Raw genomic sequence first — 46,395 nt, 5'->3', positions numbered from 1 at the left:
TTGCGCTTTCGGGAACAATTGTCTTGCACAGAGGTGCTTTTCTGAGCAAGCGCCAAAAATCTTGAACTTGGCTCCTGCAGCCGGAAGCTCCAGCGCCCCGCCGGGTGAATGCAGCATGCAGTGCGCCCGTCATTAATAGCGTCGCCGGGCTGCTCCCGCACCACAAGAAGAACCGTCTGAACGGCACGCACTACCAAAGTCCCCGCTGTCTGGGTTAATGCTCTGGATTGCTGCGTGGGCCCCGTAGCGTCGAACCACGAAGGATCGACACATCCCTTGCCGGCTCCGCTGCTCAATCAGGCGAAACGCCACTCGCCTGCCCTGCGAGCTCGGCCTTGTCGATCTCGGCCTCGCTCACCGCGGCCGCTCCTTGGGAGTGCGCAGCGTCCTGGTAGCCGGCGAGCTCTGCCGCACTCCCACCGTCTAGCGGCAACACCTCACAGTTGTCTATATCGCTGACGGGCAAGACCATAGTCGAAGCGGATTGCGCACGAGGGCAACTGTGTTGAGGCGAAGCTGCTTGCCCCCGATCGATACCGCGCCAAATCGGCGGCGAAGGTGTGACCCCCGTCTTCAAAGGTCTACGGGAAGATCTGTGATGAGATGGTGTTACTACAGCGTCGCCATTAATCCTAACGATCGCGTCGCGAGCGTCGCAGCGAAGAAAGAACGCCGCCCCACTCAGCGAACCAAGATAGCTCGCAAGGTCCAAACGGTTCACTTCACCCTTAGGGAGTGGACCCATCACCAGCGACCGGCTAGATTTCGCAGTCGGCTTGCCGGTTGGTAATCGTATGCGGGTCGCCGACCTATACCTTGATCACGTTAAGCAATAATCATCCGCACGCACTAACAGCGAAGGTTTTCGAGATGCGGGTCGAGGTTGATGAAATTTGACGCCGCGTCTCGAAGCTCTCGCGCACAATGCCCCCAGAACACGACTTCGACCTTAAATCCATCCTCAGCGAGTTCAAGCAGCGTCGGCACATAATCCCTGTCACCAGCAACGAGAACGAAAAGATCCTCGTCCTTTTCTCCTTGCTTGTAGGCATCCTTCGTCATCTTGGTCGCTATGGCGGTATCGATCCGTCCGGGAGTATCTCGACACTCTGGAAGCCGGGATCATGCTCAAATGGAAGGTCAGGCGGGATAACGATCCGAAGTCATCACGCTCTAACGACGGCAACGCCTCACGGTATCGACCAGCGATAGTCCCGCGGTGACATGCCGACGTGCTGGCGAAAGCGCCGCGCACAATGGCTTTGGTCGGAAAAGCCGGCCGCCAGCGCGATCTCAGAGAGTGACAGATCCGTCTCCGACAAGAGCTCCATCGTCCGCTCCACTCGGCGGCGAACCAGATAGTCGTGTGGAGTAAGGCCCACGGACTGCTTAAAGGCGCGGACGAAATAGCAAACTGAAAGATTTGCGAGTTTGGCCAGCGCTTCGACGCTGATCCGCTGCTCGATGTGCGCATCAATGTATTCGCGCACCCTCCGCAACACCCTTGGGGGCAGGCCGCCCCGGACATGGGGACCGGAAGGAAGGGCGATTGCCATGTCAGCCGAGCCAACCGTGAAAAGTCGCAACGGCGAGACCTCCGGACATCCATCTGTGGCCGGCGCTTGCAACCTCCACACTGAAGACTCGTTTCTTCGTTCATCCAGCGCTTTGAACATCTCGCGTTCCCCTGTTAGATCTTTTCTTGCCACTTCTGTAGCGAATACGAGAGACCAGCCGTTCTGCGAAGGTCGGCCCATTGTTGAGCGTGTGGGCGAGGATGATTAACTCGCCACCCGGCGCCAATCGTGCATGGGTCTGATTGTCTCACACCTTGGTGTGAGTACGGGTGATCCTGCCACCCTCGTTCTTGCAAACGATCGGGGCGGTGGCGCCAATCGAATGATCAATTCGAACAAGACTTGCATGTTTCATACAAAATGCTTGCGGAGCGATCGGGCGATGCCCTCGCTGGTCGCCCCCTCATTGTGGACGGGCGGCCGGAGATTCGATGACGCGGCACGCTTTTCTGGCCATCGATCATACTTTCGTGTGATGATGCCGATGGCCGGCATCATGGTATTGAGTGTGATCCTCCTGCCGGGTGGATTTGAGATGCCCCAGGTGTCAGACGAGCCCCCTCTCGTTCACATCGTCGATGACGACGACTCGCTGCGCGCTGGACTTGCCAGCCTGCTTCGCACGGTCGGGTTGACTGCACGGACCTATGGTTCAACCCAGGAATTTCTGAGCGCGGAGCGACCGGAACAACCCGGCTGCATTGTGCTCGATATCCGCCTGCCGGGGGCGAGCGGACTGGATTTCCAGGAAGAGCTTACGACGCTCGGGATACGCTTGCCGGTGGTACTGATGACCGGCCATGGCGACATTCCAATGACCGTCCGCGCCATGAAGGCGGGCGCGGTCGATTTCCTTCCAAAACCGTTCCGTGACCAGGACATGATCGACGCGGTAACCGCCGCCATCAATCGCAATCGGTTGCAGCGCGCGAGCGAAAGCCAAGCGGTTGCCGTCGTCGATCGCTATGCGATGCTTTCGCCACGGGAGCGCGAAGTCATGGCATTGGTCACCGCCGGCAAGATGAACAAGCAAATCGCCGCAGATCTCCGTCTGAGCGAAGTGACGGTCAAGATCCATCGCGGCGCCGCAATGCGAAAGATGGGCGCCCGTTCGCTGGCCGACCTTGTTCGAATGGCGGACGCACTGAAGAGCCGATCAGATTGAGGGAAGCTCCGGAGAACGATCAAGCAACAGCGCGCAATGCCGGGTGGAGATTGGCTTGAGGTCGGCTCGATAGGGGCTGCAGCATGGCGAACGGACATCTCATTTCGATCGTGGACGATGATCCGTCCATGCGCGACGCACTCGCGAGCCTCATCCGATCGCTTGGCCACGATGTTCGTGCGTTCGCCTCCGCCGAAGAGTTCCTCGCGTCCCACGAGCTCGAGCGGTTTTCCTGCGCAATCACCGACATCCAGATGCCCGGGATGAATGGCTTCGAACTCAAACGGCAGCTCAGCTTACATCATGGCGCCGTGCCCGTCATTATGATCACCGCGCGCGCCGAGCCGGATCTCGAAGAAAGGGCGATGTCGAGCGGGGCCGCCTCTTTCCTCCGCAAGCCTTTTGAAGCAGAAACTCTGGTCGGTTGCCTCGCACAGGCGCTGGAAGGTTGGCCTAACGCGCATTAGAGCATGATGACTTTTCTTCTGCACTAAATCGCACCGGCTTCACGCGCAATGGCCGCAGCCTGCGTACGCTTGCGCGTTCCGAGCTTCTCGTAGATGCGCCGCAGGTGCGTTTCGATTGTGTTTTCGGTCAAGAACAGGTCTCGGGCGATCGCCTTGTTCGAGCCTCCTTTCCAGATCAATCGCAAAATCTGTACCTCGCGGGTGGTAAGCCGAACCGCGTTTCCCGTTACCTCAGCCCTGCGATCTCGAAGCGCCGTCGTCGTCATCGCGGCAATTGGCTCCTTGAGCTCGCGCAACAAACCGACCGTGCGCGGCTCCCTCATGACGGCAGAACGAACCACAAGCGGCTCAGTCGCCCAGCTCTCGTCGGCGAATACCCGCACCATCCCGCCGTCCGCAGCGCGCATCACCGCCTCATCGAACGCCGCGCTGGCCTCACGTCGTCGGCCGCCTGATTCGAGCGCTTGCGCCTCAAGAAACAACAGCCGCAACGCCCGGCGTCGACGTCCGGCTGCCTCGGCGCGCTGCCGCTCGGCGCGGATTTCCGGAACCGTCTCATTGCTATCGCCTGTCGCCTGCCGAAGGCGCAGTCCGGCAATCATGACGTCGTCGATTTCGCCGGCGTGCGGATTGAACGCACCAAAGCTGTCCCAGAGAGCCGCGTCGCTGCCGGCGGCGAGCGCGCGGCGCGCACCTTCATTATTGTTGCTCCGCAACGATGCGTAGGAGCGCTCGAGCCATGCAGCGGCAGTCAGGCGGCGAAGGCCGCGGCGAGCACCGATCTCACCGAGCTGCACCAGCAGCGACTGGCCGTCATCGCCGTGTCCGCGTAAGAAGTGCAGTCGCGCCGCAATACGATGCAGCACGATCAAGTGATCCGGCATGCCGGTCTCGATCACGATCGGCATGTAGTCATCGACAAGCGCCTGACAGGCGTCGAGCGCATTGGCTTCATAGAGACACTCCGCAAGGTAGGTCGCGACGACGGCGCCGGCGCCGCCATAGCGTTCGCCGCCCGCGATGGCCCGGTTGAACGCACGTTCAAGCGTTGCGCGCGCGGCCGCGACCTGCCCGAGATTAAGTTCGATGGCCGCGGCGAAGCACGCGCTATAACTCAAGACATACAGCGCATCGATCGGTTCGCAGGCCTCGCGCGCCTGCGCGAGCGCGCGCTGCGCCTCATCGTAGCGCCCGAGCGCAAGATGGCAGAAAGCGCTCGCATTGCTGGCGAGCCCCGCCGTGAACCGGCCGAAATGCGACGATCTGTTGCGCAATTCATCAACGGCTCGAAGCAAGTCGGGAATGCCGTCGGTCCAGCCGAGCATCATGAGGCGCATGGCAACGATCTCATCATCGCCATCCGTTCCAACCTCATCAGCCCGTTCAATGACGTCCATGTATCGTCTGGCAGCATCATAGCGATGGGCAAAGATCGCCGCGAAGGCCGCGGCCCGCAGCAGCGCCGGCCGGCGGTAGACTTCGGCGTCGGGCAGCAGTGCAATGGCGTGTGCGGTGTCCGCCACCCGGCCGGAATGAAGATTGTCCATGGCCGATGCTGCGAGCAGATCGGCGGCGAACATGTGATCCTTTGCCGACAGCGCATGTGTAATGGCTTCGTTCATGAAACCATGGGCGGAGGTCCAGCAGGCCGCGCGCCGATGCAACGGCTGCAACTCGCCCTGTCTCTCCTGCGCCATGCGAACACGCAGGAAATCCGCAAATAACGGATGATAGCGATACCAGCGCTCCTCCGCGTCGATCGGAACGAGGAGAAGATTGTCGCGCACGATCTGCGCGATCATCTCATTGCTATCGCCTCGCTCCAGCGCAGCGTCACACAACTCAGCACAAAATTGGCCAAGAACGGCGGAACGCAGCAGGAAATCGCGTTGCGGGCCCGGTCGACCGTCGAGCACTTCCTGCGCCAGATACTCGGCGACACTTGCGCTCGCGCCCGAAATCGCCCGCAGCGCATCGGATCCGTATCTGCCGTTCACAGCAATTGCCGCGAGCTGCAGCGCGGCGGGCCACCCTTCCGTGTGCTGTTGCAGCGCCCGGATTGCTGCAACGCCGATGTTTTGACGTTCAAGAAACGTCTGGGTCTCCTCCGGTGTAAAACGCAATTCCGCCTGGTCAAGTTCAAGAAGCTGGCCATACGCGCGCAGCCGGCCGAGCGCCAAAGGCGGCTTCGTGCGGCTGGCGAGAACGACGCGATGATGCATGTCAAGATCAGCCAGCAGACGCTGCAAGAAGGCCCAGACGCTCTCATCAACGATTAGTTCGAGATCGTCAAAAAACAGGGCGATTGGAGCGTCGGAGAGCGATAGTCGTTCGATCAGGTCAGCTGCCCTGCCCTGTACCGGATTCGCATTTGTCGCGGGCGTTTCCATGGACGGGCTGGCGACAGGCTCCCCGAACGCCGTCTGAATTGCCCCCTTCAACGATTGCAGGAAGCGACCGAGCTGATTGTCAGCCCGCTCTACCAGCAGCCAGACCGTAGCGATGCCACGCGCCTGGAAGCGTCGCCGCAATTGCTGCATCAGCGTGCTTTTTCCAAAACCGGCCGGGGCGCAGATCAGCGTCAGCTGCGCGACGCTTTCGCCAATCAGGCCCAGCAGGTGCGCCCGCTCGACCATCGTGGCCGGCGCTCGCGGGGGCGAAAAGCGAGCGCCTCGCAGGCCTGTCGTGTGACTTGCCTGGGGTAACGACATCCGGCGCTCCCAGCTTGATGCAGAGGAGCCTTGATGCTGCGATGGCAGATTTCCGCTGTCAATACAGACGCTTGCGTCCGTGACTGCACAATTCACGGTTCTCCGTGATGTTTGCGCTGCACCCTGGTCGCTACCTCCCGCCCCGGTGCCCCGCAAAGCGGGGGCAGCCGACGGGAGATAATGGAAAATGGTCCGCCACCACGCGACCGCGCAGCAACCTTTGAACAACGCGATTCGCAACGCCGAACGGAATAGCCATGCCTGCGCGCCGCGATAGATCGTCTGCGTCGCGAGCGCTCGACGACCGCCGTTTGCGGCGCGTCATGCAATTCATCGCGGCCAACCTGCATAACACTATCCGTCTCAAGGACTTGGCGGAGGTTGCGAGCCTGAGCCCGTTTCACTTCTCCAGGGCTTTTCGCAAAGCCACAGGAGAATCCCCGCATCGCTTCCTGCGCGAATGCCGCCTCGAGAAGGCAAAGGAATTGCTGGCCGACGGAGCCGCAACGATTGCGGAAATCTCCCTGATCTGCAGCTTTTCCTCACAGTCGAGCTTTACCCGCGCTTTCACCCGCGCCTTCGGCCTGGCGCCGGGCAAATATCGCCGAAAGACCCAGTAACCAAGGGCAGCGAAAATCAGCAAGATCGGTAAAGACACCAATGGTATAAAACTGCCTAAATGGTGGATGCCGTCGCGCGTCCGCCGGGACGGAGCTTGGCTCACGGGGCTTCGCTCATGGTCCGTAAATCAGCGGCTCTGAACGCCTGACGACAACTCGGTTGGTCGAGCATGGAAGAGAGCAGCGCTTACGGCCAATCTTTCGGAGAACGCCTGAGGGCGCAAGCCACCTCGTTTGTTCGCTCGTTGCGCAACACCAATATCGCCGCAACCGAGGTCCGCGCCGACAATCCGCCACATGGCCTGTCCGCGCCCCTTACGCGCGAAGATGCGTTTTTGGTGGCGGTTATACTGCGGGACTATCCAGTCCATGAGTATTTCGAGGACGGCCGAATTGCGGGAGTAACATCGCTCAGGACCGGTGAGACGGTACTGTACGATGTGAAGCGCAACCCGCAGTTCTATATCAATAATCCATTCCACAGCATTCATTTCTATTTTCCGCGTGTCGCGTTGAACCTTATCGCGGAAGGTGAGGACGCGCAGAAGGTCGAGGAATTGCGGTATCAACCCGGTGCCGGTGTCGACGATCCCATTCTGCGGGCATTGGTCGTCTCTCTGGTGCCGGCTTTCGAGCATCCCGAACAAGCAAGCCGCCTTTTTGTCGAGCATGTCACATTGGCGGTTGGCATTCATGTCGCCAAGACATATGGGGATGCGCGTTCAGTCGCCACGACCTCGCGCGGCGGATTGGCACCTTGGCAGATGAAGCGCGCCGAGGACACGCTGGGGGCTAACTTGGAGGGCGACGTCTCTCTGGCCGACCTGGCAAACGATTGCGGCTTGTCGGCAAGTCATTTTTCCCGGGCGTTTCGGCAATCCACCGGCCTCTCGCCACATCGGTGGCTCCTGCAGCGCCGCGTCGACCAGGCAAAAAGTTTGCTCTCCGAGCGCAAAATGTCGCTCTCAGAGATCGCGCTCGCCTGCGGATTCGCCGATCAGAGTCACTTCACGCGCGTCTTTACACGTCTTGTCGGAATTGGTCCTGGTGCCTGGCGTCGAAACCGCGACTAATGTCTATTAGAACGACAAAGATCGTTGTCGTTCGCCGTCGCAGGCAGTATCGTGCGCCCTACAAGAATCCGTACGCCTATTTCAAACAGAGCGCCTTGCCGCGCAAGCTTAACCTTCTAGCCGGCAAAGCAACTCAAGCAGCTGAGACTTGGGATGCAAAAGAGCAGCGGTTACGGGGACAGATTTGGTGAGCGCTTGCGGGCCAAGGCTACCGCATTCGTTTCGCGTTCACTGCGCAATACCAGTATCGCGGTTACAGAGCTGCGCTCGGACAACCCTGAACATGGCATATCTGCACCGCTTGTTCGTGAAGATGCCTATTTGATCGGCTATCATTTTGTCGACTATCCCATTCACGAATATTTTGAAGACGAGCGCACCACTCCCCTCACCTCTCTCAGAGCCGGCCAGACCACGCTGTACGATCTCAAGCGCAGTCCGCAATTCACCATCAACAAGGCCTGCCACTGCGTTCATTTCTATTTTCCACGTAGTGCACTCAACATCATTGCCGATAACGCAGAGGCGCGGCGCATTCACGAACTTCGCTATCAGCCCGGCGTCGGGGTCGATGATCCCATCATACGCGCGCTGACTTCCTCGCTCGTTCCGGCTTTCGAGCATCCTGATCAAGCCAGCCGTATCTTTGTGGATCACGTCACGCTCGCGGTCGGCATTCACGTGGCCAAGATGTATGGCGGCATGGTTTCGCAAATCCGGCCAACGCGCGGCGGATTGGCACCCTGGCAGTTGAAACGGGCCGAAGAGACGCTCGCCGCTAGTCTTCAGGGCGACATCTCGTTGGCGGATTTGGCAAATGATTGCGGCATATCGGCAAGTCATTTTGCCCGCGCATTTCGGCAATCGACCGGTCTATCACCCCACCAATGGCTTCAGCAGAAACGCGTGGACGAGGCCAAGGTCCTGCTGCGCGAGAGACGGCTGTCACTGTCGGAAGTCGCCCTTGCCTGCGGTTTCGCTGATCAAAGCCACTTTACCCGGGTCTTCTCCCGCTTGACCGGTGTCAGCCCCGGCGTGTGGCGCCGAAATCTAGACTAACGTCTTAGATTTCTCATGGTCGAAACGGTCAAAGCCTGCACGAATCTGACAATCGTTTTTCTGCAGGGCGGTGCAAATAGCGGCATCGCTTGCAGAAAGGTCTCACATGACGGACCAAGGCGGCGCCTATGGCCAGCGGCTCGCAGATGCCTTCCAGCTCAAGCGAGCGCCCGCATTCGTGACGCGCTCCCTCCGAAAGTCGAAGATCGCCGTCACCGAGATCAAGTGCGATATCGCCAACCACGGCCTCACAGCGCCGATCCCCTATGAGGACGCCTTTCTGATCACGGTGCAGCTTCAGGACTGCCCACAACACGATCTCTTCATCGACAACCGGCAGGTGCCGACCAGCTATTTGCGAGCGGGAAGCGTCAGCATCTACGACTTGCGCTCCAATCCGATCGCCAACGGCATCAGCACCTTTCATTCACTGCATTTCTACGTCCCGCGGGCCGCTCTCGATGTCATCGCCGATATGGAAGGCTGTGGTCGGGTAGACGAATTCGCCAATGAGCCCGGCGTTGGCGTGGAGGATGCCGTGCTCAGCGGACTGGGGACAGCCCTGCTGCCGGCATTCCAGCGCCCCAAGGAAGCCAACCAAGTTTTCATCGACCATCTGGCGATTGCGGCGACGGCGCATACGCTGAAGACCTATGGCGTCGGCAGCTGTGTAATTCCTTGCACGCTCGCGGGTCTGGCGCCATGGCAAGAGCGGCGCGCCAAGGAGGTTCTAAGCTCTCGATTGGACGGCGAGATCTTTGTGTCCGACCTTGCCAGCGAGTGCGGACTTCCCACCGGCGCTTTTCTGCGAGCCTTCCGTCAAACCACCGGGGTCAGCCCATACCGCTGGCTGCTCCAGCATCAGGTCGAGCACGCCAAGTTCCTGCTGCGGAGAAATCGGCAAGCCGATCTGGATGAACTGGCTCTCGCGTGCGGGTTCGCCAGCGAAGCTCACCTGGTGCGCGTATTCAAGGGCGTAACCGGTGTGCATCCCGAGGCATGGAGGCAGGGATAGGACGTCGACGGAGCTGACCAGCGTGCATCGCCGGTAGTCTCCGGGATTCCGTCGAACATTGATGAGCAACAGCCATGCAGCATCTGAGGCAGTCAGACACAGCGGTCGAGTACGAGCCGACGAGCGCCGAGCATAGGCCTGTGCCAACAAGCTTCCTCTCGGAATTCATAGCGGCTCTCCTCAACACGAAGCCAAATCCTGACGTCATCCTCCCGAGAACAAGACCTACGTTCAACGAGCATATTCGCTACCTTGCGAGGCTCTGGACGGTCGGCATCGTGCTGATGACAGCGGCAACCTGGGGAATGGTGCGGCTCCAGATTTTCGATCGCCCGGGAACCGCAATACTCGCCTATTTGCTCATCATCATCGTACTTTCGCTGATGGACAGTTTCGTCACTTCCGCGCTCTTCTCGCTGATTGCGGTCGGCTGCCTAAACTACTTCTTCATGGTACCCCTCTATTCCTTCGAGATCACGAGTACGCAGGACGCGGTGGCCCTTGTCGCATTCGTGGTGACGTCGTTTGCGATCACCACGCTCGTCAGGAGAGCACGCCGCTTCGGCGAGGCACAGCACGCGCAGGCGCATCTCCTCGACCTGACACCGGACGCCATCCTGGTCGTCGATGTCAATCGCGTCATCACTTACTGGAACCGCGGCGCCGAACGGCTGTTCGGCTGGACCCGGGAGGAAGCGCTCGGCAAGACCGTGCACTTGCTCTTGAAGACCGTCTATCCTGCCCCCTTGCAGGAGATCGTCGAGACCGCCAACCGCGACGGCCGTTGGGAGGGCGAATTGGTGCAGATGACGCGCGACGGCGCCGAGGTCGTGGTTTCCAGCAAATGGACAGTGCGGCGTGACACACGGGGAAACTTGATCGGCACGCTCCAAAGCAATACCGATATCACAGCCCGCAAGCGCGCCGAGGAAGCGCTCTTGAAAAGCCAGGCGGCCTATCTATCGGAAGCGCAGCGATTGAGCCACACCGGCAGTTTCGGCTGGAACGTCACGACCGGCGAACTGACCTGGTCGGCGGAGAGTTTCAGGATATTCGGATTTGATAGCGAAGCAAAACCGACCCTCGAGCTCGTCTTCCAGCGCGTCCATCCCGACGACCGTATACTGGTCCGCACGCAGCTTGAGCGAGCGGCCACCCACGAGGAGCCGCTCGATTTCGAACATCGGCTGCTGATGCCGAATGGCTCAGTGAAGACGCTGCATGTCGTCGCCCGCCCCTCACTGGAGGAACGCGGACATCCGAAGCTGGTCGGCGCCGTCATGGACGTAACTTCGCACAAGGTCGCCTATTCGGCCTTGGAGCAAAGCGAGCAACGCTATCGCCTTCTTTTCAAATTCATGCCGATCTCATTATGGAGGGTTGATGCCGGGGCCGCGTGCGAGATGCTTGATGAACTCAGGGCCGCCGGCGTCACTGACTTCCCGGCGTACCTGGACGCACATCCCGAATGGATAATGAAAGCGATGCACGCATTCAAAACCGAGGAAGTTAACGACGCATGCGTACGTTTGCTGGGCGCCAAAGACGCACAGGACTTGTTGGGACCAATAACCCCATTTTGGCAGCCCAAATACCTGCGGCGCCTTCTCGAGAGCCGATTTCGAAATGAATCATTCTTCGAGGAAAAAATGCAGTTCGTCACACTGGACGGCCGGCTAATCGACGTGCTTTTCACTGCAGTGCGCACCGGTTTCGGCTTCTCAATTTCGGGACTGGTCGATTTGACCGAGCTCGTCAAAGCGCAGGAGACACTTGAGCGATTGCAGATCGAGTTCGCGCATGCCGCCCGGGTCTCGACGCTTGGCGAATTGACCGCCTCGATCGCCCATGAGCTCAACCAGCCGCTCGGAGCGATAGCGACCAATTGCTCGGCGGGTCTCAGATGGCTCAACCGCCCCCAGCCGGATTTGGACGAGGTCCGTACGTTGATCCAACGCAGTCTTTCGGATGCCCGGCGGGCGGCCGACATTATCGCCCGCGTGCGCGAGATGGCCGCGCGCCGCGCGCCCGCGCGCGTGCTCGTATCCCCGCACGCCATCATCCTGGAAGCGCTGCAGTTCCTTCGGCATGAAGTCGAGTGGCGCGGCGTTACCGTGTCACACAGCTTCTTGCCCGCGGCGCCGCATGTGCTGGCGGATCGGACCTTGCTGCATCAGGTCATTGTCAATCTTGCCGTCAACGCCATGCAGGCCATGGCGCAGGTTGGCGCAGCAGAGCGCAGGATCACCGTGCGGACCGCCTCGCTTGACGGCGCGTCGCTGTGCTGCAGCGTCGAGGACAGCGGTCCCGGAATCGAACCGGATCACCAGCCCCGCTTGTTCGAGAGCTTCTTCACGACCAAGGAGGGAGGCATGGGAATGGGATTGTCCATCTGCCGCTCGATCATTGAGGCCCATGGCGGGCGAATCGAAGCCGACAATGGCAGCATCCACGGTGGCGCCCGATTCTCCTTCACGTTGCCGGCGGCGAATGGAACCCTGCAATAGGGTTTCGGTAAGCCGCGAGCATTCAGTACGCAAGGCTGTGGTCCAGAGAAAAAGCAAAACCATTCCAGAGGCGGCAATCCCATCCAATAAGGCGAGCGGCACTTGAGCCATTGTAGCCGCCGACAACCGGTCGAACCCGATCGGTTGTCGGACGCATTAGCTGCAGAGGTGACACATGCCCGACGCCGTCTCGAAACCAGTGCCACACCCCGGCGCGCAGGCCGCCACCCCTCGCTTGTTTGTGCTCGAATTGAATGCCGGCTGCATTCATTCGATGAACGTAGATGGTTCGAACAAGAAGACCATTGTGACTGGCTGCCGGTTTCCGGACGGCATTGTCGTAGATGTCGAAGCGGGCCACATCTACTGGACCAACATGGGCGTTCCAAGCCTGAACGACGGCTCGATCGAGCGCGCTGATCTCGATGGCAGGAACCGCAAGACCATCGTCGCCGAAGGCGACACTCATACCCCCAAGCAGATCATTCTCGACAAGCAAGCCGGCAAACTATACTGGTGCGATCGCGAGGGCATGCGCGTCATGCGGGCCAATCTCGACGGCTCGCAATTGGAGACGCTGATCGAAGCGGGCTACGGCGACGCGGACCGGCGTGACCAGACCCGGTGGTGCGTCGGGCTCACCATCGACCCCAGGCACAACAATATCTACTGGACGCAGAAGGGCCCAGACAATGGCGGCCAGGGCCGCATCTTCTGCGCCAACGTGGAAATTCCGAAAGGCGAGACGGCCGAGAAGCGTTCCGACGTCAAGGTGTTCTTCGATGGCCTGCCGGAGCCGATCGACCTCGAGCTCGATCTGAAGAGCCGCCTCCTGTACTGGACCGATCGTGGCGACGCGCCGCGTGGCAACACCGTCAGTCGGGCCTCGATCGACCACAAGCCCGCCGAGCCCGAGATCGTGTTGAATCATCTGATGGAAGCGATCGGCATTGCGCTGGACGTCCCGCACGATCGGATCTTCGTGACCGATTTTGCCGGATCGCTCTACTCGTCTCGGCTCGACGGCTCGGCCGAGCGAAATTTCCTCTACGCCCAGGGCAATCTCACCGGCATCGCCTATGCCGAAATCCCCCAGGAGAATTGATATGCCGGAGCACAAGCCCATTCGCCGGGTGGCCATCATAGGAACGGGCGTCATTGGCGCGAGCTGGACCGCCCTCTTCCTTGCGAACGGCCTCGAGGTTGTGGCGACCGACGTTGCCCCGGACGCGGAAGCGGCTCTCAGGCGCTTTGTTGCAACGGCCTGGCCGGCGCTGCAGCGATTAGGCCTTGCGCCCGGCGCAACACAGAGCAGGCTGACTTTCACCGCAGCACTCGCGAACGCGGTGAGGGACGCTGATCTCGTTCAGGAGAACGGCCCGGAAAAACTCGATTTCAAACGAACGCTGTATAAGCAGCTCGACGAGCTCCTGCCCGCCGATGCGATCATCGCCTCGAGCTCGTCGGGGCTGACCATGAGCGAGATCCAGTCCGCCTGCGAGTTGCATCCAGAGCGCTGCGTGATCGGGCATCCCTTCAATCCGCCTCATCTAGTCCCGCTCGTTGAGATCGTTGGCGGCGTCAGGACTTCAGAGGACACCATACGCCGCGCCGCGGAGTTCTATACGTCCATCGGCAAGCGGACGATCCGTCTCAACAAAGAAGTGCCCGGCCACGTCGCGAACCGACTGCAAGCCGCACTGGCGCGGGAGGTCTATCACCTTGTTGCTGACGGGGTCGTCAGCGTCGCCGACGTCGACACCGCGTTGAGCTGGGGGCCAGGCCTGCGTTGGGGCATTATGGGCCAAGTGCTTCTCAATCATCTCGGCGGCGGCCAGGGTGGCATCGAGCATTTCTTCAAACAGTTCACCGGTCCGATGACGGCCTGGTGGAAGGTGCTGGGCTCGCCGGAGCTTACCCCTGAGGTTCAGCAAAAGCTGATCGACGGCGTTCACGCCGAAGTCGGTTCACGCTCTATCGACGAGCTGGCTGCGGAGCGCGACGAAATCCTGCTCGGGCTTATCGAAATGCGCAACAAGGCCAGCAAGGCAAATCAGGCAAAGGTCGCCTAATCGCCAAACGTTCGATCGGACCGCACGCGCCTCCAAAACCTCAGTCCTTGGAGGCGAATTCACGACGGCGCGGCGACGAATTCGCACTTCGCCGCTCCCGCTACAACGAAGCAAAAACGTCCCTGGAACGGCAAGCGGCTTCAAGAACGCGGACGGCGCTCCCGGCAAATTCGGCGGCGAGACCAATCAGCACGCTCGACGCTTCGCTCAGGCTTTCGCGCTTCAAACCGTCCCGCCAAGGAGATTCAACATGGCCACAGCCACTGCAGCCCGCAAACCGGACGCGAAGGCACTGCCAGTGCCGGACGGCGATTTCTACCAACTTGTCGAGCTCCTGAACGCCGACGAGTTGGCGCTTGTCAAGAAGGTGCGGGCCTACATGGATACGAAGGTCAAGCCGATCATCAACAAATATTGGTCCGACGACGCCTTCCCGTTCGAACTGTTGCCGTCATTCAAGGAGCTCGGCATCGGCGGGCTTGGCTACGAAGGCTATGGATGCGCCGGCGGCAGCCAGAAGCAGTTCGGCTTCGTGGCAATGGAGTTGGCACGGGTCGATCCGTCGATCTGTACCTTCTTCGGTGTCCACAGTGGCCTTGCGATGGGCTCGATCTATCTCGACGGTTCCGAAGAGCAGAAGCAGAAATGGCTGCCGCAGATGGCTCGTTTCGAGAAGATCGGCTGCTTCGGCCTGACCGAGCCCTTGATCGGCTCCGGTGCGAGCGGCGGCCTGACCACGACCGCGAAGCGCGACGGCGATTCCTGGGTCCTGAACGGCCAGAAGCACTGGATCGGCAACGCGCCATGGTGCGATCTCTCCATCATCTGGGCCCGCGACCTCGGCGACAACCAGGTGAAGGGCTTTATCGTGGAGAACAAGAGCTCGCCCGGCTTCAGCGTCGAGAAGATCGAACACAAGGTCGCGCTCAAGGTTGTCCAGAACGGCCAGATTACGCTGACGGACGTGCGCGTGCCAGAAGCTAGCCGGCTGCAGGGCGGCAACTCCTTCCGCGACACCGCCCGCGTATTGCGCATGACCCGCTACATGGTCGGGTGGGCATCGACCGGTGCGCAGATGGGCGCATTTGAGAACACCCTCGCCTACACCCAGAGCCGTCTCCAGTTCGGCAAGCCCATCGCCTCGTTCCAGCTGGTGCAGGATCTGCTGGCCAAGATGCTCGGCAACCTTACCGCTTGCCAATGCATGATGCTCCGGCTGGCCCAGCTCGACGACGAAGGCAAGCTCGGCGACCACCATGCGGCGCTGGCCAAAGCCTTCTGCACGGCGAAAGCTCGCGAAACCGTCGCGTGGGGGCGCGAACTTTTGGGCGGCAACGGCATCGTCGCGGACTACAACGTGGCGCGCTTCTTTGCCGACGTCGAGGCGCTCTACTCCTACGAAGGAACCTACCAGATGCAGAATCTGATCGTCGGCAAGGCGATCACCGGCATCAGCGCCTTCATCTAACCGCGCCGCAGAACGGGCGAGAGGTCACGCCCTCCGCCCATCCCGTTCCGGACGAGGAGACAGTAATGGCAGATACGTTGGCGCTGGCGAACGTGCTCTACGAGAAGAAGAACGGCATCGCCTACGTGACCCTCAATCGCCCAAAAGTGCTCAATGCCCTGAACACGCCGACCTGGATCGACCTGCAGAGAGCGTTCGAGGACGCAAAGGCTGACGCATCCGTGCACGGCGTGATCCTCACAGGCGCCGGCGACAAGGCCTTCATCGCCGGGGCCGATATCAGCGAGCTCGCCCATGTCGACGCCTATGAGGCGGAGGAATCCAGTCGCTTCGGTCAGGATGTGCTGAACCTGATCGAAAATCTCGGCAAGCCCGTGATCGCGGCGATCAATGGCTTCGCGCTTGGCGGTGGTTGCGAAACGGCGATGGCCTGCACCATCCGGATCGCGGCCGAGCATGCCAAGTTCGGACAACCCGAGGTCAAGCTCGGCCTGTTACCCGGCGGCGGCGGCACGCAACGTTTGCCCCGGCTGGTCGGCAAGGGCCGGGCTCTGCAGCTCATCCTGACCGGGGAAACGATTTCGGCGCAGGAAGCATACCGCATCGGGTTGGTGAACGAGGTTGTGCCGGCGACTGAGGTGATCGCGCGCGCCGAAGCGATCTTGAAGCAGATCGCCGCCAACGCGCCGATCGCCGTGAAATTCTCACTGGAAGCAGCTCACAAGGGCCTCGAGACAAGCCAGAGGGAGGGATTTGCGCTGGAGGCCTCCTATTTCGGCATCTGCGCCGCGACCGAGGACAAGAAGGAAGGCACTGCCGCTTTCCTCGAGAAGCGCGTGCCGCAGTTTCATGGTCGTTGAAGCGCGAGTGGCTGAAAGGCGTGTCATGGCAGTCTCCAAAACATCCGCGAGTCCAAGCGCCGAATTTCAGCTCACCAGTGCCGACGGATTATGCGTAGCCTGCGCGCGCTGGGACAGCTGCGGGCCGACCCGGGGCGTGATCCAGATCGCGCACGGCATGGGCGAACATCTGAGGCGCTACGTCGACACCATCGATGTTCTGGTTTCGATGGGGCTTACAGTCTACGGCAACGATCATCGCGGTCATGGACTCACCGCTCGCTCGGCCGCACAGTTGGGAGATTTTGGCGAAGGCGGCTTCGAGCTGCTCGTGGCGGACATGGTGCGCCTCAGCGAAGTTGCCAGGAACGAGCATCCCGACCTGCCCCTGCTCCTGTTTGGCCACAGCATGGGCTCCTTCGCGGCGCAGCGCTATGCGATCGGTCACGGCCATAAAATCGATGGTCTCATCCTTTCGGGGTCAGGGGCGCTCGACGGGCTGGCGCGACTGGCGAGTTCGGCGCCACCCGGAGCGAACCTGCTCAACGCCGCATTTGAGCCGGCGCGCACGCCGTTCGACTGGCTGAGCCGCGATGAGCTCGTTGTCGACGCGTTCATCGATGACCCCCTGTGTTTTGCGGCCCTGCAGCCGGATTCGCTTGCGTCCTTTCTTGGTTCGGCTCCCACGCTCTGCGATCCCGTTGCCTTGTCAAAGATACGCTGCGACCTACCGGTCTACCTGTTTTCCGGCAGCGAAGATCCCGTCGGCCAATACCTCGATGGCGTCAGACTCCTGGTGGAGCGCTACCGCGCCGCCGGCCTGCACGACATCGCCTTCGATGCCTATCCGGGCGGACGCCACGAGATGCTCAACGAAACCAATCGCCGCGAAGTCCAGACGCGGCTAACCGGATGGATTTCCCGCGTGCTGGACCGCCCGGCCGCCGATGACACCCGTCATTCGATCGCGCACAAACTGTAACGCTGAGGAGACAGCAAATGTCCACTGACAACATTTTCTCGGGACTGAAGGTTGTGGATCTGGCGAGTTTCATCGCCGGCCCGGGAGCCGCCGTCATCCTCTCCGACTTCGGCGCTGACGTCATCAAGGTCGAGCCGCCAAGCGGCGATACCTGGCGCATCGGCTACAAGATCCCGCCGCAGCCGCGTGCCAAGGACAACTATCCCTGGCATCTGAACAATCGCAACAAGCGGAGCCTGACGCTGGATCTGAAATCGCCGCACGCGGCTGAGATTCTCGAGCGGCTGGTCAAATGGGCCGACGTGCTGATCGTCAACACCCCGCACCCCGCGCGCAAGCGGTTGAAGCTCAACTATGAGGATGTCACGGCGTGGAATCCCCGCCTGATCTATGCCGACATTACCGGCTATGGCGACAAGGGGCCGGATGCCGACCTGCCCGGATTTGACATCACCGCCTATTGGGCGCGGAGCGGCCTGCTTTCCCTCACCCGCGATGCCGGCGCGCCGCCGACCTTGCCGGTCTCCGGCAGCGGCGATCATGCCACCGCCGTCAGCCTCTACTCGGCCATCGTGACCGCGCTGTACCGGCGTGAGCGGACGGGGCAAGGCTCTTACGTGACGACGTCGCTGCTCGCCTCGGGTGTCTGGGCCTGCGGTGTCTCGGTCCAAGCGGCGCTGTGCGACGCCCAGTTCTATCCATTGCACGATCGCAAGAGCCCACCGAACGCGATCTTCAATGTCTATCAGGCCTCCGACGAGGCCTGGTTCCTGATCGTGCTGACGCCTGACAAATGGCCTGCCTTCGCGACCGCTGTCGGCCGCCCCGATCTCTTGTCCGACGCCCGCTTCTCGGATGCCGCAAAGCTGGTGGCAAACGCGGCACAGCTTTCGGCAATCCTCGACGAGGTATTCCGTTCGCAACCGATGTCGCATTGGCACGACGTTTTCGATCACAGCCACATCACTTTCGGTGTGGTCCGGGCGCCTTACGAGGTCGTCAAGGATCCGCAGCTGCACGAGAACGACATCGTCGTTCCGCTCGAGGGCGCTGGCGGCAATCTGACGTTCACCGTCAGCAGTCCGCTGCAGATCCACGGCGTGACGAAGGTCGCGGCCAGGCGCGCGCCGAAGCTCGGCGAGCACAATGCCGATATTCTCAAGGAGTTGGGCTATGACGACAGCCGGATCGAGGGACTGCTCGTCAGCGGCGCCGTGCCACGCCCTCAGGAGCATAAGCCCTCGGCTGCCTAGCGACGGCTATTGATGCTTGACTTCAAGACACTGCGACCGGGCCTTTGCTTTGCCCGCTCGCTGGTCGCGGCCGAATGAAGCCATTCGCGGCTTGAAATCAACCAGCTCAGAAACGCCGGGCATCCAGCTCCTCGAACTCCATGCGGCAGGCCACGCTGAACTCGTGCAACAGGTCGATCGCGCCATGCTTCGCCATCTCGCGAAGCTCGACGAAAGTCCGGTCAGGCTCAAGGTAAGTGTCGAGGATCTTCCTCGCGATGTGCTCGCCGCAGTGGACGACGCGTTCACTCGATAGCACCCGCATCCTTCCAAGCTTGCCGTAGAGACCGACCAGGCCCGGTATGTCGGCCTCATCGTGCTGGAGCGCATCGATATAGCATTTCGAGGCTTGCTCGATGAACTCCCGGTAAAGGTCCTGACGGCGGCTCTGCTCATGCGACAGCCATTGCGCGCGAAGCTGGAGCCGCTGGGTCAGCAAGTTCGCGATCAGACTGGTCATCCCGCCGACGGCGGTCCCGGTCAGGGCAGCGAGCGCGGAAATGATCGAGGCGTCCATTGCGATGTCCTCAGCCGGGGACGGGAAGCGGCGCACGGCGCCGCCTGATAAACTCGATGATCACGGCGATGCAGGCATAGACGGCTACGAGCAGCCAAAGACCCAGGAATTCGCGGTGGACGTCGGACAGGCTAGCGCCGAGTTGGGCGACGTCGACCAGGCCATCGATCGCAAGCGTGCTTGGCAATAGCTGCGACAATAGCCTGACCGGCGCGGGCATCACTTCGGCGGGCCAGGCAAAGCCCGCAAGGAAGAAGAACGGCAGCCCAATCGCTGCGAAGACGAGCTGGACCGCCAGCGGATTGCGGAAGGTCGCCGCGACCACCAGGCCGAGACCTCCCACCGCGAGCGTGAACGGCACCGCGAAGGCCAAAATGGTCGCGACCGAACCGAGGCGTGGAATCCCGTAAAGATATGGCAGGCCAATCAGGTAGGTCGCAACGATCAGCGCGTGGATCGCAAGATAGGCGAGCAGCTTGCCTGCTACGGTCGCGATCGATTCAAAGGCGAGGTCGCTGACGCGCCTTCGCGCCGTGCCGGTCCAGATCACCTGCGCTCCCGGCAAGGTGCCGAGCAAGCCTACGCCGATCAGCAACGTCTGCTGCAGGATCAGCACGAAGGCGGCGGGCAGGATATAGGTGGCGTAACCGCCCTGCGGGTTGAACAGCGGAACCGGAATGAAAGGCATTGGATCGGTCACCGCGGCCGCAACCGGCGGATCGACGCCGAGCCCGACCAAGCGCGCGATCTCGAAATTGGTTCCGAGCGTACGCGACACCGCCGTCACCGCGCCGTTCATGCGCTGATACATCAGGAAATAGCTGGCGTCCGCGTAGAGTGCGATCGGTGACGATCGGCCATGCAGCAGGTCCCGCTCGAAATGCTGCGGAATGAGGAGGATCCCGAAAATCGAACGGTCATAGACCTCGCGCTCGGCCGTCGGGACGTCCGGGAGGACCCTGGCCACTGCGACATCGGATGTCGCGTCGACCAGCCTCGCCAGTTCGCGACTGGTCTGGGTGCGGTCCTGATCGACGACCGCGATCGGAACCCTGCGCAGGGCTTCGTTCAGATAGGGCTGCGGGTAGAACAGCGCGTAGACGGCGGCGGCGAGCACTACGACCGAAAATACCGGCCGCAGCGAGAATATCCGGCCGATTTCATTGCGAAAGACGGTGAGGAACATCTTCATGCCGCGCGCTCCGGAACAGATCGGCGCATGATCCTTACCCTTATGGCGGTGAGGCTGATAAGCACGGCAACCAAGCCGGTCAGTACCAGCACCGGCTTCCACGAGAGATCGAGCGGCGTTCCTCGGATGGTCTGGTCGATCCGGGCTATCAAGTACCAGGTGCCCGGCAACAGCTCGCCATAGCCATAAGCGAAAGCGTTCATGCCAAGCCGCGGAAAGCCGATGCCCATGAATCCGAAGGCCGGCGCCGTCAACAGCGTGGCGATGCTCACCGCCGCGGCCACCGGCCGAAGCAAGAGCGCGAGCAGCGCTCCGATGAACTGGCAGGCCAGGACGAAGACAATCCCGGCAATCACGAGCACTGCCGGATCGCCTCTCAGCGGCAGCTCCAAGTACTTGAACAGCACGAAATCGGCGATCCCGAGCATCGACAAGAATAGGATCGTATACGGAAGCATCTTTCCAAACATCGCCGGCAAGAGTCCTCCGCCCAAGCGTCGCAATATCGCAAAGCGATGACGTGTCTCGACATCAATGCCGACGGCATAGGCCATCGTAGTCACGACGACGGTCTGCAGCACCGCCGGCAACAGCGCAGCGAGCAGGAAATGCACATAGTTCAGGGTCGAATTGAACAGCGCATGGGTCTGCAGCGGGATCGGCGTGATCGCGGCCTGCGCCTCCTCCACCGGCTGCCCTTCCGCGGTCCTGAGCGAGATCCGGATCCCCGCGGCGACAGTCGGTATGGCGCTGTTGACGCCCCGCAAGACCAGATTGCCGACCGTAAATGTCTGGGTGTTGTAGAAGAGAACGACTTCCGGACGACGGCCGGCGAAAACGTCGCGCTCCAGATTGCGCGGCAGCATCAGGAGGCCGCGGATCTTGCGCGCGACGATCAGATGCCGCCCCTCCGACAGTTCGGCTACATGAAGCACGGTGGCGGTATCGGGCGTGGCATCGACCGCGCGGATGACGGAACGGGAGAGTTCGGACCCGTCGAGATCAAGAACCGCGATCGGCAGCCGCGTGGCAATCCCCGCGCTCAGGATAGCCGTCAACAGCAGCATCAGGCCGAGCGGCACGACGACGGTGAGCATGAGGAGCAACGGACGCCGCCGCAACCAGGCGAGCTCCCGCCAAAATACCAGCGGAAATCCGGGCTGCTGGCGGTCGCGACGCTGCATCTCAGCGCACCCGCGCTTGCCACGCCGCAATCGCGCTCATGCCTGGCCGCAGCCCGTCAACCGGCTGCAACGGCTTGGCCCGCACCTCGAAGGTCCGAAGGTCGAAGTCGCCGGTCGCGCGCGTTGCCCGCCAAGTTGCGTATTGGCCCTGCACATTGATCATCGTGACGCGCACCGGAATGACCTGCGATTTCAGCGCGGGTACCGTGACCTCGAACTTGTCGTCGATTTTCAGCCCAGCGAGCAAGTCCTCACGAAGGTTGAACGTGAACCAGAGATCTCCCATGTCGATCAGCGAGAACAGCGGCGCGCCGGCGCTGAAGTTTTCGCCGAGCTCGGCGACGCGGCTGGTGACCTGGCCGGACGCTGGCGCTCGCAACGTCAATTCCGAGACGTCGACCTCGCGCTGGTTCAGGCTCGCCTCGGCCTGCTTCACCTGTGCTGCCGCCAGCGCCTTCTCCTCGTCGCTGGCTCCCTTGGTGGCAAGGTCAAGCGCAGCCTTGGCCGCCTCGCGCCGGCGTGTTGCGGTTTCCAGGTTCCGCGTTGCCTCGTCCACGCGCTGCTGCGGCGTCGAACCGCTGCTGATCAGGCTCGTCTGCCGGTCGAAGACTTCCTTGCTGAGCACGACATCGGCATCGGCCGCGGCGAGATCCGCCTTGCGGGCGGCGATCGTCTCCGGCCGCGTGCTGTAGACCCGATCGAAATCCGCCGTGGCAACCGCAAGGGCCGCGCGTGCGGCAATGAGGGAGGCTTTCAGCTGAGGACTGTCCAGCTCCGCGAGCAAGGCGCCCCGCTGGACCGTGTCGCCGACATCGACGCGGAGGTCAGCGACCCGTCCATTGACGCGGGGGCTGAGGTCCACGCGGTTGGCCGAAACCTCGCCTTGCACGGTCAATGGCGGTGGCCGCGTCGCAAACCAGAGAAACGTGCCCAGACCGAGCAGCACACCGGCGAGAACAATCCAACGGACGGCTCTTAGTGCGGTAGATGAAGCGTTCATGATCCGGTTTTCTGCTTGATGAGGTCGACGGCACGAGGCGCTTCCGCAATCAATCGCGAACTGCGTTGACCGGTCAGATATGACCAGAACCATTGCGTCTGCACCCTGAACCGATTCTGAAGCTGCGGCAGTGCGAGCACATGGAGGACAGCCCACACGATCCACGTCGCAAAGCCACTGGTCCGCAGGCGACCACCCTCCAGAATCGCAAAATTCTTGCCGACCACCGCCATGTTGCCTTTGCTGCGGTAGCGGAACGGACGGCCATCCTTCCGTCCTTTGACGCGATTAGCGATCAATCGCCCGACAAACCGGCCCTGCTGGATTGCGGCCTGCGCGACGCCGGGCACGGCGTGGCCGTCCTGGGTGAGCGAGCTCGCATCCCCGGCGACGAACACGTCACCCGCCTCCTGGATCTCCATGAAGGGCCCGACCAGAGCCCGCCCGGCCCGGTCGGTCTTGGTGCCGAGCATTTTCACGACCGGCGAGGCTGCTACTCCCGCCGTCCACAGCACGGTCGCGCTGGCAATGCGTTCCCCGCTGGCGATGACGCCCTGCTCGTCGACCGTCTCGACCTTCAGCCCGGTCCTGACCTCGACCCCTAGCCTGGTGAGACGCCGCACGACCTTCTTTGACAGCGGCTCGGCAAAGCTCGGCAGGATACGGCTGCCGCCGTCGAGCAGGATGATCCGGCTGTTCGCCGGATCGATGCTGCGAAAATTGTTGCGTAGCGTGATCGAGACCATCTGCGCGATTGACGCAGCAAGCTCGACGCCGGTCGGGCCGGCTCCAACCAGCACGAACGTCATCTGGCGGGCGCATTCCGTTTCATTTTCGGTAGCCTCGGCCAATTCAAAGGCGCTGAGAATCTTGGTGCGGATGGTTTCGGCGTCATTGAGGCTCTTGAGACCGGGCGCATGCAGCGCGAACTCGTCATGACCGAAATAACTCGGACGCATTCCTGTAGCGACGATGAGATAATCGAAACCGAGCTTGCGGGTGCCAAGTCGTGGATAGATCACTTCGACCACGCGAGCGCTCAGGCTGACGCCGGTAACCTCGGCGAGCACCACGTTGAGATTTTTCTGCTTGGCCTCGAGCTGACGGATCGGCGTCGCGATCTCGGAAGGCGCCAGGACCGCGGTCGCGACCTGGTAGAGGAGCGGCTGAAAGATGTGATGATTCCGCCGATCGATCAGGATGACTTCGACGTCGGCCTTCCTCAACGCGCGCGCCGCCGCAATCCCGGCAAATCCGCCGCCGATGATCACCACACGCTTCCGCGTCAGTGAGGATGATGCGGACGCCGATCCCCTCTCGCGCGGACGTTTCTCGGTCACAACGGTGGTCATCGGCGTATCTGACGATCTCTTGCTGAAGCCCGCCTACGGACCCAAGGGGCATAGAGCGGCCTGCCAGGCCGTTCTTGAACGGGGTTGCGAAGCCTAGAACATCCTTGCCGCATTCGAATTGGTCACTTTTCTCGGGATTACGAAGGTCAAAACCGTCGCGCCTGGTTCGTGGAAACACAGCAAGAGCGTTCCGCCGCCGTCAAACCGATGCAAGCACCGGGCGTGCGCTTTCTCCAAACGGTGACAATGAGTTTCTCGGCGAATCCTTTGCTGGCGGCCTTCGGCCAGCGGCGCGGTTTTTGATTGTTCGCGGAGAGCAAGGGATTGAGCAAGCAGGGAGCTGATGCCGTGCATTGCGTGACCTACTCTCACGGAACGACGATCCAGGCGGCCGATGGACAGACATTGCTCGAGGCGTCAATCCAGAACCGGATTCCGCACCACCACCAGTGCGGCGGCCAAGCACGCTGTACGACCTGCCGGGTCAGGATCCTCGATGGCCTCACGCATGTCTCAGCCCGCACGCCGCTCGAGGAGCGCGTCGCATCGGAGCGCGGGTGGGATGAGTTCACGCGCCTCGCCTGTCAGACCAGGGTACACGGCGACCTCGTCGCGCGCCGGCTCCTGCAGAGCCCGCAGGACATCGTGGTCCTTGACCTCGATGAACTGGGCGCACCTTCCGGCGTCGAGGAGCGGGAACTGGAAGTAGCCGTCCTCTTCTGCGACATCCGCAACTTCACCAGTCAGACGGAAAAGAGCTTACCCTACGACGTCGTCTATTTCCTGAACGGCCACTTCGCGGCCGCGGCGGAAGTCGTGCTGAACAACAATGGATTCATCGACAAATACATTGGCGATGGTCTGCTTGCGATTTTTGGCATCCGCGGTGAGCGGCCGGCGGTCGCGTGCCGGAATGCCGTTCGTGCGGCGATCGCGATGCAAGACGCCGCACAGCGGCTCTCCCCGATGTTCGAACGCGATCTCAACATCTCGCTTCGTCTCGGCATCGGCGTGCATTTCGGACCGGTCATCCTGGGCCGAATCGGTCATCCAGGAAAGCGGCCGATCACCGTCATCGGCAACACCGTGAACGTTGCCAGCCGAATCGAGCGCATGACCAAGCAACTCAATTCTTCGATACTCCTGAGCGACAGCATTGTCGCCGAGCTGCCCGGCGCCCTTCGAGTTGGCGCGAGCCACAAGCTCCAGCTCAAAGGCATGTCGGAAGACTCCGTGCTTTACCATTGCGACGGATTCACGAACCCCGATCCCGCTCTCCTGGTCCAGTCATCGTTCCACCGGATCGCTCCGCGCTTGGTCGCGTTCGGCGAACGCTTCTACCGCATTCTGTTCGAGGCCAATCCGGAACTTCGCCCTTTGTTCAAGAGCGACCTCGCACTCCAGAGACGGATGCTGGTGTCGATGCTGAGTTCTCTCGTCAAAGGACTGAACCGGATAACCGAGATCGAGGGCGGCGTGCGCGCCCTGGGAACGCGTCACTGCCACTATGGGGCAATTTCGACCGATTACGACAAGGTTGCCAATGCACTGCTCTTGACGCTCGCAGAATTCCTTGGCGACGAGTTCACGCCGGAGATTCGTGCCGCCTGGATCGCTGTTTACGGCACGATTTCGGAACTGATGATGGCTGGCGCGGAGGTCGAATAGTGGGCACGCGCCAGTGCAAACCCTATCTCGTCATACGAAAGCGCTCAATCCGGTGATGGACTTGCCGACGATCAAGGTGTTCATCTCCCTGGTCCCCTCATAGGAGTAGATTGCCTCCGCATCGGCCACGAAGCGCCCGATGTGGTTCTCCAGGAGGATGCCGTTGCCGCCGAGCAGCTCGCGGGCATAGCCGACCGTCTCGCGGCACTTCACAGTGCAGAACGCTTTTGCGAGCGAGGCGTGCTCGTCCTGCATCACGCCCTCATCCTGCAACTGCCCGAGTCGTAGCATCATCGCCTGGGTCGATGTGACATTGCCGAGCATGCGCACCAGGAGATCCTGAACGAGCTGGAAGCCGCCGATCGGCCTGCCGAACTGCATTCGCTCGGTGGCGTAACGCAGCGCATGCTCGTAGGCGCCCATCTGGCAGCCCACTGCGAACCACGCCACCCCGGTGCGGGTCATTCTCAAGACCTTTGCCGTGTCCTTGAACGTGTTGGCGTTCTGCAGGCGATCCGCCTCGGGAACGCGGCAGTCCTTCAGGGTGATCAGCCCGTTCTGAACGACCCGCAAAGCCATCTTGGTCCTTATCTTCTCGACCGAGAAGCCCGGATTGTCCTTTCCGACGACGAAGCCCTTGACCTGGTTTGAGCCCTCCTCACGCGCCCAGATCACGTTGATGTCGGCGAAGGTGGCGTTGCCGATCCATTTCTTCTGGCCGTTGAGGATCCAGCTGTCGCCCTCACGGCGGCAGGACGTCATCATTCCGCCCGACGTTGCTGAGCCTACCAATGGCTCGGTCAAACCGAAGGAGCCGATTGAATCGAAGCGCATCATGGCCGGCAGCCAACGCTGCTTCTGCTCCTCGTCGCCGCACAGATAGATCGATCCCGCCGACAGCCCGGTGTGCACCCCCCAGAACGTCGCGACCGACGCATCCACGCGCGCCAGCTCCATCGCGACAAAGCCGTTCAACAGCCAGCTGCCTCCGGCCGCCCCATACCCGTGGTAGCCGATGCCACCTATGCCGATTTCGGCCATCTTGGGAATGATCGCGAACGGAAATTCATCACGACCCCAATAGTCCTCGATCACAAGCGCGACCACGCCTTCCGTGAAGGCGCGAACGCGCCCAAGCAACGCACGCTCCTCATTGTTCAGCACGCTTGCGATCCTGTAGAAGTCGCCGTCAATCGGCGGCGGTACGTAACCCGGTTTCTCCGTCAGCTTTGCCTGCGCGTTCGCCATGGGGTCCTCCCTGGAATGAATGGTGAGGTCGCATCCGTCATGATTTCCTCCCTTCTCGCTGTGCCTAGGTTAGGCGCGTTCGCCATCCGGTTTCGGCAAGAGATGTCTCATTCGGCCGCCCCTTTGCGAAAGCGGACGCGCTCCGGCTCGCCCCGTTCGCGCTCGTCGGCCAGAAATTCCTCGATAAGGGCCGCGGTTTCCCCCGGCTTCGTCACCATAAGCAAATGTCCGTCGTCGATCATGCGGAGTTCGGCGTTCGGGATCAGCCGCGCCATTATTTGGCCGTTGATCGGCGGGACCAGCGGATCGTCGCTGCCCATCAGAACGAGCGTTCTCTGCGGCAACGACCAGAGCCATGGCAGGCTCGTCCATCCGACCATGGCGAGAAGCTGATAAAGGTAGCCCAAGTTGCGTGCGCCGTGCATCGCTTCCGCATGGGGGCGGATCAAGGACGGGTCCTTGCGAAACGCGCCGCCGTAGATGTCCGGCGCGATCCTGCTCAAGTATTCCTTGTCGACATAGCGGCGCGGCGTCGCCATCATCCACAGCACCGAAGGGCGCGCCGGCACCATGATGGCCCCTGGCGCGGTCGCGGCGAGCACCAGTCGCCGGCACAGCTTTGGATATTGATGCGCGAATTGCTGCGCGATGCCGCCTCCCCAGGACACGCCGGCCACGTCGATCTCATGGTAACCGAGCTCCGCGACGAGGTCGGCGGCGAGCCGCGCGAGCGTCGACGGGCGATACGGCAGCAGAGGTCGCGGCGATCCGCCAACGCCGGGCACGTCAAAGATGATCGCTGTCGTTCTGGTGAGCGCCTCAAGGAACGGCCTCGCCAGCTCCCAGTTTGCCCCTATTCCGTTGAACAGCAGAAGCGGTCGGCTGTCGCCGGTCCCACGCTTGATCGCAACCCGCAATGACTGCGCGCCAATCGTAATTTGTCTGACCTCAATCTCGTTCGGATTCATAACGGTCGAGCCCGGCTTCCGGCTGCTCGATTGGTCGGCGCTGGTGCGGTCGTCAGTCAAAGACGTAGGTCCCCGGCGCGGGTCCAAGGACGGGATGGCGTTCACTGCCAAGCGACGCGGGCGCGCTCACCTCCTCGCCCGAGCGCGGATGGAGCCAGTCCCGCCAATCGAGCCACCAGCTTCCCTTCCGCTTCTCGGCCGTCGCAAGGAAAGCGTCAGGGCCGGCCGGATTGACCGGCCCGATCATGAATGAAGCCTTCGGATTGGTCGGGGGATTGAGCAGGCTCTGCAGATGACCGCTGTTCGACAGCACGAAGGTTGTCGCGTCGCCCATGATCTGCGCGGTCCTGTGGACCCCCTTCCACGGCGTGATGTGGTCAGTCACTCCAGCGATGACGTAGCTGTCGGCCTTCACCTTGCTCATGTCGATGGTCTTGCCGCTCAGCGTGAGCTTGCCGGCGCTGACGAACGGATTGGTGAAATAGAGATCGAGGTAATCACGGTGCAGGCGGGCTGGAAGACGGGTTGTATCAGCATTCCAGTACAGGATATCGAAGGCCGGCGGCTGGTTGCCCAGCAGGTAATTGTTCACCCAGTAATTCCAGATCAAATCGTTGGGCCGCATCCAGGCGAACATCCGCGCCAGATCGTGGCCGTCCACGATTCCGCGAAGGCGGGAGCTCTCCTTGGCGGCCCGCATCGTTTCCGGCGTCATCAGACATCCGAACGCACTCTCCTCGGCGGTGTTCGGATCGAGCAGGCAGACTGCCAGGACCATGTTCCTGATTTTCAGCTCCGCCGCGCTGCCCAGCGTCGCAAGATACGCCGTCGCGGTGATCCCGCCGGAGCAGGATCCCATCATCGAGATATCGTCGCAGCCGGTGACCTCGCGCGCTGCGTCAACAGCTCCGTCAAGCGCGGCCACATAGGTGTCCAGACCCCAGTCGCGGTTGGCCGCGGTCGGATTGCGCCAGCTTACGCAGAAGGTTTGAATTCCGCTCTCGAGCAGGAAGCGAACCATGCTCTTGTCGGGCGAAAGATCGAGCGCGTAATATTTGTTGATCTGTGGAGGGGTGACGACCAGCGGTCGCTTCCAGACCTTCTCTGTTGTCGGCGCGTACTGGATGAGCTCCAGCAATTCGTTGCGGAATATGACCGCGCCCGGCGTCGTCGCGAGGTTTTTGCCAACCTCGAAGGCGGTTTGATCCACCATCGACGGCATGCCGCCATTCCTGACGAGATCATCGAAATAGTTCTTCAGCCCGTGCCATAGACTTTGGCCGCCGGTATCGACGAATTTTCGAACTGCCGCCGGATTGGTCAGGATTGCGTTGGTCGGAGCGACGGCGTCAACCAGGATCTCCGTGATCAAATGTGCCCGCGCCTTGTCGATCTGGCTGAGGCTCGTCTTGTCGACGAAGCCGTTGACCGCGTCGCCCCAGGCAAGATAGGCCCTCAGTAGTCCGCTATGCAGCGCACTCTCCTTCCAGGTGGGATCAGAGAACCGCCTGTCGCCCGCCTTCGGCGTCCGCTCGGATTTGCCGGCGACGATCGAGCCCAGCTCACCCAGGAAGGAAAGCCACTGTTCGGTGGCGACTTTCGGCTCGTTGACAACCGCCTTGAACAGGATACCCGCGCTTTCGACCAGATCCTGCCCCTGAATGCCAACAAGGGGATTGAGCGCCAGCGTATTTCTGGACGCTTCCTCGGATATCCCCGGCGTCGGCGATATCTGCTCGCGCTTCTCCGCACTCATTGTTGTCCTGCTCCCTTCGCGGGAATCAGTAGCGCCAGCGTCTCGGCAATCAGGGCCGGCTTCTCCGATCCCTCCACTTCCAGCGTGTTTTGAGTCTTCATGATCACCTGCCCACCCTCTCTCGGCTCGATCCCGGCGAGAACGACGCGCAGCCTGACGCGCGCGCCGGCGGGCACCGGCGCGAGAAAGCGGACCTTGTCGATGCCGTAGTTCAGGCCGGCGGCAGCATCCTTCGGGATGACACCGACCTCCATCGCCAGCGGAGCGACCATCGAGAGCGTCAGATAGCCGTGCGCGATCGGACCGCGGAAGGGACTTTCCTGCCTCGCCCTCTCGACGTCGACATGGATCCACTGATTATCGCCGGTACAGGATGCAAAGGTATCGATCCGTGCCTGATCAATCGTGACCCAATCGGAAAGACCAAGCTCCTGTCCAACTCGTTCGCCGAGAGCGGCAAGTGTGAGGTTGCTCATCTGTCAACTCCTCGATGCGCTGATGGATGCCGAGCGGTTACATGTCGCCGTACTTCTCGCGCAGCACCTTCTTGTCGATCTTGCCGACACTCGTCTTGGGAATGCTGTTGATGAAAAGGATCTTCTCGGGGATTCCATATTTCGAGATGACGCCCCTGTCGGCGAACACCTTCAGGTGGGCCTTCACGGCAACATCCGTCGCCCCGCCTGCACCGGTTGTTTCCTTCACCACCAGCGCCAGCGGCCGCTCACCCCAGCGGTCATCCTTGACGCCGATCACGGCGGCCTCCAAGACGCCGGGACACTGCGTGATCAAGTCTTCGATCTGCAGAGACGACACCCATTCACCGCCGGTCTTGATGACGTCCTTGAGGCGGTCGGTGATGTGCACATAGCCACCGGGGCTCACCACGGCGATGTCGTTGGTATGCAGATAGCCACCGGCCCAAAGCTGCTCGGAACCTTCGGGATTGTCGAAATAGCCCTGCGTCAGCCAGGGAGAGCGGAGCACGATCTCTCCCGCCGACTTCCCGTCATGGGGGACATCCTTCATGTCCTCATCGACGATACGAAGGTTGACCAGCGGCGCCGCCATTCCCGCCTTGGTCCGGAACTCTATCTCCTGGTCCGGATCGCCGCTGAGGTCTCTCGACATGACGTGAGCCACCGCGGCAATCGGGCCGGTCTCGGACATGCCGTAGCCGGCAAAGATATCGACCCCCGCGGCCATAGCCTGTTTGGCCAATGCCTTCGGCAAGGCCGAGCCGCCCACGACCATCTTCAGGCCCGCAAGATCGGTCTTCGCCGCCGCTGCGGCGTTGAGCAGCATTTGAAGGATCGTGGGGACGCCATGGGTGAAGGTAACGCTTTCGCTCTTGATCAGCTTCAGCAGCATCGCCGGATCATAACGTCCGGGATAGACCTGCTTGACGCCCGCAACCGTCGCCGCCCAGGGGAAGCCCCAGGCATGGACGTGGAACATCGGTGTCATGGGCATGTAGACATCGTCGCGCGAGAACCGGCCTTGCCGGGTCGCCATGCCAAAGAACGCGAGTTCGCAGAGCGAATGCAGCACAAGCTGCCGATGGCTGTAATAGACCCCCTTCGGCAAGCCGGTCGTGCCGGTTGTGTAGAAGGTGGTCGCCTGGGTGTTCTCGTCGAAATCCGGAAAATCGTAGTCCGGCAAGGTCGCCGCCAACAGGTCCTCATATTCCCCGACAAAGGTAAGGCTCCCTGTTTCCGGCGCGCGCCGGTCCGACATCACGACCAGCGTCTTGACCTTCGGCAACTGCGGCATCAGGCCTTCGAGGAGGCCGACGAAGTCGTCATTGACGAGGAGCGTCGAGGCGCCGGCGTGATTGATCGTATAGGCAACCTGTTCGGGCGAGAGACGGACATTGACCGTCTGCAGCACCGCCCCCATCATCGGGATCGCAAAGAAGGCTTCCAGGAAACGGTTGCTGTCCCAGTCGAGAACGCCGACCGTGTCGCCCGGCTTGACGCCTAGCTTGCTCAGGGCCGAGGCGAGCCGGCTGACCCGCTCGCCGACCTGTCGATAGGTGAGACGCCTTCGGTCGCAATAAACGATCTCCTGATCCGGCGACTGCAGTAGCGGCGTGTGCCATAACTGCTTGAAGATGAGCGGATATTGATAGGCGGATTTAGCGACCTGAATCAGCCTTCCGACCATGGCGGCCTCCCTCGAACTTGTTTCTTCCTTCGGCCCTTGCGACGTCCGCTCTTTCGATCGCGCGGATCGCCGGGTCTACCGTTTGCTGCGCGACCGTCCACGCACGATATTGGCCTGAAGCGTCGCGTGACGCTCGGCATTTGTGAAGGTCCGAAACGGCCATCGACCGGGTCTGAACCGGACAGTCTGCCGTTATCTCCGGCAGAGGTCTTTACCGATCTTGCTCCCTTTGCGGGACGACGGCCAGCGTCATCCTCCCGACAATCCACTTTTGCTGCTACGCACCAACAACGCCGAACCCACACGTTTTGGGCTCTCCGAAGAGCCGCTTGCCGCGATCCACTGCCGTAAGGCTTCTGGGCGTGAATGACCGCTCGTTGCGCGTTATCGTGTCGGCAGAACGCAGCAAAGACGTTCTCGAATCGGCAAGCGGCTTCGCGAAACCGGCGGTCACGTCAGCCAAATTCGTGGCGCATCTTCCTGAAGAACTGCGCGGGGGCAGCCGCCATGATCGCCCAGCTTACCTTAATCGAACGGCAGTACGCGATCATGATCAGCGCGGCCGTGGCAGTCTGTGGCGCCCTGATGATCCTGGTCGGACGCGATGACGCGATGGGCATTCACGGCGCCCTTGTTTTCCTTGCGGGCATTCTCACGATCTTTCGCATCGGCGAAAGCTACTTCGCGCCGGCGCCATCCGACGAGCGGCTTGCGCACTACTACGATGATCCCAGCAAGGTCGCCATCGTCCTTGCGATGATCTGGGCCGTGGTTGGGCTTGCGGTCGGCGACTGGGTCGCCTGGCAGCTTGTCGAGCCCGACCTGACGTTTGGGGTCGCCTGGTCGAGCTTTGGCCGGCTGCGGCCGGTCCACACCACGTCCGTGATCTTCGGCTTCGGCGGCAACGCGCTGATCGCGACGTCGCTCTACGTGCTGCAGCGCACCTCACGCGCCCGCCTCCCGGACCAGGTGAGCCCGTGGTTCGTGGTGTACGGCTACAACCTGTTCTGCCTGCTCGCCGTCACCGGCTACATGATGGGTATCACCCAGTCCAAGGAATACGCCGAGCCTGAATGGTACACCGACCTTTGGCTGGTCGTGGTGTGGGTCGTGTACTTCCTGGTCTACTTGCGCCCGCTGGCGCGGCGCAAGGAGCCGCACATCTACGTCTCCAACTGGTACTACATGGCGTTCATCCTGGTGGTGGCGATCCTGCACATCGTCAACAATCTGGCTGTTCCGGTCTCGCTCGGCCACGCCAAGAGCTACTCGGCTTTTTCGGGTGTTCAGGACGCCATGACGCAATGGTGGTACGGACACAACGCCGTCGCATTCTTCCTTACCGCCGGCTTCCTCGGCATGATGTACTACTTCCTCCCGATGCGGGCGGGTCGTCCGATCTTCTCCTACCGGATGTCCATCATCAGCTTCTGGGGCATCACATTCTTCTACATGTGGGCCGGATCGCATCACCTGCACTACACTGCGCTGCCGCAGTGGGTGCAGACGCTCGGCATGACCTTTTCGCTGATGCTCCTCATCCCCTCATGGGCGTCCGCCGGCAACGTGCTGCTGACGCTGAACGGCGCCTGGGACAAGGTGCGCGACGACGCCACGCTGCGCTTCATGATGGTGGCGGGAGTGTTCTACGGCCTCACCACGCTCGAAGGATCGTTCATGGCGATCCGCTCGGTGAATTCGCTCTCGCACTACACCGACTGGACCATCGGCCATGTCCACGCCGGCGCGCTTGGCTGGGTCGCGATGATCACCTTCGGATCGATCTATGCCACGGTACCCTGGCTCTGGAAACGCGAGCAGATGTATTCGCCAAAGCTCGTCGAAGCGCATTTCTGGCTCGCGCTGGCCGGGACCGTCATCTACGTGTTCGCGATGTGGAATTCGGGCATCGTCCAGGGACTGATGTGGCGGACCTACAATGAGAGCGGCACGCTCGCCTTTTCCTTCATCGACACGCTGGTCGCTATGCATCCGTACTACATCGCGCGCGCGGTCGGCGGCCTGTTGTTCCTGATCGGCGGCTGCGTAGGCGCCTACAACATCTGGATGACCATCAAGGTGCCCAGCGCGGTGACGGACCTGGCCGCCGACGTTCCGCAACCGGCCGTGGTCGGCAGCGGCGCCCTGCGGGCCGCGGAGTGAAACGCCATGTCGTTCTTCGGATTGCATTACCGGCTGGAAAGCAAGGCGATCGGTCTGACGCTCGGTATCATCGTCGTCGCGAGCATCGGCGGTCTGGTCGAGATTGCGCCGCTCTTCACCATTCACCAGACCGTGGAAGACGCTCCCGACATGCGGCTCTACACGCCGCTCGAGCTCGCCGGCCGCAATATCTACATCCGCGAAGGCTGCTACGCCTGCCATTCGCAGATGATCCGCACGCTTCGTGACGAGGTCGACCGCTACGGCCCGTATTCGCTCGCGGTCGAATCCAAGTACGACCATCCGATGTTGTGGGGTTCGAAGCGCACCGGGCCGGACTTGGCGCGGGTCGGAGAGAAATATTCCGACCAGTGGCACGTCGCTCACCTCAACAATCCGCGCGACGTGGTGCCGGTCTCGGTGATGCCGGCCTACGGATGGTTGCTCATGACCGAACTGCGCATTGACGATCTCGGCCTTCACCTGAAAGCCCAGCGCGCGGTCGGCGTACCCTACACCGAAGAGATGATCGCCAATGCCGCGCTTGACGCCTACGCGCAGTCCAATCCGGATTCGTCGTTAGCGGACGGCGTGACCAAGCGGTACGGCAAGGCCACCACGATGCGCGCATTCGACGGCCGACCCAGCTACCTGACCGAAATGGACGCGCTCGTTGCCTATCTTCAGGTCCTCGGCCGGCTGACTGACGCTGCGCATAAATCGGTTGCACAAGCAGGGGCAGGCCAATGATCGTCGAACATGCATTGCTCGTCGGCATCTCAAAATCGTTCGGGCTGTTCTACCTGATCGCGCTGTCAGTCGCGGTGGTGATTTATGCGATGTGGCCGTCGAACAAGAAGCGTTTCGATGATGCCGCGCAATCCATCTTTCGCGATGAGGCGGGACCATGGCGGTAGAGCAACCAGATCGCGACAGCTATACTGGCTATCTCACGACCGGCCATGAATGGAACGGCTTGAGGGAGTTGAACACGCCGGTCCCGCGCGTGCTCTATTTCTTCCTGAGTTTGGCTTTCCTGTTCTCGGTCGGCTACTGGGTGCTGATGCCGGCCTGGCCGCTCGGCGTGACCTACACTAAGGGGCTGCTCGGCATCGATCAGCGAAAGCTTGTCGCAGCCTCCTTGCAGGAGGCCGCGGTCGAACGCAGCGTCTGGACGAAGAGGATCGAGACTGAGGATTTTGCGGCGATCCAGTCCGATCCGCCTCTGATGGAGATCGTACGGGGCACCGGTCGCGCCCTCTTCGGCAACAATTGCGCCGTATGCCACGGCGTTGACGCCAAGGGAGGCCCGGGCTTTCCGAACCTGACGACGAGCTCTTGGTTATGGGGCGACAAGCCCGAAGATATCTTCAATACCATTCGCGTCGGCATCAACTCGGCTCACCCCGACACACATGTCTCGCAAATGCCGGCCTTCGGCCGCGATCAGATGCTGCCTCGCCAGGACGTCCTCAATGTGGTCAGCTTTGTCTATTTCTTGTCGCATCCAGGCGCGAAGGACGTCGATCCCGCCAAGGTAGAGGCTGGCAAAGCGATCTTCTCCGCCAATTGCGTCGCCTGTCACGGTCCTGATGCCAAGGGCAATCCGGAGGTCGCGCGCCCAACCTGACCGACAGTTTCTGGATCTATGGCGGCGATTTCGAAACCATCCATAGCACGGTCTGGGGCGGCCGCCAGGGACACATGCCGACCTGGGAAAACCGATTATCCAAACTCGATCGCAAGATCCTGACGCTCTACCTCGTCGACAAGAGGATGGCTGGCCAATGAACGAACTCGCCATCGACCGACGCAGTGCCAGCAGGGCGAACATCTGCGTGTGGGTTGTAGTCGTGTGCGGCGTGATCGCCGTCCTGGCCGCCAACACCCACCTCATCTATGTCGCATCGACCTCGCAGCCGGCCTGCGTCAGCCATCTCCGTCAGGGCGACGCCCGTGATGCGCCCGACCTGTACTACGCGGCCAAATCGTCCTGCTCGCCGCCCGCCATCCGCACATCTGCAGAAGGACACGAGCGATGACGATGCTTCCTTCGGTCGCGCCGCCGCTCTCGATGGCCAACCAATGGGTCCGACCATTGACGACGGCCGATCCTTTCAAATGGTTGGCGCAAGGCTGGCGGGATTTCTTGACGCAGATGCCGCTGAGCCTGGCCTATGGGGTGATCATTCTTGCGATCTCGGTCGGGCTGGTGGCGGGCCTGGTTGCCCTCAAGCGCGACTACATCCTGTTTCCGCTCTTTGCGGGCTTCATGGTGATCGGCCCGATCCTGGCCGTCGGGCTCTACGAGAAGAGTCGCCGGATCGAAGAAGGCCTGCCGCTACGTTGGCAAAACATCTTCTTCGTCAGGCCGCGTTCCGGCGGTCAGATCCTGTTCACCGGCGTATTGCTCTGCCTGTTGATGATCGTGTGGATCCGTGCGGCCGTGCTGATCTATGCCCTGTTCTTCGGCATGGTGGCATTTCCGGGCCTCGATCGCATCGCGTCGATGCTGTTCACCACCGGCATCGGCTGGGCGATGCTGATCGTCGGTACCGCCGTCGGCGGCCTTTTCGCGGCGTTCTCCTTCGCGATCAGCGCCTTTTCGATTCCGATGCTGCTCGACCAGCGCATCGATGCGTTCACCGCGATGGGCTCCAGCATGGCGCTGGTCTGGAACAATTTGCGGGTCCTCTTGATCTGGGCGGCCATCGTGCTTGCTTTGTTTCTGGCAAGCCTTGCCACAGGCATGCTGGGGCTCGTCGTGATCTATCCGCTGCTCGGTCACGCCACCTGGCACGCCTATCGCGCCGCGCAACCGGAAACGGAGTGACTTCCCGCGGAACGACGGAGCCGATCCCATGAGTTGCTGCGCACCCGGCGCCGAACTCTATCTGCATCAGGTCATAACCCCGGATGACGAGATCCTGCTCGCGAGCCAGGCGGTCCACGACGGGCTGCGTCAGACCGACTTGTCGGTGCCCGAAATCCATTGCGGCGGATGCCTGCAGCAGATCGAGGTGGCGCTCAGCAAGCTCGAGGGCGTAGCGAAAGCGCGGGCCAATCTGTCGACACGGCGGGTCACCGTCCTTTGGCGCGGAGACTCCCCTCCACCAATCATACGGGCGCTGAACGCCATCGGCTATAAGGCTCACGTCCACGATGTCGGCGCTGGCAAAAAGGACGCGGTGTTGGTCCACCTGCTGCGCGCGCTGGCGGTCACAGGCTTCGCCTCCAGCAACATCATGCTCCTGTCGGTATCGGTCTGGGCTGGCGCGGAAGCGCAAACTCGCGATCTCTTCCACTGGATTTCGGCGTTGATCGCCTTTCCGACGCTCATCTATTCCGGCCGGATTTTCTTCCGCTCGGCCTGGCGCAGCCTGAAGCAGGGCCGGACCAATATGGACGTCCCGATCTCGATCGGCGTCCTGCTCACCTTCGCTATGAGCCTGTACGAAACCATCCATCATGGTCCCTACGCTTATTTCGACGCTGCGGTGTCGCTTCTGTTCTTCCTTCTGATCGGCCGGACGCTGGACTATGTGATGCGAGAGCGGGCGCGGCAGGCGGTCGGCGGACTGGCGCGTTTGTCGGCGCGCGGCGCACTGGTTTTGCGACCGGACGGCACGCAAGCCTATCTGGCGATCGAGCAGATTGTGCCGGGAATGACGATCCTGCTCGCCGCCGGCGAACGCGTCCCCGTCAATGCACGCGTGATCAAGGGTACGTCCGAGCTCGACTACTCCCTGGTGTCGGGCGAGAGCGCGCCGCAGCCCGCGGCCGAAGGCACAGAACTGCAGGCCGGCATCCTCAATCTGACCGGGCCGCTGACCATCGTCGCGACCGCGACGATGGATCAGTCGTTCCTCGCTGAGATGAAGCGGATGATGGAAGCGGCGGAAACCGGCCGATCGGCCTATCGCCGGATCGCCGACCGCGCCGCGCAACTCTATGCGCCGCTCGTTCACTCCGTCGCGTTTCTGACGTTCCTTGGCTGGATGATCGCCTCCGGCGACGCCCACCGCGCTATCACCATCGCGATCGCCGTCTTGATTATCACCTGCCCCTGCGCGCTCGGCCTTGCTGTTCCGATGGTCCACGTCGTCGCCGCCCGGCAGCTGTTCGACAAGGGCATCATGATCAAGGACGGCAGTGCGCTGGAAACGCTTGCCGACGTCGACGTTGTGGTCTTCGACAAGACGGGGACGTTGACCGCCGGCCAGCCACGGCTCACGACAAAGGGCGACACTGCACCCGATAGGCTCGCCCTGGCCGCCGCGCTCGCCATGCACTCTCGCCATCCCTATTCGCAGGCGTTGGCCGCCCTGGGGAACGATCGCCGGCAGATCACCTTCGATGCGGTGTCAGAGCATCCGGGCTTCGGTCTCGAAGCGCGGCGCGGTACCGATGTCTACCGATTGGGACGGCCGCAGTGGGCAGTTGCGGACAGACGTTCCTGCGAGAGACACCACGACGCAGCCATCGCGCTGGCGATCAACGGTAAAGGCATGACCTATTTCTGCCTCGACGACACATTGCGCCCTGGCGCAGAAGAAACTGTCGCCGAACTGAGGAAATCAGGAGCTTTTGTGGAAATCCTGTCTGGCGACAGGGACCAGCGCGTACGAGGAATCGCCAAGCGGCTGGGCCTGACCTGGACCGCTGATGCCCGACCGGAAGACAAGATCCAGCACATTTCAGCACTGAAGCAGGCCGGCAACAAGGTACTGATGGTCGGCGACGGTGTGAACGACGCGCCCGCGCTGCGGGCGGCCGACGTCTCGATGGCGCCGGCGTCGGCATCAGATATCGGCCGCAACGCCGCCGACCTCGTGTTCCTGCGCGACAGCCTTCAGTCCGTCCCGCAGGCGGTCGCGATTTCCCGCGCGACCGGTGCGCTGGTTCGGCAAAATTTCATACTTGCGATCGCCTATAACATCGTGGCGATCCCGCTCGCCGTGTTCGGCGGAGTTACGCCGCTGCTGGCGGCCGTCGCAATGTCGCTGTCATCAGTCACGGTCGTGGCCAATGCGTTGCGTCTCGATGTCCGGGTGTCGAAACGACGCGAGCGAAGAGACATCCGCCGCCCGGAAGCGCCTTTCATACTCGGGGCATTGAAATGATCGACTTCTTCTTTCTCGTGCCGATCGCCATTGGTCTCGGTCTCGCTGGTCTCGCCTCCTTCATGTGGACGCTGAAGAGCGGCCAATATGACGACCTCGAAGGCGCAGCCCAGCGCATCCTGTTCGAGGGACATGAAGGGCCTGAACGTTAGCGGCCACAGTCGCTTGTGTAAGTAAATCGAGGCGACCGCCGGAAAAGCCGAGTCGCGGCAAAACCTAGCCGATAGCTTCGAGCAATACTCAAACAAGACAAAGCGGGATGACGATTCGAAGACAAGTCATACGCTTCAAAGGACCGCGAGTGCGGAACGATTGCCCTAGTTCCGTCACTCAGTCCACGTTAAACTCGGCTTCCATCGAGACGAGATTGGGCATGCCATGAAAAAAGGCGACACAACTTGTCCGCGCTGCGGAGCTGGATTCCGCAGGCTTGAGCTGTCCTCGAAGCAGGGAACAGAGGGCGAGTATCACTGCCCGGTGTGTGATACCCCGCTGGAGGTTTTCGACGGCCACGCGCTCGTCATCTACCGCCTGACCATCCAGCCTAGCATTGGTACTTTGAAGGCCTAGATGCGACCGCGGCCGCGTAGTCCGGACGGACTCTGCCTGCTCCGTATTCAATTGACATGATTATCGCCGTGTTCGCATCGCACCTGACGCGCGCACGAAAAATTCACTTTCGAAGAGAGCCGCGCGCCGACGTGCTGGAGGATGGGCACACCGCTATCGAACGGTTCCTCGCCAACAGGGTAGCCCGGGACCGTCGGGAACGTGTTTCCCGAGGGGTCACTATAATGGGTCACGCATGGTAGCGGGGGTCCGCTACACCGCGAGACCCACTATTTCCGAAGTCTTGTTTTCCTACCGAAGGGCAGCCTAACTCGAGACGTGGACCCTCGGTAGTTCGTCAAGAGCCGCCGTTCGTACGCAATCCCTCGCCGCGAGGAATGGCACGCGAGTAGGTTCAAATCCCGGAGGCGCAACACCCGATCGCGGCGATTGATTGAACGCGAGATCCCGAAACTGGCTACGTAGTACGAATTTGCTAGCCAAGACGAGCAAAGCTAGTGTTTGCAGGTGATTTCTTCGTGGCGCGCCAATTTCCTCTATTTTTACAGCGCGATATGCGCGCGCGAACCGAAACTCCAGCTTCGCCACGTTCGAGCCAGTAAGCAGATGTGAAGGAAAATCGTCGGCAAGTTCAGATAGCTTGGCAGCTGACGACGTCAGTCGGAAGTTCGCCAGTCTAAGCCCAGCGATCGTTTCGATAAGCGGTCGGAGTAGCGCTCGCAGGCCGCCGCTCACGCTCGTCCGAGTTGGACACGGCGACACAACAAGATCCGCATGTTCTTGAGTTCTAACGCGCGCATTACGACCTTGCGCGGCTCCGTGCGATTGCATCTCGCTATCCTGATTGGTGACTGTCTATTTGCAGCAAGTCGAAACTGCGCTTGGCCTCGCCGAGGCAGAATGAGACTCGCCACGGTGGCAAGCGCGGGATAGGATGCCCCTAATCCTCGGTGTGCGGGCTGCCAGACGCTGGTGTGTTCGGCACCCCAACGCCTCCGCCCTGGAGTGCGTTTCCACGTGACGCCTTGCGGCAGCAGAGGTCACGCAGGGGAGGATTTGATCATGTTAATTTGCCAGTGCAATGCGATTCATCGACGCGACGTGGTGTGCGGTGGCGGTGCTGTCCTGTTCAGCGCTATTGTGGCGACGTTGATGGGCGGCGCGAAGCCAGTGCGCGCGGAAACGATTGCCGGCAAGGTGCCCGAGATTGACCGTGTGGCGGTATGCGTGGTGGTCGACAGCTATCAATTCGCTGTCGCGCCGAGCCGGAAGGTTTCTGATGTCGAGATCGAACACTTCGGCTGGGGCATCGGCGGTGGCAAGCCGCCGGGCAAAACGCTGATCAGTGAGTTCGGACTGTCGATGCACGTCGAGTCGCAGCGCGGCACTGAAACACGAAATGTCCTGATGGATTTCGGCTTCACACCGGACGCGCTGGTCAACAACGCCAATCTCGTAGGCATCGATCCGGCCGCGCTTGACGCCCTTGTCTTGAGCCACGGTCATTACGATCATTTTGGCGGCCTCGCCGGCTTTTTACGGCAAAACAACAGCAAGCTGAAAGCCAAGCTGCCGATTTACGTCGGCGGCGAGGAGGCATTCTGCTCGCGCGAATGGACAGCTCCGCCGGTACGCGGCGACTTCGGAGCCTTGGATCGCAAGGCACTGGAAGACGCCAATGTTGCGGTCACATACGCAGAAGAACCGGCCCTCATCGCCGACCACGGCTTCACCACCGGCCACATCGGCCAGGCGAGCTTTGAGAAATTGCTGTCGCCCAGCGCCATGAAGATCGGCGTCGACCACGGCTTTGGCTGCTATGCCGAGCGGCTTCCGGAGGACGAACGGACGAAGGCAGTCATCCCGGACCAGTTCCGGCATGAGATCGCGACAGCATTCAATCTAAAAGGCCGCGGATTGATCGTATTGACGTCCTGCAGTCATCGCGGGGTGATCAACGCGATCAAGCAGGCACAGGCGGCTTCGGGCATCAACAAGGTTTATGCCGTGATTGGCGGGTTCCACCTTGCGCCTTACAAGGAAGACTATGTGCGCGACACGATCGCTGCGCTGAAGAGCATGGAAATCGAGTACGTAATTCCACTGCACTGCACTGGTGAGCCATTCTACGAAATGGCCAAAGCCGAGATGCCGAACAAGCTGCTGCGCTCCTATACGGGGACACGCTTCATCTTCGCGGCCTGAGCAAGGAATGGCACCACGATAGCCATAGCGTCTGCGGTCCGCGAATGAATGCATTCGCTGGCCGCAGCGCATGCTTGTGCCGCTCCATCATCGTGCGGCGAAACAATAGTGCCCATCTTCATCGGCCGTGTCGCGCCAATTTGGCTTTATTTTACAGCGCGATATGCGCGTCCGCACCGAAACTGTAACTCGGCCTCACTTGCTCGAGTAAGCAATTCGATCAAATCGTCGCCCAATGTGCTCACAGGCTGGCACTTAGACCGACGCGGGGTGGATAGCAGAGGCGTCACCTCGGGGATCGGCGCGATGACGGAGACTATCATTGCGGAATGCAAGCACGCCGATGAGCGACAGCTCCAGGTTCTTGCGGCGCACTCTACCCGGTGAACATCCAGAGTCGCTCGCTGGCCATGTAACCCGCCAGGAGCAATGTCCCAAAGGCGACGATAAGTGCTGCGGCGCCGGCCTCGATCGCGCGCATCGCGAGCATGCCGGGCCCGGCCCGCGTCCGGACCATGCGCCATGCATCCATCGAGCTGCATTGGCCGCCGCGCATGGCGATCGCGCCAAGGCGCGGAGCGCCAAGCTGGAAGGTCTTGCCGCCATAACCCGAGGCGACGCTTAGGACAGACGCATCGGCCCACCTCAGTTCGCGGAAGGCGATGAGAAAACCACGGCTTTTGACGTAGAGAAGCCGCAGGCCGATCAGGATGACGAGGCCATAGCTGACGATCTCGACGACGTGGACGGCGAGGCCGATCACCTTGGCCGTCGCGCCAAGTAGAGCCGCGGCTATGGCCACGACAAGAATGGCAACAACGGATTGGATGCCAGCGGACGCGAATGACAGGACAACGCCGCGGCGCCAGGTCTCTTCATTGGCGACGAGATAGGAAGAAATGACGGCCTTGCGGTGTCCTGGGCCCACAGCATGAAAGACGCCATAGAGAAACGAGATGCCGAACAGACCCCACATCGCGGCTCCATCTTCCTTGCTCGCCCGGATGAAGCCCGACAGCGAACGGTAGAAGGCGGCCTGCTCGGCGAAAATCCAGCCGCTGACGCCCGAAGCGGAGATGCCGCTGCTGCAGGATGCGGCGCACCAAACGGCGCGCTCCAGACCGACACGATGCCGCCTGCAAATGCGATAAGGATCGCCACGAGGGCAGTGGCGGAGACGGCGCGCGGTCTGGTCATGGGCACTTCACCAGCATCTTGTTCGCGAAAGTTTCTCCGTAGGTGCTGGAGGCATCGAGCGGATCGCTATTGAGCTGAGTGAGCCGCAACTGTTCCGCCGGCTGGTGCGGCAGATCGTAAGTCAGATTGCATTGCGGCGCGCCGCTCAAGGAAACCGGCTTATCCTTGGCAAATTCGAAATCCACGAAGATCGTGGGATCGTAGACCTCAATCTGCATGACCTTTGCCGTGGCGGCCGCTTTACATGTCCTGCGGCAAAGACGGAAGGGGCGGCAAAGGCCTCAGACGGCGGGGGCGCGCGGGCCAGGAATGCCGCGTGACGCTGTTGAAACACCCGATCGGAAACTGGATTGAACGCACGATCAGTCTCAGCGAATTGCGGCAGATGCGGATTTACCGAAGCATCCGGTAATGAAGAGTTCGACAGCAGCAAGCCCGAGAAGCAGATTGGGCAATTGTCATCGTGAACGGCCAGCCGCGCCGGCAGCTGCGTTACGGCTTGCCGTGGTGGCCCAGCGTGAGGCTCTCGACATTGGTGCGGCCGAAGCCTGAAAAGGCGAGATCGTGCTTGTGGACGTGCGCGAACGACAACGCGAACTGCAGCATCAGCGCCGCCAGCGCGAGACAGGCTCCGCATGGCCGGGTGAAGGCCCGCGCCGAGATCGATTTCGCCCCTGCCAAGGAGCCGTTCCCCTTCTCGCGTTCCTAGCCAGAAACTACAGCCATCGGCCGAACGCGCAATGGCCGCGTCGTTTGGCGATCATTAATGGACGAGGAAAACATGGCTATCGAGCGGCTATGAACGGCCGGTCATACGCATTATTTCTGCTCGAGGACCCTTTCAACCCGGTCGCCTTACCCTTGCCGGCTCGGTCATTGGGCCACGCGTCAACCGCATCGGCCGGTGGAAAGATGCTCTCATATATCGCGCGGGCTTCGCGAATGAGGCGAAGCCGCTCGAGTTCGGATTTCGAAACGAATCCTACGATCTTGCCCATCTGCACTCCCTTTAGGCGTAGCAAGCCTCAAAGCCTTGCCTGAGCAGGTCCTTCGGAAGGTCACGCCCGATGAAAACAAGGCGTGTCTGGCGCGGCTCCTGCTCCTTCCAGGGACGCTGACTTCCGCCTTCAATGAGCATGTGCACGCCCTGAACGACAAACCGACGATCGTCATCCTCCATGGATGCGATGCCCTTCATGCGCAGGATGTCCGTTCCGTAGCGCTGGGTGACATCTTGAATCCAGGACACGAACCTGCCGGGCTTCATCGGTCGATCGGCGACTAGGGAGATGCTGCCGATCCCGTCGTCGTGTTCGTGCTCGTGCGCTTCGGAGAGGAATGCCGGCTCGACTTCGAGGATGCGCTCGAGATTGAAGGCGTCTGGTCCCAGGACCTGGGCGAGATCGATACCACAGCGCTCCGTTCGGTGAATCTTCGCATAAGGGTTGATGTTTCTGATGCGACGTTCGACCGTTGCGAGGCCGCCCGCATCGACAAGGTCGACCTTGTTGACGAGAACGATGTCGGCGAACGCAAGTTGCTCCTGCGCTTCCGGCGCTCGGCCAATCTGTTCGAGAACATGCCTGGCATCCGCGACGGTGATGATGGCGTCGAGCTTCGTCTTGCGGCGGACATCCTCGTCGACAAAGAAGGTCTGCGCCACCGGCGCGGGATCTGCGAGCCCCGTGGTCTCGATCACAATGCCGTCGAAGCCGCGGCTGCGCCGCATCAACCCCGCGATAATGCGAATGAGGTCGCCGCGGACCGTGCAGCAGATGCAGCCGTTGTTCATCTCGAAAATCTCCTCGTCCACGTCGACGATGAGATCGTTGTCGATGCCGACCTCTCCGAATTCGTTCACGATCACCGCAAAGCGCTTGCCGTGCGTCTCGGATAGAATGCGGTTCAGCAGCGTGGTCTTCCCAGAGCCGAGATAGCCGGTCAGAACAGTGACGGGAATCTGGGGTGCAGCATCGGCCATGGTGTTGTTTTCTCCTCGCGCTTCGTGGGCGGCGGCGCATTTCGCCATATCGTCGATCGCTGATCTGCGCATGGTCGGGTTCGGGCCGGGATCGAGCGGAAGGACGCGTTAGCAACTTGATGCGAAATGCCACCCTGAGCTCATTGCGATCCGAAACGTCATGTTATAACATTACGTGTGATCGGGAGAAGACGCAAGGGACCGTGCAGTAGCTCGCTGTCCGGCCGCGAGAGCCCGCGCTAACGGTTGGATACACTGCGATGCTTGAACTTGCGTGAACAAGGATTGGAAACAGGAGAATTGATCCGGTGCGGTTACGATCCATCCTTCTGATCTTCAGCCTCTTGATCATCGTAATCGCCTTATTGGCGTCGCCGCGGTCTTTTGCCGCGCAGCAACCGTTGAACGTTCCGGCTTGGCTGAGGGCACATGTCGGCGAAGGCGAAGGTCAAATCACAGAAGTGGTCTTGCAGAGGGCCCGCGCACTTTACCAGCAGAAAGTGAACCAAGGCGCGGTGAAGAATCCTTGCTACTTCGCGATGGACGCGACGCGTCCCAACGATTTAGGCGAAGGCAAATTGGCGCGCCGGTTCTACGTTATCTGCGAATCCGAGCGATCGTTTCGTGCAATTTCGTCGGGTCACGGCGGCGGTCGCGATTTGAAAGGCGTCGCGGATTTCGCGAACGGAAGACGCTGCGCGAAGAACTTCGGCAACGCGATGGATTCAACTCTGACGACTGGCGGGGCCTATGTAACAGGCGAGACGACGATGTCCTTCAAAGGCTACTACCGTGTTTCGGCGAAACAAGACGCGGTTCTGATACGCTCGTTTGTTCAGTTTGATGGCGGGGGCGAGACGGCAAATGCCCGACAGCGCGAGATCGGCGGGCATCCGGCCGAGTTGTTGAGGAACGTCTGTCTTCGACAGGATCCACGCAGTCCGTACGCAAACCACGACGGTTACGTTCCCTTTGGAACACTAGAGGATTACGCTGGCGGCCGCAGCAACGGCTGCACCAGTTGGTCGCCATCGGACGCCGGCCAAATCATCGCGATGGTGAAGGATAATCCGACGACGCTTTACATCTATCCTGACTCTGCCGACATCGAAGCCGTCGCGCGAGCAGTTGCGGCCGGCCGGTCGCTATCCGGCGTGGGACTATATTGGAACGCCTCCTGTTTGAACGAAATCCGGGCTCCAAAATTTTGGCCAAAGGAAACCCTCGAGCCGATCCTGGCTCGATACAAGAAGGATCA

42 protein-coding genes and 2 pseudogenes are annotated in these 46,395 nt (G+C 61.3%); 25 read left to right on the top strand and 19 right to left on the bottom strand.

The genetic code is table 11. From position 1 onward, the window contains the following. Positions 1–292: 292 nt before the first annotated feature. The 3 genes from CWO89_RS45740 to CWO89_RS06710 all read right to left on the bottom strand — a co-directional run bounded on the left by CWO89_RS45740 (position 293) and on the right by CWO89_RS06710 (position 1,676). Complete coding sequence (locus tag CWO89_RS45740; RefSeq protein WP_165421032.1) at positions 293–436, bottom strand: hypothetical protein; 144 nt, start codon at positions 434–436, stop codon at positions 293–295. A gap of 413 nt (positions 437–849) precedes the next feature. Beyond that, on the bottom strand, positions 850–1,086 hold the full coding sequence (locus CWO89_RS06715; RefSeq protein ID WP_283813513.1) for an NYN domain-containing protein: 237 nt from the start codon (positions 1,084–1,086) through the stop codon (positions 850–852). A gap of 104 nt (positions 1,087–1,190) precedes the next feature. After that, the gene (locus tag CWO89_RS06710; RefSeq protein WP_165421031.1) at positions 1,191–1,676 is read right to left on the bottom strand and encodes a helix-turn-helix domain-containing protein; all 486 of its coding nucleotides are present in this window, start codon (positions 1,674–1,676) and stop codon (positions 1,191–1,193) included. Between the two features lie 436 nt (positions 1,677–2,112). On the opposite strand from CWO89_RS06710, the gene CWO89_RS06705 reads away from it, so the two are divergent. Continuing rightward, positions 2,113–2,742: a response regulator transcription factor gene (locus CWO89_RS06705; RefSeq protein ID WP_130577851.1), complete on the top strand. Its 630-nt coding sequence runs from the start codon at positions 2,113–2,115 to the stop codon at positions 2,740–2,742. An 83-nt stretch (positions 2,743–2,825) separates the two neighbouring features. Beyond that, entirely contained in the window at positions 2,826–3,209 is a 384-nt protein-coding gene (locus tag CWO89_RS06700) for a response regulator transcription factor (protein WP_130577844.1), read from the top strand. A 23-nt stretch (positions 3,210–3,232) separates the two neighbouring features. Here the strand turns inward: CWO89_RS06700 and CWO89_RS06695 are convergent, their stop codons facing one another. Next, positions 3,233–5,845 (bottom strand): winged helix-turn-helix domain-containing protein, encoded by a 2,613-nt coding sequence (locus tag CWO89_RS06695; protein ID WP_165421030.1) that lies wholly within the window; start codon positions 5,843–5,845, stop codon positions 3,233–3,235. A 398-nt stretch (positions 5,846–6,243) separates the two neighbouring features. Here CWO89_RS06695 and CWO89_RS06690 point away from each other — a divergent pair, with 398 nt between their 5' ends. The 11 genes from CWO89_RS06690 to CWO89_RS06640 all read left to right on the top strand — a co-directional run bounded on the left by CWO89_RS06690 (position 6,244) and on the right by CWO89_RS06640 (position 18,808). Continuing rightward, the gene (locus CWO89_RS06690) at positions 6,244–6,540 is read left to right on the top strand and encodes a helix-turn-helix domain-containing protein (RefSeq protein WP_165421029.1); all 297 of its coding nucleotides are present in this window, start codon (positions 6,244–6,246) and stop codon (positions 6,538–6,540) included. Positions 6,541–6,710: 170 nt separating this feature from the next. After that, on the top strand, positions 6,711–7,613 hold the full coding sequence (locus CWO89_RS06685; RefSeq protein ID WP_130577841.1) for a helix-turn-helix transcriptional regulator: 903 nt from the start codon (positions 6,711–6,713) through the stop codon (positions 7,611–7,613). Positions 7,614–7,766: 153 nt separating this feature from the next. Continuing rightward, the gene (locus CWO89_RS06680; protein WP_130577840.1) at positions 7,767–8,672 is read left to right on the top strand and encodes a helix-turn-helix domain-containing protein; all 906 of its coding nucleotides are present in this window, start codon (positions 7,767–7,769) and stop codon (positions 8,670–8,672) included. 106 nt (positions 8,673–8,778) lie between these two features. Next, the gene (locus CWO89_RS06675) at positions 8,779–9,687 is read left to right on the top strand and encodes a helix-turn-helix domain-containing protein (RefSeq protein ID WP_130577839.1); all 909 of its coding nucleotides are present in this window, start codon (positions 8,779–8,781) and stop codon (positions 9,685–9,687) included. Between the two features lie 74 nt (positions 9,688–9,761). Beyond that, positions 9,762–12,194, top strand: a complete 2,433-nt coding sequence (locus CWO89_RS06670) for a PAS domain S-box protein (protein ID WP_130577838.1) — start codon at positions 9,762–9,764, stop codon at positions 12,192–12,194. Between the two features lie 175 nt (positions 12,195–12,369). Next, entirely contained in the window at positions 12,370–13,299 is a 930-nt protein-coding gene (locus CWO89_RS06665) for a 3-hydroxyacyl-CoA dehydrogenase (RefSeq protein WP_130577837.1), read from the top strand. Next, the gene (locus CWO89_RS06660; RefSeq protein ID WP_245475778.1) at positions 13,187–14,266 is read left to right on the top strand and encodes a 3-hydroxyacyl-CoA dehydrogenase NAD-binding domain-containing protein; all 1,080 of its coding nucleotides are present in this window, start codon (positions 13,187–13,189) and stop codon (positions 14,264–14,266) included. Before CWO89_RS06665 ends, CWO89_RS06660 begins: the two co-directional genes overlap by 113 nt. A 250-nt stretch (positions 14,267–14,516) precedes the next feature. Then, positions 14,517–15,734 (top strand): acyl-CoA dehydrogenase family protein, encoded by a 1,218-nt coding sequence (locus tag CWO89_RS06655; protein ID WP_130577835.1) that lies wholly within the window; start codon positions 14,517–14,519, stop codon positions 15,732–15,734. Between the two features lie 65 nt (positions 15,735–15,799). Further along, positions 15,800–16,594 carry an enoyl-CoA hydratase-related protein gene (locus CWO89_RS06650; protein WP_130577834.1) on the top strand — a complete coding sequence of 265 codons (795 nt, stop codon included), beginning with the start codon at positions 15,800–15,802 and terminating at the stop codon, positions 16,592–16,594. A 136-nt stretch (positions 16,595–16,730) separates the two neighbouring features. Continuing rightward, positions 16,731–17,555: an alpha/beta fold hydrolase gene (locus tag CWO89_RS06645; protein ID WP_207234417.1), complete on the top strand. Its 825-nt coding sequence runs from the start codon at positions 16,731–16,733 to the stop codon at positions 17,553–17,555. Positions 17,556–17,572: 17 nt separating this feature from the next. After that, the gene (locus CWO89_RS06640; RefSeq protein ID WP_130577833.1) at positions 17,573–18,808 is read left to right on the top strand and encodes a CaiB/BaiF CoA transferase family protein; all 1,236 of its coding nucleotides are present in this window, start codon (positions 17,573–17,575) and stop codon (positions 18,806–18,808) included. A gap of 106 nt (positions 18,809–18,914) precedes the next feature. Here the strand turns inward: CWO89_RS06640 and CWO89_RS06635 are convergent, their stop codons facing one another. From CWO89_RS06635 to CWO89_RS06615, 5 genes are read right to left on the bottom strand one after another with little or no spacing between them, the layout of a single operon-like run. Then, positions 18,915–19,364: a hypothetical protein gene (locus CWO89_RS06635; protein ID WP_130577832.1), complete on the bottom strand. Its 450-nt coding sequence runs from the start codon at positions 19,362–19,364 to the stop codon at positions 18,915–18,917. A 10-nt stretch (positions 19,365–19,374) separates the two neighbouring features. After that, positions 19,375–20,556, bottom strand: coding sequence for an ABC transporter permease (locus tag CWO89_RS06630; protein WP_130577831.1), 1,182 nt, complete (start codon positions 20,554–20,556; stop codon positions 19,375–19,377). After that, positions 20,553–21,740 carry an ABC transporter permease gene (locus CWO89_RS06625; RefSeq protein WP_130577830.1) on the bottom strand — a complete coding sequence of 396 codons (1,188 nt, stop codon included), beginning with the start codon at positions 21,738–21,740 and terminating at the stop codon, positions 20,553–20,555. The genes CWO89_RS06630 and CWO89_RS06625 overlap by 4 nt, the downstream gene beginning before the upstream one ends. A gap of 1 nt (position 21,741) precedes the next feature. Next, the gene (locus tag CWO89_RS06620; protein WP_130577829.1) at positions 21,742–22,740 is read right to left on the bottom strand and encodes an HlyD family secretion protein; all 999 of its coding nucleotides are present in this window, start codon (positions 22,738–22,740) and stop codon (positions 21,742–21,744) included. Further along, entirely contained in the window at positions 22,737–24,092 is a 1,356-nt protein-coding gene (locus CWO89_RS06615) for an NAD(P)/FAD-dependent oxidoreductase (RefSeq protein WP_130577828.1), read from the bottom strand. The genes CWO89_RS06620 and CWO89_RS06615 overlap by 4 nt, the downstream gene beginning before the upstream one ends. A gap of 324 nt (positions 24,093–24,416) precedes the next feature. Between CWO89_RS06615 and CWO89_RS06610 the strand changes: the two genes are divergently transcribed. Next, positions 24,417–25,760, top strand: a complete 1,344-nt coding sequence (locus CWO89_RS06610) for an adenylate/guanylate cyclase domain-containing protein (protein ID WP_165421028.1) — start codon at positions 24,417–24,419, stop codon at positions 25,758–25,760. A gap of 30 nt (positions 25,761–25,790) precedes the next feature. On the opposite strand, the gene CWO89_RS06605 is transcribed toward CWO89_RS06610, so the two are convergent. The 5 genes from CWO89_RS06605 to CWO89_RS06585 all read right to left on the bottom strand — a co-directional run bounded on the left by CWO89_RS06605 (position 25,791) and on the right by CWO89_RS06585 (position 31,898). Then, a complete protein-coding gene (locus CWO89_RS06605; RefSeq protein ID WP_130577826.1) occupies positions 25,791–27,008 on the bottom strand; it encodes an acyl-CoA dehydrogenase family protein in 1,218 nt (405 codons plus the stop codon). Between the two features lie 107 nt (positions 27,009–27,115). Continuing rightward, positions 27,116–28,036, bottom strand: a complete 921-nt coding sequence (phaZ, locus tag CWO89_RS06600; RefSeq protein WP_207234416.1) for a poly(3-hydroxyalkanoate) depolymerase — start codon at positions 28,034–28,036, stop codon at positions 27,116–27,118. After that, positions 28,029–29,732, bottom strand: coding sequence for an alpha/beta fold hydrolase (locus tag CWO89_RS06595; RefSeq protein WP_130577825.1), 1,704 nt, complete (start codon positions 29,730–29,732; stop codon positions 28,029–28,031). Before CWO89_RS06595 ends, phaZ begins: the two co-directional genes overlap by 8 nt. Next, positions 29,729–30,208, bottom strand: a complete 480-nt coding sequence (locus tag CWO89_RS06590; protein WP_130577824.1) for a MaoC family dehydratase — start codon at positions 30,206–30,208, stop codon at positions 29,729–29,731. The genes CWO89_RS06595 and CWO89_RS06590 overlap by 4 nt, the downstream gene beginning before the upstream one ends. 37 nt (positions 30,209–30,245) lie before the next feature. Continuing rightward, positions 30,246–31,898 (bottom strand): fatty acid--CoA ligase, encoded by a 1,653-nt coding sequence (locus tag CWO89_RS06585; protein WP_130577823.1) that lies wholly within the window; start codon positions 31,896–31,898, stop codon positions 30,246–30,248. A 507-nt stretch (positions 31,899–32,405) separates the two neighbouring features. Between CWO89_RS06585 and ccoN the strand changes: the two genes are divergently transcribed. From ccoN to CWO89_RS06535, 10 genes and pseudogenes are all read left to right on the top strand, one after another. After that, a complete protein-coding gene (gene ccoN, locus CWO89_RS06580; RefSeq protein WP_130577822.1) occupies positions 32,406–34,061 on the top strand; it encodes a cytochrome-c oxidase, cbb3-type subunit I in 1,656 nt (551 codons plus the stop codon). A gap of 6 nt (positions 34,062–34,067) precedes the next feature. Continuing rightward, on the top strand, positions 34,068–34,811 hold the full coding sequence (gene ccoO / locus CWO89_RS06575; protein ID WP_130577821.1) for a cytochrome-c oxidase, cbb3-type subunit II: 744 nt from the start codon (positions 34,068–34,070) through the stop codon (positions 34,809–34,811). Continuing rightward, the gene (locus CWO89_RS06570) at positions 34,808–34,978 is read left to right on the top strand and encodes a cbb3-type cytochrome c oxidase subunit 3 (protein WP_130577820.1); all 171 of its coding nucleotides are present in this window, start codon (positions 34,808–34,810) and stop codon (positions 34,976–34,978) included. Before ccoO ends, CWO89_RS06570 begins: the two co-directional genes overlap by 4 nt. Beyond that, positions 34,969–35,852 (top strand): annotated as a pseudogene (gene ccoP / locus CWO89_RS06565) (cytochrome-c oxidase, cbb3-type subunit III). Before CWO89_RS06570 ends, ccoP begins: the two are co-directional and overlap by 10 nt. After that, positions 35,849–36,103, top strand: coding sequence for a hypothetical protein (locus tag CWO89_RS06560; RefSeq protein ID WP_130577819.1), 255 nt, complete (start codon positions 35,849–35,851; stop codon positions 36,101–36,103). Before ccoP ends, CWO89_RS06560 begins: the two are co-directional and overlap by 4 nt. Further along, entirely contained in the window at positions 36,100–36,894 is a 795-nt protein-coding gene (locus CWO89_RS06555) for a DUF2189 domain-containing protein (protein WP_130577818.1), read from the top strand. The genes CWO89_RS06560 and CWO89_RS06555 overlap by 4 nt, the downstream gene beginning before the upstream one ends. Positions 36,895–36,922: 28 nt before the next feature. Then, positions 36,923–39,184, top strand: a complete 2,262-nt coding sequence (locus CWO89_RS06550; RefSeq protein WP_130577817.1) for a heavy metal translocating P-type ATPase — start codon at positions 36,923–36,925, stop codon at positions 39,182–39,184. Beyond that, positions 39,181–39,336, top strand: coding sequence for a cbb3-type cytochrome oxidase assembly protein CcoS (gene ccoS / locus CWO89_RS06545; RefSeq protein ID WP_130577816.1), 156 nt, complete (start codon positions 39,181–39,183; stop codon positions 39,334–39,336). Before CWO89_RS06550 ends, ccoS begins: the two co-directional genes overlap by 4 nt. Before the next feature lie 226 nt (positions 39,337–39,562). Continuing rightward, the gene (locus CWO89_RS06540; RefSeq protein WP_130577815.1) at positions 39,563–39,754 is read left to right on the top strand and encodes a transcription initiation factor IIE subunit alpha family protein; all 192 of its coding nucleotides are present in this window, start codon (positions 39,563–39,565) and stop codon (positions 39,752–39,754) included. 1,017 nt (positions 39,755–40,771) lie between these two features. Next, positions 40,772–41,959, top strand: a complete 1,188-nt coding sequence (locus tag CWO89_RS06535) for an MBL fold metallo-hydrolase (RefSeq protein WP_245475777.1) — start codon at positions 40,772–40,774, stop codon at positions 41,957–41,959. Positions 41,960–42,335: 376 nt separating this feature from the next. Here the strand turns inward: CWO89_RS06535 and CWO89_RS06530 are convergent, their stop codons facing one another. The 5 genes and pseudogenes from CWO89_RS06530 to CWO89_RS06510 all read right to left on the bottom strand — a co-directional run bounded on the left by CWO89_RS06530 (position 42,336) and on the right by CWO89_RS06510 (position 45,137). Further along, complete coding sequence (locus CWO89_RS06530; RefSeq protein ID WP_245475776.1) at positions 42,336–42,935, bottom strand: HoxN/HupN/NixA family nickel/cobalt transporter; 600 nt, start codon at positions 42,933–42,935, stop codon at positions 42,336–42,338. A gap of 217 nt (positions 42,936–43,152) precedes the next feature. Continuing rightward, a pseudogene (locus CWO89_RS06525) lies at positions 43,153–43,380 on the bottom strand (DUF1007 family protein); the annotation flags it as partial. 268 nt (positions 43,381–43,648) lie between these two features. Beyond that, positions 43,649–43,837: a hypothetical protein gene (locus tag CWO89_RS06520; RefSeq protein WP_130577812.1), complete on the bottom strand. Its 189-nt coding sequence runs from the start codon at positions 43,835–43,837 to the stop codon at positions 43,649–43,651. A gap of 104 nt (positions 43,838–43,941) precedes the next feature. Next, entirely contained in the window at positions 43,942–44,154 is a 213-nt protein-coding gene (locus CWO89_RS47640; RefSeq protein WP_130577811.1) for a hypothetical protein, read from the bottom strand. Between the two features lie 11 nt (positions 44,155–44,165). Next, the gene (locus tag CWO89_RS06510) at positions 44,166–45,137 is read right to left on the bottom strand and encodes a CobW family GTP-binding protein (protein ID WP_130577847.1); all 972 of its coding nucleotides are present in this window, start codon (positions 45,135–45,137) and stop codon (positions 44,166–44,168) included. Positions 45,138–45,445: 308 nt separating this feature from the next. On the opposite strand from CWO89_RS06510, the gene CWO89_RS06505 reads away from it, so the two are divergent. Next, a partial coding sequence (locus CWO89_RS06505) for a hypothetical protein (RefSeq protein WP_130577810.1) occupies positions 45,446–46,395 on the top strand: 950 nt, incomplete at its 3' end.

This window comes from Bradyrhizobium sp. Leo170 (assembly GCF_004296405.1).
In the GTDB taxonomy this organism is placed as follows: Bacteria; Pseudomonadota; Alphaproteobacteria; order Rhizobiales; family Xanthobacteraceae; genus Bradyrhizobium.
This window is presented reverse-complemented; position numbering and strand designations above follow the sequence as displayed.

Bases quoted from the DNA above. Each gene is read 5' to 3' on its own strand.
- CWO89_RS06630 (WP_130577831.1), bottom strand. From the start codon at position 20,556: ATGAAGATGTTCCTCACCGTCTTTCGCAATGAAATCGGCCGGATATTC.
- CWO89_RS47640 (WP_130577811.1), bottom strand. From the start codon at position 44,154: ATGGGCAAGATCGTAGGATTCGTTTCGAAATCCGAACTCGAGCGGCTT.
- CWO89_RS06605 (WP_130577826.1), bottom strand. From the start codon at position 27,008: ATGGCGAACGCGCAGGCAAAGCTGACGGAGAAACCGGGTTACGTACCG.
- CWO89_RS06585 (WP_130577823.1), bottom strand. From the start codon at position 31,898: ATGGTCGGAAGGCTGATTCAGGTCGCTAAATCCGCCTATCAATATCCG.
- CWO89_RS06550 (WP_130577817.1), top strand. From the start codon at position 36,923: ATGAGTTGCTGCGCACCCGGCGCCGAACTCTATCTGCATCAGGTCATA.
- CWO89_RS06700 (WP_130577844.1), top strand. From the start codon at position 2,826: ATGGCGAACGGACATCTCATTTCGATCGTGGACGATGATCCGTCCATG.
- CWO89_RS06620 (WP_130577829.1), bottom strand. From the start codon at position 22,740: ATGAACGCTTCATCTACCGCACTAAGAGCCGTCCGTTGGATTGTTCTC.
- CWO89_RS06640 (WP_130577833.1), top strand. From the start codon at position 17,573: ATGTCCACTGACAACATTTTCTCGGGACTGAAGGTTGTGGATCTGGCG.
- CWO89_RS06595 (WP_130577825.1), bottom strand. From the start codon at position 29,732: ATGAGTGCGGAGAAGCGCGAGCAGATATCGCCGACGCCGGGGATATCC.
- CWO89_RS06650 (WP_130577834.1), top strand. From the start codon at position 15,800: ATGGCAGATACGTTGGCGCTGGCGAACGTGCTCTACGAGAAGAAGAAC.
- ccoS (WP_130577816.1), top strand. From the start codon at position 39,181: ATGATCGACTTCTTCTTTCTCGTGCCGATCGCCATTGGTCTCGGTCTC.
- CWO89_RS06560 (WP_130577819.1), top strand. From the start codon at position 35,849: ATGAACGAACTCGCCATCGACCGACGCAGTGCCAGCAGGGCGAACATC.
- CWO89_RS06615 (WP_130577828.1), bottom strand. From the start codon at position 24,092: ATGACCACCGTTGTGACCGAGAAACGTCCGCGCGAGAGGGGATCGGCG.
- CWO89_RS06710 (WP_165421031.1), bottom strand. From the start codon at position 1,676: ATGTTCAAAGCGCTGGATGAACGAAGAAACGAGTCTTCAGTGTGGAGG.
- CWO89_RS06655 (WP_130577835.1), top strand. From the start codon at position 14,517: ATGGCCACAGCCACTGCAGCCCGCAAACCGGACGCGAAGGCACTGCCA.
- CWO89_RS06625 (WP_130577830.1), bottom strand. From the start codon at position 21,740: ATGCAGCGTCGCGACCGCCAGCAGCCCGGATTTCCGCTGGTATTTTGG.
- CWO89_RS06530 (WP_245475776.1), bottom strand. From the start codon at position 42,935: ATGTGGGGTCTGTTCGGCATCTCGTTTCTCTATGGCGTCTTTCATGCT.
- CWO89_RS06675 (WP_130577839.1), top strand. From the start codon at position 8,779: ATGACGGACCAAGGCGGCGCCTATGGCCAGCGGCTCGCAGATGCCTTC.
- ccoN (WP_130577822.1), top strand. From the start codon at position 32,406: ATGATCGCCCAGCTTACCTTAATCGAACGGCAGTACGCGATCATGATC.
- CWO89_RS06670 (WP_130577838.1), top strand. From the start codon at position 9,762: ATGCAGCATCTGAGGCAGTCAGACACAGCGGTCGAGTACGAGCCGACG.
- CWO89_RS06690 (WP_165421029.1), top strand. From the start codon at position 6,244: ATGCAATTCATCGCGGCCAACCTGCATAACACTATCCGTCTCAAGGAC.
- CWO89_RS06570 (WP_130577820.1), top strand. From the start codon at position 34,808: ATGATCGTCGAACATGCATTGCTCGTCGGCATCTCAAAATCGTTCGGG.
- ccoO (WP_130577821.1), top strand. From the start codon at position 34,068: ATGTCGTTCTTCGGATTGCATTACCGGCTGGAAAGCAAGGCGATCGGT.
- CWO89_RS06540 (WP_130577815.1), top strand. From the start codon at position 39,563: ATGAAAAAAGGCGACACAACTTGTCCGCGCTGCGGAGCTGGATTCCGC.
- CWO89_RS06680 (WP_130577840.1), top strand. From the start codon at position 7,767: ATGCAAAAGAGCAGCGGTTACGGGGACAGATTTGGTGAGCGCTTGCGG.
- CWO89_RS06705 (WP_130577851.1), top strand. From the start codon at position 2,113: ATGCCCCAGGTGTCAGACGAGCCCCCTCTCGTTCACATCGTCGATGAC.
- CWO89_RS06555 (WP_130577818.1), top strand. From the start codon at position 36,100: ATGACGATGCTTCCTTCGGTCGCGCCGCCGCTCTCGATGGCCAACCAA.
- CWO89_RS06590 (WP_130577824.1), bottom strand. From the start codon at position 30,208: ATGAGCAACCTCACACTTGCCGCTCTCGGCGAACGAGTTGGACAGGAG.
- CWO89_RS06695 (WP_165421030.1), bottom strand. From the start codon at position 5,845: ATGGTCGAGCGGGCGCACCTGCTGGGCCTGATTGGCGAAAGCGTCGCG.
- CWO89_RS06685 (WP_130577841.1), top strand. From the start codon at position 6,711: ATGGAAGAGAGCAGCGCTTACGGCCAATCTTTCGGAGAACGCCTGAGG.
- CWO89_RS06635 (WP_130577832.1), bottom strand. From the start codon at position 19,364: ATGGACGCCTCGATCATTTCCGCGCTCGCTGCCCTGACCGGGACCGCC.
- CWO89_RS06510 (WP_130577847.1), bottom strand. From the start codon at position 45,137: ATGGCCGATGCTGCACCCCAGATTCCCGTCACTGTTCTGACCGGCTAT.
- CWO89_RS06665 (WP_130577837.1), top strand. From the start codon at position 12,370: ATGCCCGACGCCGTCTCGAAACCAGTGCCACACCCCGGCGCGCAGGCC.